A 52411-nucleotide genomic window follows, 5' to 3' on the forward strand; every position below is an offset into this window, starting at 1 on the left:
TCTAATAGGTTCAAAGGGTTGCCTGGAATACCAGTCAATTTGGTCTTAGGACCAGTTAGTGGAGGGAAAGAGCTACCCAAACCTTTTGTGTAAGGGTGGTAAGGACTTTCCAGAATTTGTTTAGAAGGGGCGACTTCAATCAGTTCACCTGAGTACATGATGCCGATGCGGTCAGAGAACTCGACCATCAATGACAAGTCATGGGTGATGAACAGAATCGAGAAGCCAAACTCTTCTTTAAGTGCATAGATTTTTTGCAGAATCTCACGCTGAACTACCACGTCTAGTGCTGTTGTAGGTTCATCCATGATGATCATTTTCGGGTTCAAAGCCAAAGCGATAGCAATAACCAGACGCTGACGCATACCGCCAGAGAATTGGTGTGGGTAATCGCTTAAGCGGCTAGGGTGGATATCAACGATTTCCAATAGACCTTCTGCACGAACTTTGGCTTGAGCGCGAGTCATGTTGGTGTGACGCATGATTACGTCACAGAACTGCTCTTCCATCGTTAGTACTGGGTTCAAAGCGTTCATCGCACTTTGGAATACCATCGACATTTCACTCCAGCGGAACGCTTGCATGCGATCATCGCTGTACTGAAGGATATCTTCACCGTTGAAGATAACCTCACCACCTGTGATAAACGCTGGTGGCTTATGAAGGCGCATTAGTGAGAAGGCAACAGTGGATTTGCCACAGCCAGATTCACCAGCCAGACCGAATACTTCACCTGGTGCAATGTCGAAGCTCACGTTGTTACAGGCGCGGACATCGCCCGCGTCTGTGATGTAGTCTACGCATAGGTTACGGATGGAAATTAGTGGTGCAGTCATGATTATTTATCTCCGCTCCATAGTGCATTTTGTGGTGCCAGTTCAGGCTCACGCTCTTTCTTGTCTTTTGCTGCTAGTTTTTTCCAGCGTTTCATGCCTTTGTGAGAACGAAGTTGAGGGTTCGCAATTTCGTCAACGGCAAAGTTCAACAGAGCAAGACCAGTAACCAGTAGTGTTAGGGCAATACAAGGTGCTAGTACTTCCCACCATGCGCCAATCAGCATGGCTGATGAGGTTTGCACGTTGTAAAGCATGATGCCCCAACTGATCGTGTTGGCATCACCCAAACCTAGGAACGAAATGACCGCTTCAGTGTTGATCGCCAGCATTACTGAGCCAATGAAGCTCGCACCGACAATTGGGATAAGGTTTGGTAAAATCTCAACGAAGATGATGCGGAATGAAGACTCTCCCAATACTTCGGCAGCTTTAACGAACTCTTTCTCGCGTAGTGCCATAGTTTGAGAGCGGACAACACGTGCACCCCATGCCCAAGAAGTACCAGCGATAATCAAGGCAATGGTGAGTGGGCCTGCTTCACCGATAAAGGCCGCCAACACGAATAGCAATGGATACTGCGGGATTACTAACATGATGTTCATCGCGGCACTCAATACGTCATCCACTTTGCCGCCGAAGTAACCTGCCGATATACCAATGACTGTTGCTAAGAAGCACACGATGATGCCAGCGCCAAAGCCTACACCCAGTGATACTCGTGCACCGTAAGCCACTTGCGACCAGATATCGCGACCCATTCGGCTAGTACCTAATACGTGGTCGGCCTTTTTAGACATAATCAGCGTACGACGATCGTCTGCTAGGTTTTTAGCGACCCAACCATCAGGATTGTTTTGTGCCTGTTTTACAACAAAGCTTGGGTATTCGTGCGGGTTACCGGTTCGCTTGTCTGGCGCATGCTTTGTAAGTAAAGGAGCGGCAATCGCAACGAACACGAACAGCGTAACAATGCCAAGACCAATGCGAGCGAATGCGTTACCTAAAATAAGTTTGAATAGTTCTTTCATGATTATTTGCCTCCCGTACGTAGGCGAGGGTCTAGAATCATGTACAGCATGTCAGCCATTAAGTTGAAGCACAGCATGAACATCGTCATGATAATTAACTGACCTTGAAGTACTTGGTAGTCACGAGCGTGAATTGCGTTCAATAGAACAGTACCTAGGCCTGGGTAGTTGAAAATCATCTCGATGATTAATTGACCTCCAATGGCCATACCTAAAGACATAGACAGTGCGGTAACACTTGGAAGTAGTGCGTTACGTGCGGCGTAATTAAAGACGACGCGGTTTTCACTCAGCCCTTTACCTTTAGCCATCGTGATATAGTCTTCGGCGAGAAGGTTGATCATGTTGTTACGCATGTTAACTAGGAAGCCACCAATTTGAACGATGGTTGCACAGAATAGAGGTAATACAGCGTGGTAACCCACGTTCTTGATGAACTCCCAGCTTGTCCAATCAGGAATAGTACCTGGCGTGTAAGCATAGCCAGATGGGAACCATTTCAGGCCAATCGCAAAGGTAAACAGCGCTAACATTGCGATAACCATTTGTGGAATAGCTTGAATGATCAATGTACCAGGCGTTACGAATGCATCGTACTTACTACCGCGCTTCCAGGCGGCAAAAATACCAAGGACAGAAGCGATGGAGAAAGAAAGTACAACCGCAGTACCAGCTAGAAATAGTGACCAGCCAAATGCACTACCTAGTAAAGAATTAACTGAAAGTGGGTAGAACTGGATTGAGGTGCCCAATTCCCAACTTAGAATGTTTTTAATGTACGAGAAGTACTGAATGTAAATTGGCCCATCAACGAAACCGAGCAGTTCTTTCATTGCTGCGATTCGTTCTGGAGTCACCTGTACTGAAGCATTAGCAAACATCATGGTAACTGGGTCACCAGGCATTGCTCGCGGAATAATAAAGTTTAACGTCGCTGCAACTAAGAGCGCGACAAGATAGAACGACAAACGTCTTAAAAAATAACCCATAACTCACACCTTACTCACCCAGATTTTTTCCCTGTTTCTGGTTTCAGGTCGCTCCTAGCGAAATTTAGAGCGAAAAATCCCCTGACGACGAGCGCCACATATTGGTTTCGTTAACAAGGGATTTTTATAGGCGGCACACGGGATGTATGCCGCTTGAAATGAACTTCTACTTATTTAACTGGTTTTAGGTCCAGTACGTGAAGTAGACGCTCTGGGATACCTGCCCAAATGTTTGGACGGCCCTTAGGGTTTTCTTCGTTCCACCAACCAGTGAAGCGAGTTGTGTTGTATTGGTACATGTACGCGCCAGATAGCACAGGAATAGTTACTTGGTCCTGAGCAATGATCTTCTGAATGCCATGAGCGATCTCTAGCTGTTCTTGCTTATCTGCTGTCTTGTAGAAGCTGTTAAGAAGACCGTCTAGCTTATCGTTCTTGTAGAAGTGCATTGCAAAGCGAGGCATGCCGTCACCAGCTTGTAGCTTCGAGTTGTAGCCACTATCCCAGTACAAGTGTGGATCTGCACCGTGGAAGTAGTTGGTGTAAGCAACGTCGTAAGTACCTTCTAGCATAGCTTGGTTGTATACCGAGAAGTCCGGTGTACGAGCACGAGCTTTAATGCCCACTTCTGCTAGTTGCTCAACGGCTAGTTGTACCGTGTTGTTGAAGTCAGTCCAACCGTTTGGTGATTGAATTAGAAGCTCGAAAGACTTGCCAGATGGTGTATCCACAAAGCCATCTTTGTTTACATCTTTGAAGCCAGCTTTAGCTAGAAGCTTTTTCGCACCTTCCGCGTTGTATGTGTTGTAGCCTTTGTACTTGTTGTGCGTCTCTTCATCAGACCAAGCTTCGAATGCGTAGCCAAGGCCAGATGCGAAGTCGTTCACTGTACCGCCGCCGTAGAAAGCGATATCAATAATAGTTTGACGGTCTAGCGCCATAGAGAACGCACGACGGAAGTCAACGTTAGTTAGCGCTTCGTTTTTCGCAGCGTCTGGGTTTTTGAAGTTCACTACAAATGCTTGAGTACCCGCTGGTGGGTACCAGTAGTGGTGATTCGGACTTGCTGCAGCGTACGTACGGTCGATGTCTGGTACGAATGAAGACGTCCAGTCCATTTCGCCGTTAACGATTTTGCCCAAGAATTGGTCGTTGTTCGCGATTTGCGGCACACGCAGACAGTCTACATCTAGGTTGTCTGCATCCCAATAATTCGGGTTCTCACACTGGATATATAGCTGCGGTGTGAAAGTGTCGATTTCGGTAAATGGACCACTGCCTACTGGATTTTCGTTTGTGAATGTTGCTGGATCTTTTACTTTGCTCCATACGTGCTTAGGTACGACGGGTACTTTCGCAATTTCGTAAGGAACGTTTGAGTTTGCTTCGCTTAGACGGAATTTAACTTGGTAGTCGTTAACTTTTTCTACGCCAGTCACCCAAGAGTTGATACCAGATTGGTCTAGCTCTGGCTTCTCTTTAACTAGGTTGAAAGAGTAAACAACATCATCAGCGGTAAACGCTTTGCCATCAGACCATTTTACGCCCTTACGGATATCGAAGGTTACGCTCATCAGGTCATCAGCCATGGTAAAGTTTTCTGCTAGACGAAATACAGGCGTATTACCGTGCATTTCGTTAAAAACAACGAGCGGCTCGTAAATAAAGTCGGTTGTTGTGTGCAGGTTAGTTGCACCCAAGAAAGGGTTAAAGTTACGAACGAAAGTTGTAAACTCTTTAGGGTGGATAGTCAGTTCACTGCGTTCAGCCGCAGTAGCTACCGATGCAAAACCTGTAGTAGCCGTTGCAATAATTGCTGTTGCTAGTGCTGTTTTTTTAATATTGGCAAGCATAGCTGTTCCTTACTATTTGCTTTCATTTCACTAAATGGAATTGAATGTCATCAATTGATAAACACTCTCTAAGACCTACCTCTTGTACATACCTTACTCATTACAACATTGAGTTTCGCCAAGAGTGGCCTGTAGGCCTTAGGCAGGAGTAAGAAAACACCTTATCCATAAAATAATCAAACTTGATTCCCGTTAAAAACGTTAAAATCTCTGAGCTCTCCGTTATAAACGTTATTTTGGCTAATTTTAACCAGCATTGGGCCAAAAAATAAACGTTGATATGCGTCGCAGTTTATATCCTTGTTAATAATGAATGTTGGTGATTACTAACCTGTTGGTCCTTTTTAAATATACGTTTCTTGCTTGGTTTCTAGGTTCGGAGATCTCGCTCACATGCAGAAATGGTGTTAATTAATCAGCTAAAAATTAATCTGCCGTTCTGTTGTGATTAAGTTCGCAATCTCTATCAATAGTTCGTCAAAATCCGCTTGTTATCTGAAAAATGGCCTTTTTTATCGACAGTTTTCTTCCGTTTGTTGCCCTTTTTTTATTGTATGAATGAAGTTTTTCGGTTGCTCGAACTTACCTAGTTAAGACAAGTTAAATGGATAAGGTCGTACGTTTTGAAGACCAACAATAGATAGCGTTGTCTAACCAAATGTTCGTTATTGGAAATATGTTAACGGGGTAGGAAGAGGCGGTCTCTTTTATCTCTAGGAAGGGAATACTCGAATAACAAAAAAGCCCAGCATGCACGCTGGGCTAGTTTTTTGATAAATATTAGCTGGTCAATAGTCGCTGTAGTTTATCTCGTTGTGCTTCTATGTATGCTCTCTCGGGGCTCTGTTCTTTGCAGTGTTCGAGAATGAACTCTATCGAGCTTAGCACCGTTCTCCAACGCGGTGTTTTGGGTAATGTTTCTATACGCATGTATTTATCTAAAGTGCGTGTTTGCAAAGTACTACGGTCTAGATAAACGCGCCACAAGCCACTTTGCTCTGCAAATGCGAACTTACTTTCACCCGTTACAGATTCCCAATACTCTAAAGCATGTGTCATTGCGTCGACTAGAACTTCTCGCATAAGTTCTTGCTTGTCTTTTTTATTACCGAGCGCTTTGTCTGCAAGGCGCGTAAATTCTCCGCCAAGCTCTTTTAGCTTTTGTAATTGGTCTTTGTCACCATCAAATGCATAACTTGAAAGCACTTCTACGGCGGTTTCTAGATTATGTATGCGAGCGGCACTGGCTCCACCGCCGACATTAAAGATGTACATGATATCTAACCCTGAACCTTCAGGGAGCTTAAGAATGTCTGCTTCGATGTTCTGACGAATATCTTCAATATAGATATCAATCTTGCCACAGTAATGAGGTTGTTTGACGGTTAGATATTTAGGGGCAATCAGCTCATCAGCAGATGAGCGCTTTAGCTGTTCTAAGCTACGCTTGAATAGCTTACAAGCAGCTTCGTTAGCAAAGCGAATACGCTTGTCTTCACGTAGACAGATGATTGCTTCAGGAGCCGATTCTAGCTGTTCCAACAAACGACCTTGAGTCTCAAGTAAGCTTGCTTCAACGACTGCTCGCTGTCTAAGTTCAGACTCTAGCACTTTGTTTTCCATATGGCGCATTTCTGCTTTGCTTGCCGTTAAATGCGCTTGGATACGTGCCGCCAACTCTTGTTTATTAAATGGTTTCGATAAATAGTCGTTGGCTCCTGCTTCAAAACCTCTTACACGATCTTCTGTTTGACTGAGTGCGGTGAGCATAATGATTGGCAATTCGGCATGATCATAGGCTTCACGTAGTTCACTACAAACTTGGTAGCCGCTCATGCCTGGCATCATGATATCCAATAACAGAAGTTCCGGCTTCTCTTGCTCGACGAGCGCTAACGTTTCTGGCCCATCGGAGACGGTACGCACACGATAGCCCTCTAAACGTAAAAAGCTTTCAAGCACGCGTAAGTTTACTGGTTCATCGTCAGCAACATACAGTAACGGGCCGTCTGGGTTCTCTGGAAGTGATAAGTCTTCACTGTTCTCTACATTAACTTCAGGAATTTGGAAGTGCCCGTGCGCAGCTAGAGTCTGGGTTGCTTGGATTTCTTCTTCACTGGCGAGCGGTAAAGTGAAACTGAAGGTAGTTCCGACCATTGGTTGGCTACTGACGTATAACGAGCCTCCCATTAATTCGATCAATTGACGGCTAATGGAGAGCCCAAGTCCTGCACCTTGACGATAACGGCTCGCGTCTTGCCCTGCTTGGATGAGTGGTTCAAAAATATGTTCAAGTTGTTCTGCGGGAATTCCTTGTCCAGTATCCACAACTTGTACGCGTACATGATCATCTACCACATTAGCGGAAATAACAATTTTACCTTCTGAGGTGTATTTAATCGCATTGCCAATCAGGTTATATAGCACTTGTTCAAGGCGTTGCGGGTCAGCTGATACTGCTTTTAAATCCGCTGGGACTTGGTTGATGATGCGGATGGTTTTACTTCCGAGTAAATGGCTAGAAAGCTCTAAAACCAATCGTGTTGCACTGCCCAAACTCACTGCTGATTTCTGGATATCCATGCTTCCATAACGCATTTTATGATAATCCAACAAGTCATCGACTAGATTAGCGAGACGCTGACCACTTTTAATGATGATATCAAGCTGATATTTCTGGCTAGCGGGGATCGCGCCATTGGCGCCGGACGCTAAGGTTTCAGCAATCCCGACCATGCCGTGTAACGGTGTACGAAGTTCATGAGAAGTCGTGGCTAAGAACTCATCTTTTAATTTATCGGCCAATTGCAGTTCTTCATTCTGTTTCTGAATGATCTGTATGTTGCTTTCTAGTTCTTCATTTTGCTTCTTAATGGTTTGAATCTTCTCTCGAATAGAGCGTTGCATTCGTTCAAAGCTTAACGCAAGCCGACCAATTTCATCTTTACGAACCGTATTAAAAGACGTGTCATCAAGATCCCCTGCAGAGACCTTTTCGGCAACCCAAGTCAATTTCAGCAACGGAGAAGTGATAAAGTTTGATAAATAGTGAGAAGCTATCACCACAAGGATAATGGCGATCAACATAGCGATAACGAATAGTTTTTCGAGTTGATGGATACGAGCGAAAGCTTCGTTTTCTGGTAACTGTACGACGAGCGCCCAAATCACACCACGAGTTTCAATCGGTGCATAAGCCGCGATGATTTCTTCACCTAAGCCGTTCGTGTAAGTGCCGACACCAAACGCACCAGAGAGTGCTTTATCGATCACTTCTAAACTGTTCTTAATGTCGTCTTGTTTCGTGTTAATTGTGCGAGGTTGGTGATCATTTCCAACCAGCAAGGTGTTAATTGATGACTCTCGGTTGGCGTCTGCGGCTAACTTAGTGATGCCATTATTTGGCAAGCGGAACATGGCATAGCTGTGTAGATAACCTTGCTGAACAATTGGTGCACCTAGCCAAGCGACTGATTTCCCCCCTTCCAGCTCGAAGTCAGACACAATCACAGGAGTGTAGTCTTCGTTTACTTTTCGACGTTCAGTCACATCATCGGCGAGACGCTTGAAAGTTTTGCCAAGTGCCGAGTCTTTGTAGGGGCCTGATAACAAGTTCGTTCCGTAGTTATCGTCTTTGTTGATCGAGTAGGTGACGTTACCATTGATGTCTACCAGCAAAATGTCATTAAAATCAGAGCGCTTGAGGAGCTCTAAGTAGGCCCAATGATAGCGTTTATGTAAAAGCCGGTAACGTTCACTTCCTACATAGTTGGATGACTCGGGTAACGTTGAGGTTTTGATTTGGTCTCCGCTGCCCTCGATGTAGCGCTGTTGGGCGTTTTTACGAGACTCTTCAATATCATTGCCTAAACGACTAAAAGCATTGACGAGACCGTAGAATCGGCCACCACTGGCGTAAGCCAACTCTGAGCGCACAAAGCCCATGACTTCGGTTTCTCGTGCCTCAAAGTAGTCGATGATTTGCTGCTGTTTTGTATCTCGAACAGACAGTAAGTGCGAGGTGCTTTGTTCTTGCAGATCTTTACTGTGGGACTGCAAGAAAAAGATCGCAGTAATGGTAAGAGGTGTGATACTGAGCACCAGAAATGCGGTCATCAGTGTACTCTGAAGGCGCTTAAATTTCTGTTTTTTGTAGAATTTAAACATGGATAAGATTACAACTCATAATGGGCAGTTCTAAAACATACTTCGCTGCCGAGGTTCTCGTTAAAAACGGATAAGATGTTCAACTAGATAGAATTAACAAAATTAACGAGTTTTTTTTCTTTGACAAGAAAGTTAGTTGTAAAGCGTGCAGGGTGACGCAGTTTTTCTTATGAGTGTTGAATTTATGAGAAAAAATCGCGCAGGTTTGTGCCTGCGCGGGGGGAAGTTATGATTTTTTCGCGTAGTAGATAGAAAATTTATTGGTCTTATTTAGCGTCTCGCAATTATTAAACGCCCGCTCGATAATTGGTGGGTATTTTAAGAAGCTATTCGCGACAATCACCATTTCGCCGTCTTTGGTTAGATATTGTGGTGCCTGACCCAACAAGGTTTCCGCTGCGTTATAATTTGTGTCTAGACCACTGTGGAATGGCGGGTTGCTGACGATAAAGCGGTAGTCTTTTGCGGTATCCGAGTATATATCTGATGCAAATACGCGTCCGGATAAACCATTCGCTTCTAATGTGGCTTGGCTAGAAGTGATCGCATAAGCATTAATGTCACACATCTCAATCGCGATCTCTGGATTCGCTTTCGCCATAAACGCACCGAGCACACCTGCACCACAACCAAAGTCGAGCACTTTGCCCGACAGCTTAGGTAAGGTTTCAAGCAGCAATCGGCTACCTAAGTCGAACTCGCCATGGCTGAATACGCCAGGTAGGCTCTTAACCGCTAGCGACTTCTCACCGAGTGTAACAGTGTAAGACTTAAACCAATCTGCTTGGTTGAAAGGTTTTGGTTCATTGAGGCAATTACCCCAGTAAAATGAGCAGCGACGAGCAGAGTCGTACTTGTTCACAGGGCCGTATTCTTGGAACATCTTCTCGATGCTCTTGATGCCGGAGCGGTTTTCACCAACGATGACGATTTCGGTGTTAATGCCCAGTTTCGCCATCAACATCGCCAGCAAGTATTCTGCTTCGGCTTTTGCTTTTGGCCAGTATAAAAGGACCATGTCTGCTTTTGTTTCAACATCAAACACAGAGCCAAAATGACTTTTCACTTTGTCAGAGGTTTGAATTTGGCGGTAGTAGCTATAGTTGGAAGTAAACACTTCAACAGACTCACAATGAGCCACTAACTCAAGAGGAAATAGGTCTTCAACTTCACCAGCGACTAAAACGTGTTTTCCATTGAAGTATTCAAGTTGGCGCTGAGCTATTTGGCTAGGAGCGATATAAGCAGACATAAATTTGGTTCATCAGAAATAATTTGGGGCAGATTTTCGCACAATCTGCCCCAAGCTTGAAGTGATTAAGCGGTGACTAGCTGTTGTCTTGTTGGTTAAGGAAGTCTTTGAATTCTTCCTCGTAGATATTAAACAGTACCATGGTCACGGCAAAAATAAGTGGGCCGTAGATAAGACCAATCAAACCAAACAGATGCAGACCACCCAGTAATGAGAAGAAAATCATAAGGGTATTCATGCCGGCGCTGCCTTGCATTAGCAACGGACGCAATAGGTTATCTATAGAGCCAACGACGACTACACTCCACACCGTCAAGAAGATAGCCCAAGTCATATCGCCTGTTAAGAACAAGTACGCTGCTGCAGGAATCCAGATTAGCGCGGTTCCTACCACTGGAATGAATGATGCAAAGCCCATCATCGTTCCCCAAAATAGCCCAGGGAAGCCAGCTAGCCACATACCGATGCCGCCAGCCAAACCTTGAGCAATCGCTGTCATGAATGAGCCCATCACGGCTGATTTAGAAACTTGCTCTATCTCTGTCAATATGCGGTCTTCTTGGCTACGTGAGAGTGGCAGGATATGACGAATCGCAGAGATAATTTTGTCGTGGTCACGAAGCAGAAAAAACAGCACAAACAGCATCAGGAAGAAGTTCATTAGGAAGTTGGTTGCGTCTCCTAAAATCTTTGCGCTGATAGCAACTAAGTTAGAGCCAAACGATGTAGCAAATTGACCAATTTTCTCAGCAATGGCTTTGGGCTCGATTTTATCAAAAGGTAAGTACTCATTAACAATCGCTAAGCCTTTGATAACGAAAGGATGTTGGAATATATCTTGGATGCCACCATTGGTAACCCAATTATATGTATTTTGTGAGAAAACAGAGCCTTGCTGAACAATGGCTGCAAACACAAATAAAAGCGGGATAACAATAATAAACGTCAAGACGACACATGACAGCAGTGCCGCCATATTGGGGTGCTTGGGAATTTTCTGCTCAAACCATTCGTGTATCGGAAACATGAGCAAAGAAATGATAAAAGCCATCACAATTGAATTGATATATGGCTCAACCAATAAGTAGCAAGCAAAAGCAGCGGCGAGTAAAGCAACCATTAGTACTCGGTGACTCGACGTTATTTTTACATTATTTGGCATGGTATTAGTCCAACTGACAGGTGACGTTTACGGTTTATGCCTTCAATGATGGCGTGTAACCTTTATTACTTTGCACTCTTAACTCTTTCAAGCTTATGACAATGCCGAATTAGAGCAGGGCGATGTACCTTGCTATAATGACTACAAATCAGTCGGTTATCAATCAAGAGATGAGCTATGGGTTGTTGCAACGGTGATAAAAAGTGTCAAACCGAGAAAAAAGCTAAGCGAATACCGTGGTTTGGCATTGTCGTTGGGGTATTAGCGATATTGGTTATTTTGAATTGGCAATAAAAAAGGACCGTTACGGTCCTTTTCTAAATGCGTTATCGCCGTTTTTAGCGATTACTTCGCTTCTTCTGCAAGAACAGCAAAACAGCGGTCAGCAGCTTCTAGTGTGGCATCAATCTCTTTTGAACCATGAGCGAGTGAAGTAAAGCTCGCTTCAAACGCAGATGGCGCAAGGTAGACACCGTGTTTTAGCATTAAGTGGAAGAAACGCTTGAAGCGTTCTACATCGCACTTCGTTACGTCTTCGTAGCAAGTTACTTTTTCTTGGTCAGTGAAGAAGAAGCCGAACATACCGCCCACTTGGTTAACAACTAGCGGAATACCGTGTTTTTCTGCTAGAGACTTAAAACCTTCAGCAAGTTGTTTCGTTTTAGAAGCTAGGCGCTTTTCGTTGCCTTCTTCTTTTAGAAGGTTCAAACATGCGTAGCCTGCTGCCATTGCGACAGGGTTACCGGAAAGGGTACCAGCTTGGTAAACAGGGCCTGTAGGTGCAACGTATTGCATCACTTCTTTACGGCCACCGAAAGCACCTACTGGCATACCGCCACCAATCACTTTACCCAGTGTCGTTAGGTCGGGTTTGATGTTGTAGTGTGCTTGCGCGCCGCCTAGAGCAACACGGAAGCCTGTCATTACTTCATCAAAAATTAGTAGCGCGCCTTCTTGATCACAGATTTCACGTAGCCCTTCGTGGAAGCCTTCCACTGGTGGAATACAGTTCATGTTGCCTGCTACTGGCTCAACGATGATACAAGCAATTTCGCCTTTGTTAGCAGCAAATAGCTCGCGTACAGAATCTAGGTCGTTGAATGTTGCTGTTAGCGTGTGCTTAGCAAAATCTGCAGGAACGCCAGGAGAGCTTGGTTGACCTAGTGTTAGTGCACCAGAACCTGCTTTTACTAGCAAGCTGTCAGCGTGGCCGTGGTAACAACCTTCAAATTTCATGATCTTGTCGCGACCGGTGAAGCCACGTGCAAGGCGAATCGCGCTCATAGTAGCTTCAGTACCAGAACTTACCATGCGGATTTGCTCCATTGATGGAACAAGCTCAGAAACTAATTCTGCCATCGCGATTTCAAGTTCTGTTGGCGCACCGAAGCTGAGACCGCGTTGCGCTGCATCAATTACTGCTTCGCGGATAACCGCGTGGTTGTGGCCAAGAATCATTGGACCCCAAGAGCCAACGTAATCAATATACGCTTTACCATCGGCATCAAAAATCAGTGGACCGTCTGCTCGTTCGATAAATAGCGGAGAACCGCCAACGCCGTTGAATGCACGAACTGGTGAATTGACACCGCCAGGGATGGTTTGCTGAGCTTTTTGATACAGCTCTGATGATTTGGTCATGGGGTTATCCTCTTTTGATTGCTCGGACCAAGTGGAGCGCATTGTACCTAGCTATAATCAAGTTAGAAACGTTTTGCTTAATTTATGTGTTGTTTCGCAGTGTAATCTTATATATCCGCATCTGTTATAAAGAATCGGCGGCGAATACTTGAACGAGTTTGTCAGGTATTGGATAATCGTCTCAATTAGCACAAATTGACGTCTTGCTTCAGGCTTGACGCATTACACGAGTGAGAGAGGTCTTCGTGAGCGAAGTAAACGTACCATTATCTTTTTCTGACGCAGCAGCATCTCGCGTTAAAGCATTGATTGCTGAAGAAGAAAACCCAGCATTGAAACTGCGCGTATACATTACTGGCGGCGGCTGCAGCGGCTTCCAATACGGCTTTACTTTTGATGAAAATGTAAACGAAGGCGATACGACAATCGTAAACAGTGGTGTAACACTGGTTGTAGACCCTATGAGTCTGCAATATCTCGTTGGCGGTATTGTTGACTACACTGAAGGGTTGGAAGGAGCGCGCTTCTTCGTAAATAACCCAAATGCAACGACAACATGTGGTTGTGGTGCATCGTTCAGTGTGTAGTTAACACCTAACAGGCAGCTAATGGCTGCCTGTGCTTTATGTAGAAGGATGTCACGTAAAGCACACGCTCGCAGATATGCAGAGAAATAATAAAAAGGACTTTATATGTCTGGACTTTCTTTTGGACGCCGAGTTGTCGAGCGCCCTTGGCTAGTATCTCTTATCCTCGTCTTACTTCTTGTTGCATGGCTAACCATCGGCCAACTCAAAGCACAAGATGATCATCCTAACTCTTCAACATCCACGAACACGACACCACTTGCAAAGGTGATGTTTGATACTTTTCTTGCCGAACCTACCAGTAAAACCATTGAATTGTATGGACGAACAGCGCCCAATCGTCAAGCGCGTCTTGGCGCCGAAGTTGCCGGTAAAATAGTCAGTCTTAACATGAAGAAAGGCCAAGCGGTCAAACAGGGACAAGTGATCGCAAACATCGATAAGCGCGACCTTGGCATTCAACTTAAACGAGCCCAGGCGATGCTGTTGGTTAAAGAAAAAGAGTTTAATGCAGCTAAATCGCTAAAAAGTCGAGGACTGCAAGGTGAGGTTGCATTTGCGACAGCGCAAGCAGCGTTGGTAGATGCACGTGCGAATTTGAGTAACGTGCAAACGGCTTTAAGAAATACTGAGGTTAAAGCGCCATTTGATGGCATCGTAGATCACCACTTTGTTGAGTTAGGTGATTTTGTCGGGATTGGCGATCCTATTGCGACGGTCATTGATTTGGATACTTTAGTGATTGAAGCCGATGTCAGTGAACGGCATATACAATACCTTAAGGAAGGCCTAGAAGCCGACGTAAGAACCATTAACCAACAGCATCATCAAGGTCGTGTACGCTACATTGGACGTGTTTCTTCTGCTTCTACTAATACATTTCCAATTGAAATCGAAATTGATAATCAAGACGCAAGAATTCCTGCCGGTATGAGCGCAGAAGTACAGCTGCCTTTGAGTGAAGTGTTGGCAGTAAAGATTACGGCTGCCATGTTAGCACTAGATGAAGAAGGTAACTTAGGTGTCAAGACACTGCGTAATGAGCATGTTGATTTTGTTCCAATTCAACTCGTTAAGGCCGAGGATGATGGTGTGTGGCTCTCTGGGTTAGGAGAGCGTGCAGACATTATCGTGCTGGGACAAGGTTTTGTGCGAGATGGTGATCAAGTACTGGCCAATAAAGTTGATGACGTAGTTGTTGAAGCGGCTAGTGAGCAGTAAGGAGCACTTATGTACACTCTGATTGATGCTGCGTTATCCCGCGCTCGCACCATGCTGACATTACTGGTGATGATCTTAATTGCCGGTGTCATTACTTACGTCACTATCCCCAAGGAATCGAGCCCAGATATTACCATTCCTATTATCTACGTTTCTGTTGGGCATCAAGGCATTTCTCCCGTCGATGCCGAACGTTTATTAGTTCGGCCAATAGAGCAAGAGTTGCGCTCTATTGAAGGCGTAAAAGAGATGACCTCTGTGGCATCAGAAGGTCATGCTTCGGTGACGCTGGAATTTAGTGTCGGAGTGGATCTTGATAAAGCGATGGCAGATGTGCGTGATGCGGTTGATCTTGCGAAGCCAAAGTTACCAGAGGACAGTGATGAGCCAACGGTAAACGAAGTCACGTTTGCATCTGAAGAGCCTGTGTTGACCGTTGTGCTCTATGGCACCGTACCAGAGCGAACCATTGTTCAGATTGCCAGAACGTTACGTGATCGTTTGGAAAGTTTCCGTCAGATTCTTGAGGTTGAAATCGCAGGAGATCGCGAAGACATCGTGGAGATAGTTGTCGATCCGCTATTGATGGAAAGCTACGGTCTCGATCAAGCGGATATCTATAATTTAATCGCCTTGAATAACCGAGTTGTGGCAGCGGGGTTTGTCGATACTGGGTATGGACGCTTTTCGGTAAAAGTCCCATCGGTTTTTGATTCACTGAAAGATGTGCTTGAACTACCGATCAAGGTGAATGGCAAAGAGGTGATCACTTTTGGCGATGTGGCGACAGTACGACGTGCATTTCGCGATCCTGAAAGTTTTGCTCGTTTAGATGGCGAATCTGCCATCGTTTTGGACGTAAAAAAACGGGCAGGGGAAAACATCATTGAAACGGTTGAGCTGGTAAAAGAAGTACTGGCTCAGGGACAGAAGCGCGCCGAGTGGCCCGACAATTTGCAAGTTAAATACACTTGGGATCAATCCGACGATGTCAAATTGATGCTCAGTGATCTACAAAACAATATCTTATCCGCAATTATCCTCGTAGTTATCGTCATTATTGCCATATTGGGGGTTAGGACCGCGCTTCTCGTGGGGATTTCTATTCCAGGATCGTTCTTGACTGGGTTGTTGGTGTTATCGGTATTTGGGCTGACGGTCAATATCGTCGTACTGTTTGCTTTAATTATGGCAGTAGGCATGTTGGTGGATGGTGCCATTGTGGTGACAGAGTTTGCAGATCGGCGCATGCAAGAAGGAACGCCACGTAAAGAAGCTTATCGAGATGCAGCAAAGCGAATGGCCTGGCCTATTACCGCATCCACAGCAACCACATTGGCTGCGTTTGCTCCGTTACTTTTCTGGCCAGACATTACTGGTGAGTTCATGAAGTACTTACCACTTACTTTAATTGCTACCTTGGCCGCTTCACTGATGATGGCTTTACTGTTCGTTCCTGTCATCGGTGGGATCATTGGCAAGCCTCAAGTAGTCAATCAGAAAGCTCAGCGAGAAATGGTTGAGCTGCATAACGGCAACTTTGAAAAAGCGACAGGCATTACCAAACTTTATTACCAGACTCTGTCGGTAGCGATTCGTCATCCATGGAAAGTCTTACTCAGCGCGATACTGCTAGCGGCAGGTGTCGGCTTCACTTACAACAAAGCTGGCTTGGGTGCAGAGTTTTTCCCTGAAGTGGACCCTGCCTTTTTTACCGTTAAAGTTCGTTCTTATGGTGACTTGTCTATTCACGAAAAAGATGTTGTTATGCGCGAAATCGAGAAGGTGATGCTCGGTCATGACGAGTTTGAAAGTGTCTACACGCGCACAGGATCGAGCGATAATGGGGACGAGATTGGCCAGATTCAAATAACGCCTGTGGATTGGCAATATCGACGCAAAGTGAAAACCATTATTGAGGAACTAAAAGAGACGACAGACCGCTTTTATGGTGTTGAACTTGAGTATAAATTCCCGGACGCAGGACCGCCTGTCGAGCATGATCTCGTGATTGAAGTGTCATCACGAAATTTGAGTGTTAGTGCGTTAGATGAAGCAGCCAAAAAAGTACGACATTGGGCTGATGGTAATCCTGCACTGACCAACTTGAGTGATACCACTAATAAGGAAGGGATTGATTGGCAAATTGATATCCAGCGAGATGACGCCTCTCGCTTTGCAGCGGATGCTACTTTAGTCGGGAATACCGTCCAGTTTGTTACGAACGGCTTGAAAATAGGCGATTATTTGCCCGATGATGCGGATGAAGAAGTCGATATTTTGGTGCGCTATCCGCAAGATAAGCGCGACATAGGTCGATTTGATCAACTGAGAGTGAAAACGGCAGCTGGTCTGGTACCGATTACGAATTTTGCTCAAATCAAACCAGATCATAAGCAAGACACTATTCGTCGGGTCGACGGTCATCGAGTTATCAATATTAAAGCGGATATGGTGGAAGGTTACAATTTGGCGCTTGAGTTACCTAAGATTGCCGCTGGAATGGAACAGCTCGACTTACCGGAAGGCATTGAATATAAGATTCGGGGTCAAAATGAAGAGCAGGAAAACTCATCAGCATTCTTGCAAAATGCTTTTATTGTCGCGCTTGGTGTGATGGCTTTGATTTTAATTACGCAGTTTAATAGCTTTTATCAAGCTTTCTTAATCCTTAGTGCAGTGCTGTTTTCTACCGTTGGTGTCTTCGCCGGGTTACTTATTTTCCAAAAGCCATTTGGCATCATTATGTCGGGAATTGGAGTGATTGCGTTGGCTGGTATCGTGGTAAACAACAATATTGTTTTAATCGATACTTATAATCAGATGCGTAAACGTGGCTTAGAAAAATCTGAGGCTATTTTGCGTACGGGTGTGCAGCGTTTAAGACCCGTTTTACTTACGACGGTGACCACCATATTAGGCTTATTGCCAATGGTGTTAGAAATGAACATCGACTTAGTTAATCAGAAAGTGGAGTTTGGCGCACCAAGCACTCAATGGTGGTCTCAGCTTGCGACCGCTGTCGCGGGTGGTTTGGCGTTTGCGACTTTGCTAACGTTAGTTCTGACACCGTGTTTGCTTATGCTCGGGAGAGAGCATCACTCCGAACAGTAAGCTTTATCGTGATGATATCGACAAAACAAAAAGGGCAGCTTCGCTGCCCTTTTCAATACCTGGCTTACTTCATTGCTAGCAGTTTGCTGTAGCGTTCAAGCTTGTCCATGCTAATTTTCGCGTTTGCCATGAAAGTTTGTCTCGCTTTGCCTGTCAGGGATTTAGATTGTGGCAAATTCACCGTGCGCGGGTTTTTATGGACACCATTCACAAGGAACTCATAGTGCAGGTGAGGGCCAGTTACACGGCCAGTTCCGCCAAGCGTACCAATGGTTTGGCCTTGCTTAACGCGTTGACCAGCTCGTACAGTACGTTTGGTTAAGTGCAGGTACTTGGTAATGTAAGTATTGCTATGTTTAATGAAAACGTAGTTACCATTAAATTTGTTGTAAGACGATTTTTGAACAACGCCATCACCAGCCGCCCAAATCGGGGTGCCCACTGGTGCTGCATAGTCCGTGCCTCTATGAGGACGAACGCGTCCCGTCACTGGATGTAAGCGGCGTGGGTTGAAATTAGACGAAACTCGACGGAAGTCCAACGGCGCGCGTAAGAATGCTTTTTTCATTGCACGCCCATTTTCGTCGTAATACTTGCCACTTTTCTGATCCAATATTGCGGTAAAGGTATCGCCTTGGTTTTTAAAGATCGCAGCAATGATTTTTCCACGGCCGATTACTTCACCTTCTACCACTTCCTCTTGGTAAAGTACTCGGAAGCTGTCGTTTTTACGAATATCTAAAGCAAAGTCGATGTCCCAACCAAATATGCCAGCCAGTTCCATGATTTGGTTACCATTTAATCCAGAAGATATTCCTGCATTCCAAAAGTTTGATTTGATGGTGGCTTCAGCGTAGTTGTACTGGAAGTCGACTTCTTTTTTATCAACTTCAGAAACGTACTTGCCGTCTTTTAATGTGATACGAAAAGTCTCGAACGCGCTTAGTGTTCTTCTTAGCTGCACCAAGTTGTTATTTTCGTCAAAACCAAATTGCAATCGGTCACCAGGTCGAAGCCGAGTTAACTGTTTTTCCACTTCTTTGTCTGATGACACCAGTTCATGTAATAGACGAGCAGAAAGCCCTACGCGACTAAATAAGATGGCAGCACTCTCGCCATTTTTTACCTTGTATGTCTCCCAGCGTAGCACGGCGGGAACCGCAGGCGATGAACTATTTAGTGCACTGAGTTCGAGGGAAACTGGCACAGGATAATGTTGACCAACTTTTAATCGGCTCTGCTGCGGGTCTAGGTCTTGCGGATCAGGTAAAAAGAAGAGCGCGAAGATAATCAGCGCACTAAAAAAACCGATCAATACTTTGTGCAAGAGTGGAAGTCGGACAAAAATCGAATGCATGAGGTACTTGATTGCTAAATTAAACGGAAAAAGTGACAACTACCTAGTCTAACGTGTTTCAAAATGCATCGCTATTCAAGTAATATGTTCAGCTATTATATTTTTGCCAAATCTGTGGGAGTGAACAAGAATGGCGAGCATTGAAGCTGCACTAGCCGAGATTAAGCGCGGTGTTGAAGAGCTGATTCCAGAAGAGGAGCTAATCGCAAAACTAAAAGAAGACCGTCCTCTACGTATTAAATTGGGCGCTGATCCAACAGCACCTGACATTCACCTAGGCCATACGGTTATTTTCAATAAGCTTCGCTTGTTCCAAGAACTAGGTCATGAAGTGACGTTCCTAATCGGTGACTTCACTGCAATGGTTGGTGACCCAACAGGTAAAAACACAACTCGTCCACCGCTAAGTCGCGAAGACGTATTGCGTAACGCTGAAACGTACAAAGAGCAAGTGTTCAAAATTCTCGATCCTGCAAAGACTAAAATTCAGTTTAACTCTGAGTGGCTGTCTGAATTGGGCGCAGAAGGTATGATTCGCCTTGCGGCAAACCAAACCGTTGCTCGTATGCTAGAGCGTGACGACTTTAAAAAGCGTTACGCGGGTGGTCAGCCAATTGCTATTCATGAGTTCATGTACCCACTTCTACAAGGTTGGGACTCAGTAGCAATGGAAACGGATGTTGAATTAGGTGGTACAGACCAGAAGTTCAACCTTCTAATGGGTCGTGAACTGCAAAAGTCTCACGGTCAAAAACCTCAGGTTGTACTGATGATGCCGCTTCTAGTGGGCCTTGATGGCGAGAAGAAGATGTCTAAGTCAGCAAACAACTACATCGGTATCAGCGAAGCGCCAAGCGAAATGTTTGGTAAAATCATGTCTATTTCTGATGACTTAATGTGGAGCTACTACGAGCTGCTCTCTTTCCGTCCTCTGGAAGAGATTGCTCAATTCAAAGCTGATGTAGAAGCGGGCAAAAACCCTCGTGACATCAAAGTATTGCTAGCAAAAGAAATTATTGCTCGTTTCCACAGTGAAGCCGATGCCGATGCAGCAGAGCAAGAATTCGTAAACCGTTTTGCGAAGAACCAAATTCCTGATGAAATGCCAGAGTTTGACTTTGACGCAGGTCGCCCAGTGAGTAATCTGTTGAAAGAAGCAGGCTTATGTCCATCATCGTCAGATGCGATGCGCATGGTTAAGCAGGGCGCTGTGAAGATTGATGGTGAAAAAATTGCGGACAGCAAATTTGCTCCAGAAGCGGGTACTTACGTGTTCCAAGTAGGCAAACGTAAATTTGCTCGTATTACTATTCAGTAATTCATAATGACTGCAAATGAAAGCGTCCGAAGGGCGCTTTTTTTGTATGAAAATTTAGCAAAAACGGCAAAGTAAAACTTCCATACCTGATGAACTTTGCTACTATACTTGCGCTGCCAATAATGGCAGCGCTATCGGAGATTTACATGAACAATACCGACCATCCTCCCAGTCGTTGGGTGAGTAAGATTAAGGGAGCGAAATAACCCGCTTCGGTATTGGCGATCTCCGCCTTACCTAAGTGGTGAGGCATCTTTTCTAACTTTCTTCTCGTTATTTCCTTCATACATTCTGAATAGACAGTGCATTCGCATTGGTTTTCTCTGTGCATCTTAATTGTTGTCTGACTTTTAGCGTGCGAGAGTGGCTTTTTCATGCTTTGTCGATGGTCGTTACCAATGCCAATCGGGAGATTCGCCATGACGGTAATGAACAACACTTTTATTGAAACAACACCAAACTTTTCTGAAGTAGAAATTGGTGCAGCTCGCAATGCATTCTTGCAGTACGAGCAAGAGCAACAAGTCCATTTGCTTACGGTTATGCCGATTGATGAGGCTGTAGGTATTTTACAGCATTGCTCTGTCGGCTATGTGAATAGTCTTATTGCTCAACTTGAGCAAGCAGGTCATGACAAACGCGCACGTCATTATGCTCACCAACTGGGTCTGCATATGTCTGAAGTTGATACACCCGATGGTTATTTATCGACTAGTGTTTTGGGGCACGTGAAGCAGCGTATTGGGTGGATCATTGCACTGGCTCTTTTAGGGATAGTGTCAGGCTTGATCATTGCTCAGTATGAGGACACCCTTAGTCAGCTTGTTTTACTTGCAGTGTACATGCCAGTGATTGCAGCTGCTGGTGGTAACACAGGAACACAAGCAGCAACTTTGGTGATTCGTGCTCTTGCTACTGGAGAGTTAAAAAAACGCCAATGGTTAGAAGTTTTGTGGAAAGAGAGCCGAGTCGCTCTATTTATTGCGCTAGCGATCGCTATCGTGATGATTGGACGCATTATGTTATTTAGTGCAGGACAATCAACAGGAGGCTTTGAACTGACCGATATCGCACTGGCAATAGCAGTTGCGCTGTTCATTCAAGTCACCATTTCTACAACATTGGGCGGGCTGTTGCCAATTATTGCACGAGCTTGCAAGTTGGACCCAGCCGTATTGGTGAGTCCAGTTCTTGCGTCTATCGTCGATATTTCAGGAATGTGGATTTACTTTAACGTGGTGAACTATTTCTTAGGTATTGCCTGACTAAAGTTCACAATGTCATTGTAAAAAAGCTGCTCAAAATGTGTAATCGGGGCGATGACAGGTGTGTTGTCGTCCCGTTTTTCTGGGAAGTAGTCTGAAACAAACTGAACAAAAATGGTGTTAGGTTGACCATTTTTATCCAAGCCATATCCAGCCATATTGTAAGTCCCGTAGATAGAGCCACTTTTCGCGATCAGCTGTCCTTTAATTGGAAGTTTTCGCATACTTTGTCGGTACTTTAATGTGCCGGATTCACCTGATTTCGGCATGATGGCAATCAATTTGAGTTCGTTTTCATGCTTCCAAATATAGCGCAGCATTTCAGCCATCTTGGTCGCGGAGATCCGGTTATTTCGCGAAAGTCCTGAGCCGTCTTCTAGGCGCGCATTACGAATATCAATACCAGTGTTGGCGAAAATGATCTGCTTGATCGCTTCTGTACCGTTAGTAAAACTGCCTGGCTGAACGAAAAATTTAGCACCAAGTGTTTTGGTTAATGTGTCGGCAATCAAGTTGTCAGAGTTTTTGAGCATATCTTCAAGAATGTCTGGTAAGGCCTTTGATTGATGCATTGCGATGAGCTTTCGCTGCTTTTCTGGCGCCGTACCGACCCTAATCTTTCCTGATACTCCAATGTTGAGCTCCTTGAGCAAAGTCGCCAACCTTTGACTGGTGTAACGCTCAGGGTCTTGAACCGCAAATTTCAGTGGCAATGGTTTGTCTCTTTCAACCAAGCACCCTGTTAGCTTGTAGTTGTTATCGGGATTTGCAACTAAACCTAAGTCACAATGACGACTTTTCTTAATGGTTTTAGAAACTGTTTCTACGGTACTTGTGACACGAATAGGTTGATGCTCTGGTACGTAGACCCGCGTTCCACCATCTTTTTGTGTATAGATAGAGGCTTGTACACAGTTGTTATTGAGTGTGATGGTCGATGCCGGAGCGCTGTAGCAAACTCCCAAGATATCCCACGGCCAGCCCACCGCACGGTTATAACCAGTGAATGCGCTGTTATCGAGCCATAGGTCACCGTTAATCCGTTTTAAGCCATTTTTCTTAGCTAGAGTGAGAAGTGATTTTAAGTCGTTGGTTTGGAGTGTTGGGTCGCCGACAAAGTAAATCACTGCATCTGAGTTCGACGTTTCCAGCTTGGTTCGAAACCGGAAATTATCACCCAGTTCTAGCTTTGCGGCTAATGCGGTGACGATTTTTAATGTACTCGCTGGTGGGAACAGTTGTTCGGTAGGATGAACACCGTCAAGCTCAGCATTTTCACTGAGTTTTTCCGCAACTAAACTGATGCGGGCGCCTTCAGGCAACACCTCTTGATGAGGGTACGCTTGTGAAAAAGCAGAAAGTAATGAAGAGAATATGAGCAAGGGCCAACGTAAACGCATAATGATACTTTCTAAGGTGAGTTATGTGATTGAGTATACGCAAGTCCTTTCAATATGCTAGGTAACTAAAGAAATGCTTCAAATGTCTTCATGAATGAGACACGAGAGAAAGGCGCGCTGCTTAAAATGAAGTATAAAAAATGCCCGCTTAAAGCGGGCATTCGATATTCTAGTCAAAGACCGGAATTAGAAGTCGTAACGTAGACCTAGAGCTAGCTCGTCTTCAGCATCGATCTTAGTTGCAACTGTTTTGCTAGTGTCAGTTGAACCAAACTTGTCACCTGCATCAATCAGGTTGAAGTTGTAAGAAATGTAACCACGGAAGTTAGGCTTGAAGTAGTAAGAAGCATCAACAGCGAAGTTGTTTGCAGAAGTTTCGTTGTTAGTTTCTGCATTGTTGTATGATGTTGTAAATACTGTTTGGCCTAGAGTGTAAGCACCCGCTAGCTCGTAACCAGTGTAATCAACTGTGTTACTGTTGTTTGAATCTTCCATTTTCTCGCCGTCAGTGAATACACCAGCGAAGTAAAGATCAGACATTGTGTAAGATGCAGCTAGCATGTACTCGTTAGCTTTGTCTTGATCTGCGTAACCAGCACCTAGCTCAAGACCAGTGTCAGCTAGAGCGTAGATTGCAGATAGAGAGTAACCGTCTTGTTTGTTGTCGTAGTACTCACCAGTGTTTTTGTTTTCCATACGATCAGCGAAGCGGTAGCTTGCTTTTACGCTTAGGTTTTCAAACTGGCCTTTGTAAGCCATCATGTTGTCTGTACGGTCTGATACAGCTAGTTTGTCTGCTGCAGAGTTACCGTGGTAAGCCATGATATCTGTGAAGTCAGTGATAACGCCTAGTGCACCTTCAGTTTTACCGTATGCGAACTCACCGTAAGCACCGCCAAGACCAGCGTAAGCAAGACGAGTTTCTAGATCGCTCTTGTCGTCGCCGTCTACAGTACCGTTTTGAGCAGTCTCAAATTCACCTTCCCAGAAACCAACACCGTATAGGTTGTCATTGATTTCTTGTTTACCAAGGAAGTTTAGACGGATGCGAGATTTGTCTTGAGCGTCGCCATCTTTCATAGATAGACGTGCTTCAGCACGGCCGCCCATTTCTAGAGAAGTACCGTCTTGGTTGTAAAGTTCAGCTGCGTTTACGCCAGTTGCCATAGCTGCTGCAGATACAGAAAGAGCAATTAGAGTCTTTTTCATCTTATTTGTCCTAGTTAGCTGTCCATAATCATTGTTGTATGGGGGAGAGGTGATCTCTCACAAGTTGTTGGTCCAAAATTGGCTAATTGAGCGATATAGTTCGCACTTGTAAGCCGTTGATCTAACAACTCGCTGGACATGTTTTACTGCTAAAGTTTCCGTATGAGTTAGTAAAATGATATAAATCCCACTGATGAACACTGTTCAATTGTGCGTTGTTTTTATTTAAATTACTGTTTTTGATTGAAATTATTGGCAATGACATTGGCCTGACATTGATTAGTTTTTATCTTTTTTGAGGTTTTTGGTGTAATGAACAGTGTTGTTTTTCAATAAATTGAGAAGGTGATTCGCCCTAGAACCGCTCTAAAAGTGAGTTATATCATTATGCCGAAAAGGCATAGTCTTGCTGTCTTTCGAATTAAGATGATTTCGTCCGGGAGTTTGTTTACACTAAACGAAATACATCTTTAAGCGCACTACCCAGTCCTATGACAGGGTGGGCTTTTTTTGTCCAAAGACCCATTTGGGCTTGAGGTTATAAAATGGAAAAAGTTCCAATGACACTACGTGGCGAGCAAAAGCTACGTGCAGAACTCGATCGTCTACTTAAACTACGTCCTCAGATCTCAGAGGCAATTGCTGAAGCTCGTGAGCTAGGTGATTTAAAAGAGAATGCTGAATATCACGCCGCTCGTGAAGAGCAGGGCATTTGTGAAGCACAAATCCGTGACATTGAATACAAACTGTCAGTTGCTCAAGTTATTGATGTAACGAAGATGGAGAACACGGGTAAAGTTATTTTTGGTTCAACCGTAACCTTGATTGATATCGACACCGAAGAAGAAAAAACGTACCAAATCGTTGGTGATGACGAAGCCGATATCAAAGCAGGTCGCATTTCAGTGAGCTCACCTATTGCTCGTGGCCTGATTGGTAAGATGGAAGGCGATGAAGTTGCTATTCAAACTCCGGGTGGCGCGAAAGACTTCGAAATTGACCGAGTAGAATATATCTAAGTCGTTTGGAGTAGCATTACTACTCTGATAAAACGCAAAAAGGTCGCCTCAGGCGACCTTTTTTCTTCAGCAACGTAAGTAGAGTTACTTACGAGGGATTTCGATTTTACGCTCTTCAGACTGGCGGTATAGCACAAGCACTTTACCAATAGTCTGAACTTTTTCAGCGCCCGTCTCACGTACGATAGCGTCGATGATTAGCTGTTTTGTTTCACGATCTTCCGAAGCAACTTTTACTTTGATAAGTTCGTGATGGTTAAGAGCGATTTCAATTTCTGCTAGCACGGCTTCTGTAAGTCCATTTGCGCCCATTAGCACAACAGGTTTTAAACTGTGAGCTAGGCCTTTAAGGTGCTGCTTTTGTTTGGTGCTTAGGTTCATTACGCGGCCAATTTTCTTTAAAATAAGGGTTGAAAAAAGCTATTTTAACGCCATCTATTGCTGAAGACTATAATTTATTGAGTAATAGGTAGCGCCTATTAAAACAATAGCTCCAATTTGTGCCTTGTTGGGATTAAAATGAGTAAACAAAAACATTCGGCTAGTTCTGGTCGTTGGTTGAAAGAACACTTTGATGATAAATACGCGAATGAAGCCCGAAAAAAAGGCTACCGCTCACGTGCTTATTTCAAGATCGATGAGATTCAAACGAAAGATAAATTGTTAAAGCCTGGAATGACAGTCGTCGACTTGGGGGCCGCGCCGGGCGGATGGTCTCAATATGCTGCTAAGATAGTAGGGGACAGTGGTCAGATCATTGCGTGTGACTTGCTTCCTATGGACCCGATTGCTGGCGTTAGCTTTTTACAAGGCGACTTTCGTGATGATGCGGTATTGGAAGCTTTGCTAGAAAGGATCCAACCTTCCATGGTAGACGTAGTAATGTCTGATATGGCGCCTAACATCGCGGGAAACAATTCTGTTGATCAACCTCGCGCTATGTATTTAGTTGAATTAGCTTTAGATATGTGTCGACAAGTTCTAGCGCCTAATGGTAGCTTTGTCGTAAAGGTTTTCCAAGGGGAAGGCTTCGATCAGTATGTGAAAGAAGTCCGAGACATGTTTAAAGCCGTAAAAATTAGAAAACCAGACTCATCGCGAGCTCGCTCTCGAGAGGTCTTCGTCGTAGCCACTGGTTACAAAGGTTAACCATTTTGCTCTCTTGAGAGCGTGTTAACACTATAGCTACAGTTAATGAACTGTAGTACCCTACCTTTAATTACAATTAGTTATCGAGAGGCTTACACCTTGAGTGACATGGCAAAAAATTTAATTCTGTGGCTTGTTATCGCCGTCGTATTGATGTCGGTATTCCAGAGCTTTGGCCCTGGAGAAAGCAATGGCAGAACCGTGGATTACACCACGTTTGTACAGGAAGTTGGCCAAGGCCAGATTCAAGAAGCAACTTTTAAAGACGGTGAAATTAGCTTTGTTCGTCGTGGCGGCGGTGCCAAAATGGTCACTTACATGCCAGTGTATGACCAAAAGCTTCTAGATGACCTAATTAACCAAAACGTGAAAGTACAAGGCACGCCTCCAGAAGAGCAAAGCTTGCTTGGTACTATCTTCATCTCTTGGTTCCCAATGATCTTACTAATTGGTGTATGGATTTTCTTCATGCGTCAAATGCAAGGCGGCGGTGGTAAAGGCGCCATGTCTTTTGGTAAGAGTAAAGCTCGAATGATGAGCGAAGAACAAATCAAGACAACTTTTGCTGACGTTGCTGGTTGTGACGAAGCAAAAGAAGACGTGAAAGAACTGGTGGACTACCTACGCGATCCAAGCCGCTTCCAAAAACTGGGCGGTAAGATTCCAACGGGTGTTCTAATGGTTGGTCCTCCTGGTACGGGTAAAACGCTTCTAGCGAAAGCCATTGCCGGTGAGGCGAAAGTACCATTCTTTACTATCTCTGGTTCTGATTTCGTAGAAATGTTCGTTGGTGTTGGTGCATCTCGTGTACGTGACATGTTTGAACAAGCAAAGAAAGCCGCACCTTGTATCATCTTTATCGATGAGATCGATGCGGTAGGTCGTCAACGTGGCGCAGGTGTTGGTGGTGGTCATGATGAACGTGAACAAACACTAAACCAAATGCTCGTTGAGATGGATGGTTTCGAAGGTAACGAAGGTATTATCGTTATCGCTGCGACTAACCGTCCGGACGTGCTAGACCCTGCGCTACTGCGTCCTGGTCGTTTTGACCGCCAAGTGGTAGTTGGTCTTCCAGATGTACGTGGCCGTGAACAGATCCTAAAAGTTCACATGCGTAAGGTCCCTCTAGCGGGTGATGTAGAGCCTTCTCTCATCGCGCGTGGTACTCCAGGCTTCTCTGGTGCTGACCTAGCAAACTTAGTTAACGAAGCAGCCCTGTTTGCTGCGCGCGGTAACAAGCGCAACGTTTCTATGGTTGAGTTTGAACTGGCGAAAGACAAAATCATGATGGGTGCCGAGCGCCGTTCAATGGTGATGTCTGAGGAAGTGAAAGAGTCAACCGCATACCACGAAGCGGGTCACGCGATTGTTGGTCGCTTGGTTCCTGAACACGATCCAGTGTACAAAGTGTCTATCATTCCACGTGGTCGTGCGTTGGGTGTAACAATGTACCTTCCAGAGCAGGACCGCGTGAGTATGTCTCGCCAACACCTAGAATCAATGATTTCTAGCTTGTATGGTGGTCGTTTAGCAGAAGAACTTATCTACGGTGCTGACAAAGTATCAACCGGTGCTTCTAATGATATCGAGCGCGCAACAGATATTGCTCGTAAGATGGTTACTCAATGGGGTTTCTCTGAAAAGCTTGGCCCTCTGCTGTATGCAGAAGATGAAGGCGAAGTGTTCTTAGGACGTAGTGTAACTCAGACTAAACATGTGTCTGACGATACAGCGAAGTTGATTGATGACGAAGTTCGTCAGATCATTGACCGCAACTACGATCGTGCGAAGAAGATTCTTCAAGAGAACATGGATATCATGCATGCGATGAAAGATGCGCTGATGAAGTATGAAACCATTGATGCTCGCCAGATTGATGACTTAATGGAGCGCAAAGCTGAAATTCGTGAGCCTGCGGGCTGGAGTGATAACTCAGCAAGCAAACCAGAAGACAGCGACAAGCCTCAAGCAAAGCAAGAAGTTAAAGAAGAAGCAATGGATACTGCGAAAGATGCAGAACAGCCTAGCTCTTCTGGAACAACTTCTAACGAAGCGCCTGAAAAGAAAGACTCTGAATAAAGAGTATCGATAATATTAAACCCCGAGTTATCTCGGGGTTTTTGTGTTTATGATGATGATTACAGCAAATAACAAATCTTTGGACCTTTCGCGTCCACATGTCATGGCCATTCTAAATGTGACACCGGATTCCTTTTCGGATGGCGGTAAATACAACTCAATTGAACTTGCTCTTGCTCAAGTTGATAAAATGATAAAGGCTGGTGTAAGTATTGTTGATGTTGGTGGTGAATCGACAAGACCTGGTGCACCGGATGTGTCTTTGGAAGAAGAGCTTAGGCGTGTTGTCCCAGTAATCAAAGCCATTCGTGAAAAGTATGATGTGTGGATTTCCGTTGACACCAGTAAAGCAGAAGTGATGCGTCAAGCAATTGATGCTGGGGCTGATTTGATCAATGACATCCGCTCGCTGCAAGAGCCAGGTGCTCTGGAAGTCGCAGCAGAAGCAAACCTTCCAATTTGTCTGATGCATATGAAAGGTCAGCCTAGGACCATGCAAGTTGACCCTCATTACGATGATTTAATGGGGGACGTGTCGGCTTTTCTAGAAGAACGTATCGCGGCGTGTGAAGCAGCAGGGATTGATAAATCTCAACTGATTCTCGATCCTGGGTTTGGCTTTGGCAAAACAATCGAACACAATTATCATATGCTTGCTCATCTTGAAAAGTTTCATGAATTCGGCCTGCCTATTTTGGCTGGCATGTCTCGTAAATCCATGATCTTCAAACTGTTAGACAAGCCAGCGGCAGAGTGTACGAACGCAAGTGTCGTTTGTGCTACGATTGCCGCGATGAAAGGCGCGCAGATCATTCGCGTGCATGACTTTGAAGAGACAATCGAAGCGATGAAAGTTGTTGAGATGACGAAAAACAATATTTAAAAATAATAAAGGAAAGTTTATGTCGAATGAAAGACGTTACTTTGGTACTGACGGTGTGCGCGGTAAAGTAGGACAATACCCAATCACTCCAGACTTCGTACTTAAGCTTGGCTGGGCTGCTGGTCGTGTACTAGCGAAACAAGGCACAAAGAAAGTTATCATAGGTAAAGATACACGTATTTCAGGTTATATGCTTGAATCTGCACTAGAGGCAGGCCTTGCAGCTGCGGGACTTAAAGCAACATTTACTGGTCCCATGCCAACTCCAGCTGTGGCCTATTTAACTCAGACTTTCCGTGCCGAGGCTGGTATTGTGATTTCTGCATCACATAACCCATATTACGACAACGGCATTAAGTTCTTTTCTTCTGAGGGTACTAAGCTACCTGACGATATCGAATTGGCGATCGAAGCTGAGTTAGATAAAGAAATTGAATGTGTGGAGTCTGCTGAGCTTGGTAAAGCAACCCGCCTAAATGATGCAGCTGGTCGTTACATCGAATTCTGTAAGAGTACTTTCCCATCTGAGTTGAGCCTTGCGAACTTTAAGATCGTAGTAGACTGTGCGCACGGTGCAACGTACCACATCGCTCCAAATGTTTTCAAAGAACTTGGGGCAGAAGTTATCGCTATGGGCGTAGAGCCTAACGGCATCAACATTAATGAAAACGTGGGCGCAACAGACGTACGAGCTCTTCAACAGCGTGTTGTTGAAGAGCAAGCGCATCTTGGTCTCGCGTTTGATGGTGATGGTGACCGTATCATTATGGTCGATCACTTGGGTAACAAAGTTGATGGTGACCAAATTGCTTATATCATCGCTCGTGATGCACTTCGTCGTGGTGAGCTAAAGGGTGGTGTTGTTGGTACACTAATGACTAACTTGGGTATGGAAAATGGTTTAAAGCAGCTAGGCATTCCGTTTGTACGTGCAGCTGTTGGTGACCGTTATGTCATGGAGCAACTGCTAGAAAAAGGTTGGAAAATTGGTGCTGAAAACTCAGGCCATGTGATCTTATTAGATAAAGTCACAACCGGCGATGCGATTGTTGCTGCACTTCAAGTACTTGCTTCTGTAATTGGCAGCGATATGTCTTTGTATGAACTATCGCAAGGAATGACATTATATCCTCAGGTTTTAGAAAATGTCCGTTTTTCAGGAGAAAGTAACCCTCTTGAAGCTACAGCTGTATTAAACGCTGTTGCTGAAGTCGAGGCAACGCTTGGTGATAAAGGGCGTGTACTGCTGCGCAAGTCTGGCACTGAGCCTTTGATCCGCGTTATGGTGGAAGGCGAAGATGGTGAACTAGTTCAACACTCAGCATTGAAAATCGCTGAGGCTGTTAAAGCAAGTTGTTAATCATTGCGTTAAAGCATGTCTTGAATGAAAAGGGCATCTTTTGCCCTTTTTTTGAGCGCTTAACGCATTGGCATTGATTTTTTACTAATTTTCCCTTGTCAGCGTTACTGGCTTTCGCTAGTATTGCTCCGCCTCCCGTTAGGAGGTCGCTAGCCTTGTTCATAATGATTTATTCTTTTGAACGGCGCTGGCTCAACAATTTGGAACATAGGTGGAAAAAATGTTTTCAGTTCTACTTGTGATTTACCTGTTGGCAGCGCTTGGTGTGATTGGCCTTGTGTTGATTCAACAAGGTAAAGGCGCAGATATGGGAGCCTCGTTCGGTGCTGGTGCTTCAAACACAGTGTTTGGTGCTGGCGGCTCAGGTAATTTCTTAACCCGAACAACTGCTATTTTAGCAACCGTATTCTTTATCGTTAGCTTGTTACTTGGTCGTATGTCTACGCACCAGACTGAATCACAATGGGTAGACCCAACGTTAGGTCAACCAGTTGTTGAACAAGTTAAGGATGCAGCGAGTGAAGTTCCTGCCCCTGCGGGTGATGAAATTCCTCAATAAGCTGTAAGGTTTTGATGCCGAGATGGTGAAATTGGTAGACACGCTAGCATGAGGTGCTAGTGCCTTAGGTGTGAGGGTTCGAGTCCCTCTCTCGGCACCATGTATTTACAAACTTGTAAATCACTTGTTTGCGAGTATAATGCTCAGCAAGTCGAACGCGGGGTGGAGCAGCTTGGTAGCTCGTCGGGCTCATAACCCGAAGGTCGTCGGTTCAAATCCGGCCCCCGCAACCAATCTCTTTCTTTAAAAGGAAATCGTAGATTGGCAAGTTTGCGTAGTGCTAACCACACTACGAGTTAAGAAAAGCAATTGTTGGCTATTCTTAACGTATCAGGGTCCAGCAGCATAAAACCCCGACTATCGGGGTTTTTTGTTATCTGAGCTTTTTGAAATAGCTCAGATACTGCTTGGTTTTTTGATTGGGCTCTGAGCCCTTTTTTTGTTTCTGGAGTGGTTAAATGACTGGTTTAGAAAGACAACTTACTGAAATGCTTGACGCGCCAGTAGCGGCATCAGGTTATGAGTTAGTTGGATTAGAATTCATTCGTGCAGGCGCGCACTCAACGTTACGTATCTACATTGACCATGAAAATGGTATTAACGTAGACGACTGTGCAGAAGTTAGCCACCAAGTTAGTGCAGTTTTAGACGTTGAAGATCCAATTTCTGTTGCTTACAGCCTAGAAGTGTCTTCTCCAGGTTTAGAAAGACCACTTTTTAAAGCAGCACATTACGAGCAATTTATTGGTCACGAGGTCAGCATCGTATTGAAAATGGCTGTAGCAAACCGTCGTAAGTGGAAAGGTATTATCCACGGTGTTGATGGCGAAACAGTGACAATTACTGTAGACGGTCAGCAAGAAGAGTTTGCTCTAAGTAACATTTCCAAAGCTAACCTGATCCCTAAATTTTAGTTCCCTAAAAAAGTTTAAGCTTAGAGGCTAAATATAATGAGTAAAGAAATTTTAGCGGTAGCAGAAGCGGTATCGAACGAAAAAGCGGTACCTCGTGAGCGTATCTTTGAGGCTCTTGAGATTGCTCTAGCAACTTCTACAAAGAAAAAATACGAAATCGAAATCGACGTACGTGTTGCCATTGACCGTAAAACCGGTGAATTTGTAACTTACCGCCGTTGGTTAGTTGTTGATGACGTTGAGAACCCTACAAAAGAGATCTCACTAGAAGCAGCGCAATACGAAGATGACTCAATCGAGCTTGGCGACTACGTAGAAGACGAAATCGAATCAGTAACGTTTGACCGTATTACGACTCAAACTGCTAAGCAAGTTATCGTACAAAAAGTTCGTGAAGCTGAGCGCGCACAAATCGTTGAACAGTTCATCGACAATGAAGGTGATCTAATCACTGGTGTCGTGAAAAAAGTAAACCGTGACACAATCGTGCTTGATCTTGGTAATAACGCTGAAGCGGTAATCCTGCGTGATGACCAACTTCCTCGTGAAAACTTCCGTCCAGGCGACCGCGTACGTGGCCTTCTTTACAAAGTCGCGCCTGAAGCACGTGGTTTCCAATTGTTCATCACTCGTTCTAAGCCAGAAATGTTGGCAGAACTGTTCCGTGTTGAAGTGCCTGAAATCGCAGAAGATATTATCGAGCTGAAAGGCGCAGCACGTGATCCTGGTTCTCGCGCTAAGATCGCTGTCAAAACAAATGACAAACGTATCGACCCTGTAGGTGCGTGTGTTGGTATGCGTGGTGCACGTGTACAAGCTGTTTCTGGCGAACTTGGTGGGGAGCGTATCGATATCGTTCTTTGGGATGATAACCCAGCTCAATTCGTTATCAACGCAATGGCGCCAGCTGATGTTGCTTCTATCATCGTTGATGAGGATGCACACTCAATGGACATCGCAGTTGAAGCTGACAACCTAGCGCAAGCTATTGGTCGTAACGGTCAAAACGTGCGTCTAGCATCTCAACTAACCGGTTGGGAACTGAATGTTATGACAGTTGCTGATCTTCAGAAGAAACACGCTGAAGAATCACAAGCATCTATTGAAAACTTCATGAAGTACCTAGATATTGAAGAAGACTTCGCTCAACTTCTTGTTGAAGAAGGTTTCTCAACGCTAGAAGAAATCGCATACGTGCCAGTTAACGAGCTACTAGAAATCGATGGTTTGAATGAAGAACTAATCGAAGAGCTTCGTGGACGTGCAAAAGATGCACTAACGACGATCGCACTAGCACAAGAAGAGTCTTTTGAAGGTCTAGAACCAGCTGAGGACCTACTTGCACTTGAAGGTCTTGAGCGTGAGATGGCATTTAAATTGGCAGCGAAAGGTGTAGCGACACTGGAAGATCTTGCTGACCAAGGTATTGACGATTTAGAAGGTATCGAAGGCCTGACCGAAGAACGTGCAGGTGAGCTAATTATGGCCGCACGTAACATCTGTTGGTTCGGCGAAGAAGCATAATTTTCGGCAAGGAGGAAGCGGCATGACACAATTAACAGTTAAAGCACTGAGTGATGAGATTGGTACGCCAGTCGACCGCTTGATTGAACAACTTGCTGACGCTGGCATTAAAAAGGCGAGCTCTGACAATGTTACTGATGAAGAGAAGCAGAAGCTTCTCTCTCATTTAAAGAAAGAACACGGTGATAAATCAGGTGATTCAGAGCCGACTCGCCTTACGCTTCAGCGTAAAACTCGTAGTACACTTAGTGTGAACGCGGGTGGTGGTAAGAGTAAGAATGTTCAGGTTGAGGTGCGCAAAAAACGTACATACGTGAAGCGCAGCACAATTGAAGATGAAGCGAAACGTGAAGCTGAAGAAGCAGCACAACGTGAAGCAGAAGAAGCAGCAAAACGTGCAGCAGAAGAAGCTGCAAAACGTGAAGCTGAAGAAGCTGCGAAACGTGAAGCTGAAGAAGCTGCAAAACGTGAAGCGGAAGAAAAAGCGAAACGTGAAGCTGAAGAAAAAGCGAAGCGAGACGTAGATACGAATGCACAACGTAATGCTGAAGAAAAAGCAAAGCGTGATGCTGAAGAGAAAATTAAGCAAGAAGCAGCGCGAAAAGAGGCCGACGAGCTTAAACGTCGTCAGGAAGAAGAAGCTAAGCGTAAGGCTGAAGAGGAAAGTCAGCGCAAGCTTGAAGAAGCTCGCGAATTGGCTGAAAAGAATAAAGAGCGTTGGTCTGCTGCAGAAGAGAAAAAGGGTGATATGGAAGATACAGATTACCATGTAACGACTTCACAATACGCACGTGAAGCCGAAGATGAAGCAGATCGCAAAGTAGAAGGCGGTCGTCGTAAGAAGAAAAAAGCAGCTTCGGGTAAAGACGACCAAGCTCGCGGTGGCCGTAACAACCAACGTGGCGGTAGAGGTCGTAAGGGCAAACTTGCTAAGCCGACTTCAATGCAGCACGGGTTTGATAAGTCAGCAACGGTTGCTAAGCAAGACGTTGTAATTGGCGAAACGATCGTTCTATCAGAACTTGCTAACAAGATGTCGGTTAAAGCGACAGAAGTTATCAAAGTAATGATGAAGATGGGCGCTATGGCGACTATCAACCAAGTGATCGACCAAGAAACAGCACAACTTGTTGCTGAAGAAATGGGCCATAAAGTAGTTCTTCGTAAAGAGAACGAACTGGAAGAAGCGGTACTATCTGACCGTGACACTAACGCGGAAGCAGTTCCACGTGCTCCAGTTGTTACTATCATGGGTCACGTTGACCACGGTAAAACGTCAACACTTGACTACATCCGTCGCACACACGTTGCTTCTGGCGAAGCGGGTGGTATTACTCAGCACATTGGTGCGTACCACGTTGAAACAGACAACGGCATGATCACGTTCCTTGATACTCCTGGACACGCAGCGTTTACTGCAATGCGTGCTCGTGGTGCTCAAGCAACAGATATCGTTGTTCTTGTTGTTGCAGCAGACGATGGCGTAATGCCACAAACAGTAGAAGCGATTCAGCACGCGAAAGCGGCAGGCGTTCCTCTAATTGTTGCTGTGAACAAGATCGATAAAGAAGACGCGAACCCAGATAACGTTAAGAACGAGCTTGCTCAATACGACGTTATTCCTGAAGAGTGGGGCGGTGAGAACATGTTCGTTCACATCTCTGCTAAACAGGGTACAAACATCGATGGTCTTCTAGAAGCAATCCTTCTTCAGTCTGAAGTTCTTGAACTTACAGCTGTAGCTGAAGGCATGGCATCTGGTGTTGTTGTTGAATCTCGCCTAGATAAAGGTCGTGGTCCAGTTGCAACAGTACTTGTTCAATCAGGTACACTAAACAAAGGCGACATCGTTCTTTGTGGTCAAGAATACGGCCGTGTTCGTGCAATGCGTGATGAGCTAGGTAAAGAAATTACTTCGGCTGGCCCATCTATCCCTGTAGAGATCCTAGGTCTTTCAGGTGTACCATCTTCAGGTGATGAAGCAACAGTAGTTCGTGACGAGCGTAAAGCGCGTGAAGTAGCTAACTACCGTGCTGGTAAGTTCCGTGAAGTGAAACTTGCTCGTCAGCAGAAATCTAAACTAGAGAACATGTTCTCTAACATGACTGCTGGTGAAGTTGCTGAACTTAACGTTGTACTTAAAGCAGACGTTCAAGGTTCTGTAGAAGCAATCGCAGACTCACTAGTTAAGCTATCTACTGACGAAGTTAAAGTGAACATCGTTGGTTCTGGTGTAGGTGGTATTACGGAAACTGACGTAGTACTAGCGGAAGCTTCAAACGCAATCATCCTTGGCTTTAACGTTCGTGCAGATGCTTCTGCTCGCCGTGCTGTTGAAGCCGCAGCTGTTGACTTACGTTACTACTCAATCATTTACCAATTGATTGATGAAGTGAAACAAGCAATGGGCGGTATGCTTGCTCCAGAATTCAAGCAAGAGATCATTGGTCTTGCTGAAGTTCGTGACGTGTTTAAGTCACCGAAACTGGGCGCTATCGCTGGTTGTATGGTTACAGAAGGTGTGATCAAGCGTAACAACCCAATCCGTGTACTACGTGATAACGTTGTTATTTACGAAGGTGAACTAGAGTCACTACGTCGTTTCAAAGATGACGTTCAAGAAGTTAAGAATGGCTACGAATGTGGTATCGGCGTTAAGAACTACAATGATGTTCGCGTTGGTGACCAAATCGAAGTCTTCGAAATCGTTGAAATTAAACGTACTCTAGACTAATTGACTAAAATTACTAATATTGTCTTTGAAAGATAAGTAGTAATTGGTTGTTGAATACACCATGGGGGGCTGGCTTTGACCAACCCCCCATTCTTTCTATATAAGAGTAAAGATATGTCAAAAGAATTTAGCCGCACGCAGCGCGTTGCACAGCAGCTGCAAAAAGAACTAGCGATGATCCTTCAACGTGAAGTTCGTGACTCTCGCCTTGGCATGGTGACGATCTCAGACGTAGAAGTCTCTCGTGACCTAGCTTACGCAAAAGTATTTGTGACCTTCCTGTGTGTGGGTGAGCAAACACCTGAATCATGTCTAGCAGCGCTACGTGAGCACGAAGTGCACATTCGCATGATGTTAGGTAAGCGTATTCGTCTACGTTTAACGCCAGAAATCCGCTTCCACTATGACAATACGCTTGTTGAAGGTATGCGTATGTCTAACCTAGTGTCTGAAGTCGTTAGTTCAGACAAACAAAAGCAAAAAGATTCTGGTCGTGAGGACGAAGAATAATGGCTCGTCGTCGTAAAGGTCGTCCAATTAATGGCGTTATACTGTTGGACAAACCAACAGGTATCTCTTCCAATGATGCACTGCAAAAAGTAAAGCGAATCTACTTTGCTGAGAAAGCAGGCCACACTGGAGCCTTGGACCCATTAGCGACAGGCATGCTGCCAATTTGCTTGGGTGAAGCGACAAAATTTTCTCAGTTTCTTCTTGATTCTGATAAACGCTACCGTGTGATCGCAAAGCTGGGTGAACGTACCAATACGTCTGACTCGGATGGTGAAGTTGTAGAGACGCGTCCAGTCGATGTTACGTTAGACAAGCTAGAAGCGTGCATCGATCAGTTCCGTGGTGAATCTGATCAAGTGCCTTCCATGTTCTCTGCGTTGAAGTATCAAGGTAAACCCTTGTATGAATACGCTCGTAAAGGCATCGAAGTTCCGCGTGAATCTCGTAAGATCACGGTATATGAGATTGTTCTTCACCGTTTTGAAGGCGATGAAGTAGAGATGGAAGTGCACTGCTCTAAAGGTACCTATATTCGTACTATCGTTGATGATCTGGGCGAAATGTTAGGTTGTGGTGCGCACGTAACTATGCTTCGTCGTACTGGTGTTGCTAAATACCCTTACGAGAATATGGTAACACTTGAGCAACTAAATGAGTTGCTAGAGCAAGCTCACCGCGAGGAACGAGCGCCTCGAGAGCTACTGGACCCACTGCTTTTGCCAATGGATACAGCGGTAGAAGACTTACCAGAAGTCAACTTGGTGCCTGAACTGGCGAATATGGTCCAACATGGGCAGCCCGTTCAAGTATTTGGTGCTCCAACTGAGGGCTCACTTCGCCTTACTATGGGTGAAGAACGCTTGTTTATTGGCGTTGGCGAAATGAACGAAGATGGCAAAATCGCTCCTAAGCGATTGGTCGTGTTCCGAGATGACGTTGCATCCAAGTAAATGATTGAAAATACCGACCTGAGTGTCGGTATTTTTATATTGCACGAGATAGGAATTTTCCCTATAATCCGCGCTTCGCGTAGCGGCTGAATCAGAGATTGGCTGCTACAACTTTAAACCTACTCTTATTAGGAGAGAATTATGTCTCTGAATGCAGAAACTAAAGCAGCAATCGTTGCAGAATACGCACAAGGCGAAGGCGACACTGGTTCACCAGAAGTTCAAGTAGCTCTACTTACAGCTTCTATCAACCACCTACAAGGTCACTTCAAAGCGCACAAAGGCGATCACCACAGCCGTCGTGGTCTTCTACGCATGGTTTCTCGTCGTCGTAAGCTTCTAGATTACCTAAAAGGTAAAAACCTAGCTCGCTACCAAGACCTAATCAAACGTCTAGGCCTACGTCGCTAATCAGCGACTGCATAGCAGTTTGTCTAAAAAGGGGCTTTATGCCCCTTTTTTGTTGCCTAAATTTAGCCAAATTAGACTTATGCCGTTATAATACTGGCGGCTAAACCTTGTAAGAGGTTTTCTCAAAAGCTCATAGCATTACAGTCAACCACGTCGACCAAAAGGTCGCGACTATTCAAAAGGAATTTCCGAGTTTCTTTTTACTAGTCGCGATTCGTAATGCCTTGAGTGTCAATTAACACATCTAAGATTTCTTTAAGCACTAAAGGAAGATTAGAAACAAGGAATAACAATGTTCGAAAAACCAGTTGTTAAAACGTTCCAGTACGGTAACCACACAGTTACTTTAGAAACTGGCGTTATTGCACGTCAAGCTACAGCAGCAGTTATGGTCACAATGGATGATACGTCTGTATTCGTATCTGTTGTAGGTAAAAAAGAAGCCGTTGCAGGTCAAGACTTCTTCCCACTAACGGTTAACTACCAAGAGCGTACTTACGCTGCGGGTAAAATCCCAGGCGGCTTCTTCAAACGTGAAGGTCGTCCTTCTGAAGGCGAAACGCTAACAGCTCGTCTAATCGACCGTCCAATCCGTCCGCTATTCCCAGACGCGTTTAAAAACGAAGTTCAGGTTATCGCGACAGTAATGTCTGTAAACCCAGATGTTCAGCCAGATATCGTTACAATGCTCGGTACTTCTGCTGCTCTTGCTATCTCTGGCATTCCATTCAACGGCCCTATCGGTGCGGCGCGTGTTGGTCATATCGATGGTCAGCTTGTACTTAACCCTAGCCAAACTGAACTAGAAACTTCTAAGCTTGACCTTGTTGTTGCAGGTACAGAGTCAGCAGTACTGATGGTTGAGTCAGAAGCGGACAACCTAACTGAAGAAGAAATGCTAGCGGCGGTTGTTTATGGTCATGACCAACAACAAGTTGCTATTCAAGCTATCAACGAATTCAAAGCAGAAGTTGCAACTCCTGCTTGGGATTGGGTTGCTCCTGAAGAGAACACAGCGCTTAAAAATAAGATTGCTGATCTAGCAGAAGCTAAACTTGTTGAAGCTTACCAAATTACTGAGAAAATGGCTCGTTACGACCGCATCCATGAGATCGCTGCGGAAGTAAATGAAGTTCTTCTTGCTGAAGATCCTGAAGCAGACACAAAAGAAATCCACACTATCTTCCATGATCTAGAGAAGACAGTAGTACGTAGCCGTATTATTGCAGGTAACCCTCGTATCGATGGTCGTGAAAAAGACATGGTTCGTGCACTAGATGTACGTACTGGTGTTCTTCCTCGTACTCACGGTAGCGCGCTATTCACTCGTGGTGAAACTCAGGCGATCGTTACGGCAACGCTAGGTACTCAGCGTGATGCTCAAATCATCGATGAGCTAACTGGTGAGCGTAAAGATCACTTCCTACTGCACTACAACTTCCCTCCATACTGTGTAGGTGAAACTGGTTTTGTAGGTTCTCCTAAGCGTCGTGAAATCGGCCACGGTAAACTGGCGAAGCGTGGTATTGCTGCAGTAATGCCTTCTGTTGATGAGTTCCCATACACAGTACGTGTTGTATCGGAAATCACTGAATCTAACGGTTCATCTTCAATGGCTTCAGTATGTGGTACTTCTCTTGCGCTTATGGACGCAGGTGTACCAATCAAAGCATCTGTTGCTGGTATCGCAATGGGTCTTGTTAAAGAAGGTGACGATTTCGTTGTACTTTCTGACATCCTTGGCGATGAAGACCATCTAGGTGACATGGACTTTAAAGTAGCAGGTACTAACACTGGTATCACTGCACTTCAAATGGACATCAAGATCGAAGGCATCACTAAAGAAATCATGCAAATTGCGCTTAACCAAGCTCAAGGCGCACGTAAGCACATCCTATCTGTAATGGATGAAGCAATCTCTGGTGCTCGTGAAGACATCTCTGAATTTGCTCCGCGTATTCACACGATGAAGATCAGCGCTGAGAAGATCAAAGACGTTATCGGTAAAGGTGGTGCAGTTATCCGTGCTCTAACTGAAGAGACTGGTACAACTATCGAAATCGAAGACGACGGTACTATCAAGATTGCGGCAACTGAAGGCACTGCTGCGAAAGAAGCTATCCGCCGTATCGAAGAGATCACTGCTGAAGTTGAAGTGGGCCGTATCTACACAGGTAAAGTTGCACGTCTAGCAGACTTCGGTGCATTCGTAACGGTTCTTCCAGGCAAAGATGGTCTTGTACACATTTCTCAAATCGCAGAAAAACGCGTAGAGAAAGTGTCTGACTACCTAGCTGAAGGTCAAGAAGTTCAAGTTAAAGTTCTTGAAATCGACCGCCAAGGCCGTGTACGTCTAAGCATGAAAGAAGCGGTAGAAAAGCCAGCTGAAGAAGCTGCTGCTGAAGCACCGGCTGCTAAAGACGAGTAAGACAAAATGAGACTTTCAGCCTTTTATTAGATTAAGGGCCTGAAAGCATGTTATAAAAGGGGAGCATTTTCGCTCCCCTTTTTTGGTTTGTTTCGATGTATTAACCTCAAACGAGGTTATCGCCCATATTGCATTAAGAGAAACAAATCTTGAGCGGTCCAAACAGGAGTATCAATTAGTGAAATGGTTTCAAACCGCAATTTTATGTGTTGCTATCGCGCTGACCGGTTGTGCAAATACTTCTCAACAATCAGCACAAAAGTGGTTATATCCACCGATGGCGGTGCCACTTCAGCCTAGTGTTCAACAAGAAGTACAAATCGCGCGTCTCTCGCAGTTGCTACAACGTCCTGACCTTAGTGATGAAGTGCGCGCTAAAATGCATTATGAGCGCGGTAGCTACTACGACAGCGTTGGTTTGCGTGATCTTGCCCGTTTGGACTTTAACCAGTCTTTGCAGTTGAATCCTGCTCAGCCGGACATCTTCAATCTTTTGGGAGTATACTTTACCCAAGTAGGAGAGTTTGATGCGGCATATGAAGCGTTTGACTCGACCATAGAGTTGGCTCCTGATAATACCTATGCTGAGCGCAACCGTGCGATTGCACTGTATTATGGTGGCCGAATCGATCTCGCTTTAGAAGATATGACCAAGCATTATCAAGAAATGCCAACGGATCCTTTTCGTTCATTATGGCTGTACATCATCGAAGCTGAGCAAAATCCAGAGCAAGCAAAAGCCAATCTTCAACAGCGTTATTTACGAGATCGTAGTGAAGAGTGGGGATGGGTTCTTGTTGCCATCATGCTACGAGACGTCTCGGACGAAGACGCGCTTAAAGCAATTATGGATGGAACGAGAGAGAATTATCGTCTAGCTGAACGATTGACGGAAACGTATTTCTACCTTGGAAAGCGTAATCAGCTTGAAGGTGATATCGCAAGTGCCATCTCACTTTATAAGCTCGCGATTTCGTTCAACGTTTACGATTATGTTGAGCATCGCTATTCTTTCTTGGAGCTGGCGCAAATTTACGATCAATTACAGCAAGATAGATTGGCCAAGTTAAAGGCTGCCAAGAAGCTGGAAATTGAATGATTTAGAGCCGCTCGATGAGAGCGGCTTTTTTTATGATTGAACTTGATGAGTGACTCATTTAAAATAGTTAGTCTTGCTAACTAAGTGGTGGTGGCTTTTATGGCATTAGAAGAAAGCTTGATTGATTTAGAGCGTTTTTGCGCCAAAGCTTGGCGTGTCTATGCCAAAGAAGATCCATTATCACATCTAAGCTTTAATGAGTTCGATTATTTACGTGTGATTCAGGTTTACCCTGAGGGTGTGCGAATAACCGATCTTGCAGAAGAGCTGCAAGTGACTAAGCCTTCCGCATCGACAATGGTTGTGCGTTTGGAAAAAAAGGGTTTGGTGAAACGCATCGCATGTAATGAGGATGCTCGTGCTAAGCGTGTGTTGCTTACGGAAGAAGTCGCAGAAAAAATGTCTTTGGAGCAGGTAGTGTACAAAGATATCTCTGAACAAATGATGCAACAATTAAATCAGCAAGAAGCTGAGCAGTTACAAGCTTTACTGAATAAAGCATTGAGCAATAAGTCATTTTAAACTAAACCAAAGGCCTCCGCTGTACGCATTAGCCTTTGGTGTTTCATTTTTCTTTTATTTAATTTAACCATTTAGTTAGCCTTGCTAATTAAATGGTTAGCTTTGCTAACTACTGGTGGCAGTCATGCAAAACTCAATTTATAGACAGTTTTGGAAATATACGATTCCAACCGTCGCAGCAATGCTCGTAAACGGTTTGTATCAAATAGTTGATGGCATTTTTATTGGCCGTTATGTTGGCGCTGACGGATTAGCTGGGATCAATGTTGCGTGGCCTATTATCGGTTCGATCCTCGGTATAGGAATGATGATTGGGGTGGGGACTGGTGCACTGACCTCGATCAAGCAAGGAGAGAATGATCATGAAGGCGCTAAGCGAATCCTAACGACCGGATTGACGTTGTTAGCGGCATTGATGCCAATCGTTGCTACAATATTGTTCTTGTTTTCGGATGAATTTATTCGCTGGCAAGGAGCGGAAGGGCGAGTGTTTGAACTTGCGCTGCAATATTTGCATATTCTGATTGTCGCGTGCGTATTCACGTTGGGTTCTATCGCGGTTCCGTTTCTGTTACGCAATGACGACAGCCCGAACTTAGCAACGATTTTGATGGTCATCGGTGCCGTTATTAACATCGTATTAGACTACGTATTTATTGCTTGGTTGGAGTGGGAGTTAACCGGAGCCGCTATTGCCACTGCACTTGCACAATTAGTGGTCACTGTGCTAGGTATTGGTTACTTCTTTACTTCAAAAGCAACATTACGCCTTCGTATCAGCGACTTCAAAGTTCAGGTTGATGCTGCACCAAAGATTATCATGATAGGTACATCAAGTTTCTTTATGTACGCCTACGGCTCTGTGATGGTTGCACTGCACAACGCGTTATTTGCTCAATACGGAAGTGCAATGTTGATCGGAGCGTACGCCATTTTGGGGTACATCGTGACGGTTTACTATCTGATAGCCGAAGGAATTGCGAATGGTATGCAGCCTTTAGTGAGCTTCAACCACGGTGCACGTAATCAGGAGAACATCAGAAAGTTATTAAAGGTCGCGATGGGGACATCTGTGCTTGGTGGGGTGGCGTTCGTTGTTTTGATGAACCTTTTCCCGTACGAACTGGTTGCGGTGTTTAATAATGCTGACCAACAGTTGATTGATAGCACCGTGATCGGGATTCGTTTACACATGTTTGCGTTGTTCTTAGATGGTTTTTTAGTTGTGGCGGCCGCGTACTATCAATCAGTAAACAAAGGCAGCAAAGCCATGTTTGTAACACTAGGTAACATGCTGGTCCAGTTGCCATTCTTATTCATTATGCCGAAACTTTTCGGCGTGACAGGCATTTGGTTAGCTTTCCCATTGTCTAACATTGCATTGAGTTTGGTCGTGATCAGTATGTTGTGGCGAGATGTGAAAAAGCTGCTTAATGAGAGTTCTGTCGAACCAAGGGTGCAAGCCTGCTAACAAAAGCTAACAGATAAAAGCGAGGCTAGGCCTCGCTTTTATCTTTAAGGATTAAATGGTTTTTACTTCTAAGCCCGCTAGTTGATGCCAATAGCCATTGCATTGGCGGCTTTCGAGCTTTTCAGGATTATCGCCGTATTCGTTTGAGCGAAAACGCTCTAACTCTGAAAAAGTGTCGATACCAAGAGGGCTTAACCGGACCACATCAACCAGCCCTTTCATAGTAGGTAAGTCATTGATGAGGTTGTAGCAATACCCTGACTGTGTTTGAATGCCGTTAAGGTTAAAGACTTCTTGCCCTTCTTGGCTGCTGACCTGGATACCCGTAGGGTATTTGATACAGCAGGTTTCGCAATCGTCTTTCGCTCGGTTTTCAGCTCGGGCTGTGAAACAGCGAGCGGAATACGCTAAAGGCAAATAACCGTGGCTAAATACCTCAACTTCAAACTTGTTACGAATACCAAGCTCGTCACACTGAACTAAAGTATCGTTTAACCATTCGCGAGAGAGCTCGACAGGCATGCACCAACGCATCATACCTTGCTTCAAAAATAAGTTGAGCGTGTGTGCGTTATAAGTATTGATTGCAGGGCCAACGACGAAAGGCACTTTATGCTCTGATGCCAATTGAACAGCAGATACGTCATTTGCTTCAATCGCGAAGTCACCGTTGTCGATGTACTTCTTCATTATGTTTACTTCACTCGGAGCTTCTAGTAGTGCCATTGTTGATAGCACCACTTGCTTGCCAGATGCAGACAGCTCTTTTGCGATTTCAAGCCAATGCGAAGGCTTCATTTCTCGACGTTTTGAACATACGGTTTCCCCAAGATAGATGATGTCCGCGGAGCTTGATTTCGCTTGTTCATAAAACGCTTCGATGTCTTGTTTTGGCCAGAAGTACAACAGCGGGCCAAGCGCGTATTTCATTGAATTATCCATCTTAACCTCTATTGCCATTTGCGGTGATAAGCACCAAGTGTGGTCTGCGTACCTTCAGACACGTTTGCCAATGCGGCATCCCAAGCCGCTTCGACTTGGTAAGCTTCTGGGTTTGCTTGGTAACGGTCAATCGCGGCTCGCCATGTTCGAGTGACTTGTTCTACGTAAGCAGGGCTACGTTGGCGACCTTCAATTTTTACAGAAGCCACATTTGCAGCAAATAGTTCTGGCAGCATAGAGAGGGTGTTCAAACTGGTTGGTTCTTCCAGTGCGTGGTAGCGTTTTTTCTCGCCTTCGATTTCAGCTTCGAAACGACCTTTACACAAGGTAGGGTAGCCCGCATTTTCACCAGCGCTGTAGCGATCGATCAAAATGTCGTTAAGGCGGGATTCCAGACCATTTTCTGTTTCTTGCCAGCGAACGTACTTAGCTGGAGAGCATGCTCCCACAGTGTTTGGAGACTCACCTGTCATGTATGACGATAGGTAGCAGCGACCTTCAGACATGATACAAAGGCTACCAAAAGCAAAGACTTCTAACTCGACATCGCTAGTGATGTTGCGCGAAAGCTGTTTGACCTGATGAATCGATAAAACGCGAGGTAGCACTACCCGTTTTACGTTGAAGTTTTGTTTGTAAAAATCAATGGCTGCGACATTGGTCGCTGATGCTTGCACTGAAAGGTGTAGTTCCAGATGGGGATATTTGCGAGCCGCGTACTCCAGCACTGCAATGTCTGCAACAATCAGCGCGTCTACACCCAGTGCCGCTGCATTGTCTACTGCGTTCGTCCAGCGCTCGAAGCCATTGGGATGAGCGAAGGTATTCAACGCGACATGAATTTTTTTATTGCGGTCATGAACGTATTGCACCGCTTTTTCTAATTTCTTGCCGTTAAAGTTGAGGCCAGCAAAGTGACGGGCGTTGGTATCATCTTTGAAACCAATGTAGACGGCATCGGCACCGCAATCAATCGCAGTTTTTAACGCAGGCAGGTTACCCGCGGGACACAAGAGTTCCATATGCTCACAATCATTGAGAATAAAAAGGTGTCCGCATTTTATGAAGAATTATGAATAGCGAAATTGACCTAAGTTAGGTTTAGCTCAATAAAGTCGATATTTACCCCTTGCGAGTAAGGGGATCGGGTCGGGGTTAGTTCTTGTGACGACGATTCTGTACAAACAGCTCTTCAATTTCATGTTTTGGCTGCGGGCGATAAAAATGGAATCCTTGAATCGCATTACATTGAAGGTTAGAGAGCAAAGTAGCTTGCTGATGGGTTTCCACCCCCTCGGCAACGACAGTTAAGTCGAGCGACTTACCTAGGTTAATGATGTTTTCAATCACAGTGACTTGTTTCGGTAGTGTGTCGATATCATTAATAAAAGCGCGGTCGATTTTTAGCTCGTCAATAGGGAAACGCGCTAAGTAAGAAAGAGAAGAGTAGCCGGTACCAAAGTCATCGATAGAGAGAGCGAAGCCAAGCTTTTTAATCGCATTCAACATTTGCAGTGTATGTTCGCTATCACTCATCACTGCACTTTCGGTTAGCTCGAAGGTAATACAGCTTGGATCAAGCTCGGTAGTGCGAAGCAGCTTTTCCATAAAGTCGATCAGCTGTGGGTTGCCAAATTGCTCGGGAGAGAGGTTGATGGCGACACGGCCTGGCAGTATGCCTTGTTGCTTCCAACGTTTTACCGTATTGAAAACATCACGCATCACGACACGTCCAAGGTGTTCGATTAACCCAGCGCGCTCGGCGACAGGAATGAATGAGCCAGGACTAATGTACCCTTCGACTGGATGCTTCCAACGAACGAGCGCTTCTGCGCCGTTGATACTGAAGTCTCGCGCGTTAACCTTAGGTTGATACCACACTTCCAAACCGTTCTGCTGCAATGCTTTTTGCAGTTCGATTTCGAGCCACAAACGCATACGCGCTTCTTTGTTCATTTGATCGTTAAATTTGATCAGACGATTTCTACCACGATCTTTGGCTTCATACATCGCAGTATCGGCATTTTGTAGTAGGATTCGCGCATCTTGTCCGTCTTCAGGGTATCGAACGCTACCAATTGAACAGGCAAGGCGTTTACTGAAGTGGTGCAAGTCGAAAGGTTGGTTGATCAACGAGATAATGCGATCGGACAAAATTTCAGCCATGCGGGTATTTTCTGGCTCCGGCAGAATGACGCCAAACTCATCGCCACCCAAATGACCAATAATCGCTTGGTTTGGTAGTAACCGTTTAAGACGGGCCGATACCTCTTGAATCACTTTATCGCCAATATGGTGACCAAGTGAGTCATTAATGTTTTTGAAGTTATCGATATCCAAATAGAACACCAGAAGCGGTGTTTGCTTTTTGATCAGCTGTTCCAAACGTTTGGTGAAGCCAAAGCGGTTGTAGAGTTTGGTGAGCGAGTCAATGTGTATGTCTTCATTCGATGCAGAAGACAGGTTTTTGGGCGCATCATCAGCATCTTGGATTAGGATAATTTGAGATTCGCTACCTAATATCGCCGTGGAATCCGCGTGTAGCTGAACTTTCCGTTCAAAGCCGCATCTTGCGCTGGTTAAGCAGACAAAAGGTTTGTCAGAAATTAATGTACTCAATCGATGACTAAATACCTTTTTACTGTTTTCATCGATGAATAAACGACTTAGCTCTTCGCCCAACAATTCATGAGGAGAGTTAAGTCCGAGAAGGCGCGCTGATGCGGGGTTCGCAGAGATGACAATATCATCTTCGATAAGCAGTAAGCCGTCTGGTAGCAGTTGTGTTAACTTCGCAAACTTACTTTCGGACTCTTCTAAGGAGCGAACGAGTATCTGCTTTTCTGAAGTATCGACAGCGTGAAAAACAACAAAGCGAATGTCGTTACCTTCAAAAACTGGCGAAAGACTAAAGTGAAGACTGGTTTCAAGGTCGGTTTCATCGAGCGTGATTTCGGCTTCGACATGTGCCCCTTTGAACGCGCGCTGATAGTATGGTGCAAGCTTCTTATAAAACTGTTCACCCAGCACTTGGCAATCGTTTAAGCCGACGATTTCCTCATGACTTAAACCTGCGATATCGCAGTAACGGTCACTTACCATTCGATAATTGTGTTTTTTATCAAGAATGGCAAAGAAGAAAGGGCTATTTGAGGTTAGCGTGGCAAACCAATGTTTTAATTGCTGGGAAGGCATTAGGGTATTACCGATCTCCAATGAGCCAGATTATTCGTCCGTGTATAAAAAGCGACACCCTGATAAGCCTGCGGCGATCTACCACCAAGCCAAAGTGTTACTTGCCATTAAAGGGCTCGCGGTTTTAGCTGTGCAGTCGACAATCACATGGATACGCTCAGATAACTATAACTTTGAAAATACGGTTGTAAAAGTGTTTATCCACCTGTTCGCATCAATAATACACGTAAGTTCAAAAAAAGAAGCGTTAGTGAGCAATAAACCACCAATCTAAAATAAGCACTTTATTGATACATAACAGTAATCTCATCGCCACGATTGCTTAATATAAGCAACCTAATGACAAAGTAACGGATAATGAACGTGTTAAACAAGATTCGCAGTCAACTAGTAAAGAACGCAGCTAATATTTTGCGTTCTCCAGTCCAGTTATTACCACAGCCAATTCAGCAAAAAGCGTTGCTGGAAGGGCTAAAAATGGTGTTTAAAGAAGCCTTGGAAGATGGTGACTTTGAGTTCCTTGAAGACAAGTGGTTAAAAGTTGCGATTAAAGACTTGAACTTAGCATGGTACATCAGCTATCAAGACGAAAAATTGGTGGTAGCTGAAAAACCAGTTCAGGAAGATGTGAGTTTTAGTGGTAATCTAAACGACCTAGTACTGATTGCTGGTCGTAAAGAAGACCCTGACACACTGTTCTTCCAACGTCGCCTTTCAATTGAAGGTGATACTGAGCTTGGCTTAGAAGTGAAAAACTTAATGGACAGTGTCGACTTAGAGCAGTTACCGAAAGCAATGCAAGTCGCTTTGAATCAATTGGCTGATTTTGTTCAGAAAGGAGTTCAAGCGCCTGCACAACCAACCGGAGTAGCGAATGCTTATTCGAACTGAAGCCCCAGCGGACATTCTTACCATTGACCGCTTATTGAAACACGCCTTCCCGACGGAAGCTGAAGCTGAGCTTGTGATGCGTTTGCGCGAAAACAGCAAATTCACGCTTTCCTTAGTCGCGTGTACAGATGAGGGAGAGGTGATAGGCCATGCTTTATTTAGCCCTGTGACCTTAAATGGTGAAGATTTGTCATGGCAAGGGCTAGCGCCATTAGCTGTTCATGAAGATTACCGTCGCCAAGGCATCGCTGCAGAGTTGATCAAAGAAGGTTTTGATTCACTGCGTGATTTTGGCTACCCAGTGTGTGTGGTGTTGGGCGATCCTGATTATTACGCGCGCCAGGGTTTTCAATCATGCGACGAGATGGGCTTTGAATGTGCTTGGGATGTCCCTAAAGGTGCATTTCGAGTCGCAGAGTTGGTCGAAGGTCAATGTGCTGGACGCTCCGGACGCATAGACTATGCGCCAGAGTTCTCTGAACTGTAAATGAAAGAAGCCCACGACTAAGTGGGCTTCTTTCTTATTCACTGAAAACTGAGATAGGGAGGTTAGGATGACTGGTTACTTTTCTTTTTGCCCCAGACCTCTATTTTCGCTTTTTTACTTACCCCTAGCAGGCTGAGTTTTGTGCTTCCCCAGCTACTGTAAGTCATTTCAATCTGTTTTAGCTTGGCTTCTTTTGTACCTGGAAGGCTCCAGGCACGAGTCGACAATCCGCTTGTTAGTACGCCCATAGAGGAAAGCTTTTTCTCACTACCATCTGTCATGACGACTTTTAAACCATTAATGTCTACCGTTCCTTGCACACATTTTAGTTTTATTTTACTGAAGCTTCGGTTTCGGAATAGGCTATTTGGTGTCACGGTATCTTTTTCTGTATGAAAGTTAACGGTTTTCGTTGCAATCAGCTCCCACTCATCGCTGTTATTAGCAAAAACACTCATGCTGGTGGCGGCTACCAGTGTGCAAAGTAGTAGTGTATTTAAGAATTTCATAATGTACCTTATATGTCATACCCAATGTGTGGCCGTTGGCAAAACGCTATGTTAAGGAATATCCAAATCATCTCATTGTGTTCAGGTGTTCCTTGAAGTCCTTTAGGTATAATCGCGATAATTTGATAGGATTGCCCTCGTTCAAATAGGTGACGGAAAATGTCAATTAACGAGAAACAGTATTTACGTGAAATGGGGATCAGCACATGGGAGCTGGTACACCCTGAAAGACTGGAAGGCTATCAATCGCCATTATTGGATTTGCAAAGTTCATGTAAACTCCTATTGGTATCGCCAATATGTCCAGAAAACGAGACGGCATTGATGTTTGAGCGCGTATTAAAAAGCATTAAGCTCACGCTTGATGATGCGCTGCACCTAGAGCCTGAGCGCTTATCCATGCTGGGTGAACATCAGCTAGAGTGGGTGTGGTTTGCAGGCTGTGAGGCTGATAAAAGCATCAAGGCAAAGCACCTGGTCTCGCCACTATTACAAGATATTGATGGTAATAACGAACAGCGCCGCGCATTGTGGCAACAAATCTGTTCGTACTCTTAACGGAGCTAATGCGTGACAATTGAAATTACGCCGATGCGTGCAGAGCACCTCGACCAAGTTTGGCAAATCGAGCAGCAAGCACATTCTCACCCTTGGGCCGAATCTTTGGTTCGTGACTTATCCAGTCGCGGTGCTTGCCATCATGTGATGCTGGAAGGCTCTCAAGTGGTTGGTTACTTCTATGGACAGAATATTGTTGGAGAAGTGACACTATTAAATATTGCAGTAGCGCCTTCTCAACAGGGCAGAGGGCTAGGGCAAAAGTTGCTGGACGCGTTTATTGAACACTGTGAACAAGCCAAAGCAGAGAGTGCTTGGTTAGAAGTGCGTGAAAGTAATCACCCAGCTATCCATATTTATGAGCAAGCAGGTTTTAATGAAGTGGACCGTCGTTACAACTATTACCCAGCTAAATCGGGAAATGGTAAGGAAGACGCCATTATCATGAGTTACTTATTTTTGAGTTAGTTTTAGGCCGTTACTAATTACCTCATCAACACTTATGCTTTAAATGCGTATCCGGATTCGAGGCTTTTGAATATGTAATAATAATTTTTTGAATTTTTACATCTCTTTGTGTGGAGCTGGCTTTCCCTTGTTAGTTGCAGGTAAAGGCTGGTGAGCCGAGTAAATTCAGTTCATATCTTTCCAGTTTGCTAGCACAGCGATAATAAGCGAGAATACCGCACAATATCGAATAGTAGATATGCTTGCCTATTTTGTGAGCATGAAAGTAATTTAGAAGATTAACTAATGTCAAATCCCCTTTTTTTAGGCGAAGTGTCTAAGCGCAGAACGTTCGCTATTATTTCTCACCCGGATGCGGGTAAAACCACCATTACTGAAAAAGTCCTTTTATTCGGAAACGCGATCCAAAAAGCAGGTACGGTTAAAGGGCGTGGTAACGCACAGCACGCAAAATCAGACTGGATGGAAATGGAAAAAGAACGTGGTATCTCGGTAACCACTTCTGTAATGCAGTTCCCTTACAATGACTGTCTGGTAAACCTACTTGATACGCCTGGACACGAAGACTTCTCGGAAGATACATACCGTACGTTAACGGCAGTAGACTCGTGTTTGATGGTTATCGATGCGGCGAAAGGTGTCGAGGATCGTACACGTAAGCTGATGGAAGTAACGCGTCTGCGTGACACGCCAATCGTAACCTTCATGAACAAACTTGACCGTGACGTTCGTGATCCAATGGAAGTATTGGACGAGGTAGAAAACGAGTTGGGCATGATGTGTGCGCCAATTACATGGCCAATCGGCTGTGGTAAAGAATTTAAAGGTGTGTACCACATTCACCGTGATGAAACGATTTTATACGAATCAGGTCACGGTCATGAGATTCAAGAAGTTCGAATCATCAAAGGTCTCGATAACCCAGAGCTTGATGAAAAAGTTGGTGCAGGCCTTGCGGAAAGTGTTCGAGAAGAGCTTGAGCTTGTTATGGGTGCTTGCCCTGAGTTTGATTTGGAAATGTTCCTAACAGGTGATCTTACGCCAGTTTACTTCGGTACTGCATTAGGTAACTTTGGTGTGGATCATATGCTAGACGGTCTAACTGAATGGGCTCCAGCGCCGAAAACTCGTCAAGCGGTTGAACGTGAAGTTGAAGCGACTGAAGAGAAGTTCTCTGGTTTCGTATTTAAGATCCAAGCGAATATGGACCCAAAACACCGCGACCGTATCGCATTCATGCGTATTGTATCGGGTACTTACACGCAAGGTATGAAGATGAACCACGTTCGTCTTGGCAAGCAAGTGAGTATCTCTGATGCAGTAACCTTTATGGCTGGTGACCGT

42 protein-coding genes and 2 tRNA genes are annotated in these 52411 nt (G+C 44.8%); 28 read left to right on the top strand and 16 right to left on the bottom strand.

Going from position 1 to position 52411, the window contains the following annotated elements:
• The 8 genes from R7Q38_RS14705 to hemL form a co-directional block, all read right to left on the bottom strand.
• The coding region (locus tag R7Q38_RS14705; protein WP_318114268.1) for an ABC transporter ATP-binding protein at positions 1-836 on the bottom strand (836 nt) is incomplete at its 3' end.
• 2 nt (positions 837-838) lie between these two features.
• Positions 839-1864: an ABC transporter permease gene (locus R7Q38_RS14710; RefSeq protein WP_025768199.1), complete on the bottom strand. Its 1026-nt coding sequence runs from the start codon at positions 1862-1864 to the stop codon at positions 839-841.
• Positions 1865-1866: 2 nt separating this feature from the next.
• Positions 1867-2853 (bottom strand): ABC transporter permease, encoded by a 987-nt coding sequence (locus R7Q38_RS14715; RefSeq protein ID WP_005380038.1) that lies wholly within the window; start codon positions 2851-2853, stop codon positions 1867-1869.
• 170 nt (positions 2854-3023) lie between these two features.
• Positions 3024-4706 carry an ABC transporter substrate-binding protein gene (locus R7Q38_RS14720; protein WP_005380037.1) on the bottom strand — a complete coding sequence of 561 codons (1683 nt, stop codon included), beginning with the start codon at positions 4704-4706 and terminating at the stop codon, positions 3024-3026.
• Between the two features lie 780 nt (positions 4707-5486).
• The gene (locus R7Q38_RS14725; RefSeq protein WP_213973262.1) at positions 5487-8873 is read right to left on the bottom strand and encodes a response regulator; all 3387 of its coding nucleotides are present in this window, start codon (positions 8871-8873) and stop codon (positions 5487-5489) included.
• A 226-nt stretch (positions 8874-9099) separates the two neighbouring features.
• Positions 9100-10125, bottom strand: coding sequence for a 16S rRNA (guanine(1207)-N(2))-methyltransferase RsmC (gene rsmC, locus R7Q38_RS14730; protein WP_005386543.1), 1026 nt, complete (start codon positions 10123-10125; stop codon positions 9100-9102).
• A gap of 76 nt (positions 10126-10201) precedes the next feature.
• Positions 10202-11287 (bottom strand): AI-2E family transporter, encoded by a 1086-nt coding sequence (locus R7Q38_RS14735; RefSeq protein WP_005386541.1) that lies wholly within the window; start codon positions 11285-11287, stop codon positions 10202-10204.
• A 345-nt stretch (positions 11288-11632) separates the two neighbouring features.
• Entirely contained in the window at positions 11633-12928 is a 1296-nt protein-coding gene (gene hemL / locus R7Q38_RS14740; RefSeq protein ID WP_005380032.1) for a glutamate-1-semialdehyde 2,1-aminomutase, read from the bottom strand.
• A 245-nt stretch (positions 12929-13173) separates the two neighbouring features.
• Here hemL and erpA point away from each other — a divergent pair, with 245 nt between their 5' ends.
• The 3 genes from erpA (at position 13174) to vmeK (ending at position 17850) form a co-directional block, all read left to right on the top strand.
• On the top strand, positions 13174-13515 hold the full coding sequence (gene erpA / locus R7Q38_RS14745) for an iron-sulfur cluster insertion protein ErpA (RefSeq protein ID WP_005380031.1): 342 nt from the start codon (positions 13174-13176) through the stop codon (positions 13513-13515).
• Between the two features lie 105 nt (positions 13516-13620).
• Positions 13621-14736 (top strand): efflux RND transporter periplasmic adaptor subunit, encoded by a 1116-nt coding sequence (locus tag R7Q38_RS14750; RefSeq protein ID WP_318114269.1) that lies wholly within the window; start codon positions 13621-13623, stop codon positions 14734-14736.
• Positions 14737-14745: 9 nt separating this feature from the next.
• The gene (gene vmeK, locus R7Q38_RS14755) at positions 14746-17850 is read left to right on the top strand and encodes a multidrug efflux RND transporter permease subunit VmeK (protein WP_042521357.1); all 3105 of its coding nucleotides are present in this window, start codon (positions 14746-14748) and stop codon (positions 17848-17850) included.
• A gap of 64 nt (positions 17851-17914) precedes the next feature.
• Here the strand turns inward: vmeK and R7Q38_RS14760 are convergent, their stop codons facing one another.
• On the bottom strand, positions 17915-19207 hold the full coding sequence (locus R7Q38_RS14760) for a peptidoglycan DD-metalloendopeptidase family protein (protein ID WP_054579093.1): 1293 nt from the start codon (positions 19205-19207) through the stop codon (positions 17915-17917).
• Positions 19208-19337: 130 nt separating this feature from the next.
• Here R7Q38_RS14760 and tyrS point away from each other — a divergent pair, with 130 nt between their 5' ends.
• Both tyrS and R7Q38_RS14770 read left to right on the top strand, forming a co-directional pair.
• A complete protein-coding gene (gene tyrS, locus R7Q38_RS14765; protein WP_017820416.1) occupies positions 19338-20525 on the top strand; it encodes a tyrosine--tRNA ligase in 1188 nt (395 codons plus the stop codon).
• A gap of 419 nt (positions 20526-20944) precedes the next feature.
• Positions 20945-21790, top strand: coding sequence for a magnesium transporter (locus R7Q38_RS14770; RefSeq protein ID WP_005380062.1), 846 nt, complete (start codon positions 20945-20947; stop codon positions 21788-21790).
• Here R7Q38_RS14770 and dacB read toward each other — a convergent pair.
• Both dacB and R7Q38_RS14780 read right to left on the bottom strand, forming a co-directional pair.
• Entirely contained in the window at positions 21769-23190 is a 1422-nt protein-coding gene (gene dacB, locus R7Q38_RS14775; RefSeq protein WP_017820417.1) for a serine-type D-Ala-D-Ala carboxypeptidase, read from the bottom strand. The two genes, R7Q38_RS14770 and dacB, sit on opposite strands and share 22 nt — an antisense overlap.
• 186 nt (positions 23191-23376) lie before the next feature.
• The gene (locus R7Q38_RS14780) at positions 23377-24399 is read right to left on the bottom strand and encodes a porin (protein WP_005380064.1); all 1023 of its coding nucleotides are present in this window, start codon (positions 24397-24399) and stop codon (positions 23377-23379) included.
• 545 nt (positions 24400-24944) lie between these two features.
• Between R7Q38_RS14780 and greA the strand changes: the two genes are divergently transcribed.
• The gene (greA, locus tag R7Q38_RS14785) at positions 24945-25418 is read left to right on the top strand and encodes a transcription elongation factor GreA (protein WP_005380065.1); all 474 of its coding nucleotides are present in this window, start codon (positions 24945-24947) and stop codon (positions 25416-25418) included.
• A gap of 84 nt (positions 25419-25502) precedes the next feature.
• Here the strand turns inward: greA and yhbY are convergent, their stop codons facing one another.
• The gene (gene yhbY / locus R7Q38_RS14790) at positions 25503-25799 is read right to left on the bottom strand and encodes a ribosome assembly RNA-binding protein YhbY (protein WP_005380066.1); all 297 of its coding nucleotides are present in this window, start codon (positions 25797-25799) and stop codon (positions 25503-25505) included.
• 138 nt (positions 25800-25937) lie between these two features.
• Here yhbY and rlmE point away from each other — a divergent pair, with 138 nt between their 5' ends.
• The 17 genes from rlmE (at position 25938) to R7Q38_RS14875 (ending at position 44017) form a co-directional block, all read left to right on the top strand.
• Positions 25938-26567 carry a 23S rRNA (uridine(2552)-2'-O)-methyltransferase RlmE gene (gene rlmE / locus R7Q38_RS14795; RefSeq protein WP_005388985.1) on the top strand — a complete coding sequence of 210 codons (630 nt, stop codon included), beginning with the start codon at positions 25938-25940 and terminating at the stop codon, positions 26565-26567.
• Positions 26568-26675: 108 nt separating this feature from the next.
• Complete coding sequence (gene ftsH / locus R7Q38_RS14800; protein WP_239938362.1) at positions 26676-28649, top strand: ATP-dependent zinc metalloprotease FtsH; 1974 nt, start codon at positions 26676-26678, stop codon at positions 28647-28649.
• Positions 28650-28701: 52 nt separating this feature from the next.
• Positions 28702-29532 (top strand): dihydropteroate synthase, encoded by an 831-nt coding sequence (gene folP, locus R7Q38_RS14805; protein WP_017820419.1) that lies wholly within the window; start codon positions 28702-28704, stop codon positions 29530-29532.
• A gap of 19 nt (positions 29533-29551) precedes the next feature.
• Positions 29552-30892, top strand: a complete 1341-nt coding sequence (glmM, locus tag R7Q38_RS14810) for a phosphoglucosamine mutase (protein ID WP_213987383.1) — start codon at positions 29552-29554, stop codon at positions 30890-30892.
• A 220-nt stretch (positions 30893-31112) separates the two neighbouring features.
• Complete coding sequence (gene secG / locus R7Q38_RS14815; RefSeq protein WP_005380080.1) at positions 31113-31451, top strand: preprotein translocase subunit SecG; 339 nt, start codon at positions 31113-31115, stop codon at positions 31449-31451.
• Between the two features lie 16 nt (positions 31452-31467).
• Positions 31468-31551, top strand: a tRNA-Leu gene (locus tag R7Q38_RS14820).
• A 56-nt stretch (positions 31552-31607) separates the two neighbouring features.
• Positions 31608-31684, top strand: a tRNA-Met gene (locus tag R7Q38_RS14825).
• 225 nt (positions 31685-31909) lie between these two features.
• A complete protein-coding gene (gene rimP, locus R7Q38_RS14830; RefSeq protein WP_005386424.1) occupies positions 31910-32365 on the top strand; it encodes a ribosome maturation factor RimP in 456 nt (151 codons plus the stop codon).
• A 36-nt stretch (positions 32366-32401) separates the two neighbouring features.
• Positions 32402-33889, top strand: coding sequence for a transcription termination factor NusA (gene nusA, locus R7Q38_RS14835; protein ID WP_005380084.1), 1488 nt, complete (start codon positions 32402-32404; stop codon positions 33887-33889).
• A gap of 22 nt (positions 33890-33911) precedes the next feature.
• Positions 33912-36623, top strand: coding sequence for a translation initiation factor IF-2 (gene infB, locus R7Q38_RS14840; RefSeq protein WP_005380086.1), 2712 nt, complete (start codon positions 33912-33914; stop codon positions 36621-36623).
• Between the two features lie 114 nt (positions 36624-36737).
• Positions 36738-37133, top strand: a complete 396-nt coding sequence (gene rbfA, locus R7Q38_RS14845) for a 30S ribosome-binding factor RbfA (RefSeq protein WP_005380087.1) — start codon at positions 36738-36740, stop codon at positions 37131-37133.
• Positions 37133-38086 carry a tRNA pseudouridine(55) synthase TruB gene (gene truB / locus R7Q38_RS14850; RefSeq protein ID WP_005380088.1) on the top strand — a complete coding sequence of 318 codons (954 nt, stop codon included), beginning with the start codon at positions 37133-37135 and terminating at the stop codon, positions 38084-38086. The genes rbfA and truB overlap by 1 nt, the downstream gene beginning before the upstream one ends.
• A gap of 141 nt (positions 38087-38227) precedes the next feature.
• Entirely contained in the window at positions 38228-38497 is a 270-nt protein-coding gene (gene rpsO / locus R7Q38_RS14855; RefSeq protein ID WP_005380094.1) for a 30S ribosomal protein S15, read from the top strand.
• Between the two features lie 292 nt (positions 38498-38789).
• Positions 38790-40925 carry a polyribonucleotide nucleotidyltransferase gene (gene pnp / locus R7Q38_RS14860; protein WP_318114270.1) on the top strand — a complete coding sequence of 712 codons (2136 nt, stop codon included), beginning with the start codon at positions 38790-38792 and terminating at the stop codon, positions 40923-40925.
• Between the two features lie 178 nt (positions 40926-41103).
• Complete coding sequence (nlpI, locus tag R7Q38_RS14865) at positions 41104-42024, top strand: lipoprotein NlpI (protein ID WP_005380101.1); 921 nt, start codon at positions 41104-41106, stop codon at positions 42022-42024.
• A 99-nt stretch (positions 42025-42123) separates the two neighbouring features.
• The gene (locus R7Q38_RS14870; RefSeq protein WP_005394653.1) at positions 42124-42546 is read left to right on the top strand and encodes a MarR family winged helix-turn-helix transcriptional regulator; all 423 of its coding nucleotides are present in this window, start codon (positions 42124-42126) and stop codon (positions 42544-42546) included.
• Between the two features lie 124 nt (positions 42547-42670).
• Complete coding sequence (locus tag R7Q38_RS14875; RefSeq protein ID WP_206970639.1) at positions 42671-44017, top strand: MATE family efflux transporter; 1347 nt, start codon at positions 42671-42673, stop codon at positions 44015-44017.
• A gap of 51 nt (positions 44018-44068) precedes the next feature.
• On the opposite strand, the gene R7Q38_RS14880 is transcribed toward R7Q38_RS14875, so the two are convergent.
• From R7Q38_RS14880 to R7Q38_RS14890, 3 genes are all read right to left on the bottom strand, one after another.
• Positions 44069-44947: a U32 family peptidase gene (locus R7Q38_RS14880; RefSeq protein ID WP_021034024.1), complete on the bottom strand. Its 879-nt coding sequence runs from the start codon at positions 44945-44947 to the stop codon at positions 44069-44071.
• 20 nt (positions 44948-44967) lie between these two features.
• Positions 44968-45981 (bottom strand): peptidase U32 family protein, encoded by a 1014-nt coding sequence (locus tag R7Q38_RS14885; RefSeq protein ID WP_064376538.1) that lies wholly within the window; start codon positions 45979-45981, stop codon positions 44968-44970.
• Between the two features lie 133 nt (positions 45982-46114).
• Positions 46115-48154, bottom strand: coding sequence for a bifunctional diguanylate cyclase/phosphodiesterase (locus R7Q38_RS14890; protein ID WP_005380112.1), 2040 nt, complete (start codon positions 48152-48154; stop codon positions 46115-46117).
• A 363-nt stretch (positions 48155-48517) separates the two neighbouring features.
• Between R7Q38_RS14890 and R7Q38_RS14895 the strand changes: the two genes are divergently transcribed.
• Both R7Q38_RS14895 and R7Q38_RS14900 read left to right on the top strand, forming a co-directional pair.
• Positions 48518-49045, top strand: a complete 528-nt coding sequence (locus R7Q38_RS14895) for an SCP2 domain-containing protein (protein ID WP_005394645.1) — start codon at positions 48518-48520, stop codon at positions 49043-49045.
• Complete coding sequence (locus R7Q38_RS14900) at positions 49029-49532, top strand: GNAT family N-acetyltransferase (RefSeq protein ID WP_005380119.1); 504 nt, start codon at positions 49029-49031, stop codon at positions 49530-49532. Before R7Q38_RS14895 ends, R7Q38_RS14900 begins: the two co-directional genes overlap by 17 nt.
• A gap of 62 nt (positions 49533-49594) precedes the next feature.
• On the opposite strand, the gene R7Q38_RS14905 is transcribed toward R7Q38_RS14900, so the two are convergent.
• Positions 49595-50041, bottom strand: coding sequence for a hypothetical protein (locus R7Q38_RS14905; RefSeq protein WP_239938363.1), 447 nt, complete (start codon positions 50039-50041; stop codon positions 49595-49597).
• A 159-nt stretch (positions 50042-50200) separates the two neighbouring features.
• Here R7Q38_RS14905 and R7Q38_RS14910 point away from each other — a divergent pair, with 159 nt between their 5' ends.
• From R7Q38_RS14910 to prfC, 3 genes are all read left to right on the top strand, one after another.
• Entirely contained in the window at positions 50201-50599 is a 399-nt protein-coding gene (locus tag R7Q38_RS14910; protein WP_239938364.1) for a DNA polymerase III subunit psi, read from the top strand.
• Between the two features lie 12 nt (positions 50600-50611).
• Positions 50612-51067: a ribosomal protein S18-alanine N-acetyltransferase gene (rimI, locus tag R7Q38_RS14915; RefSeq protein ID WP_005386430.1), complete on the top strand. Its 456-nt coding sequence runs from the start codon at positions 50612-50614 to the stop codon at positions 51065-51067.
• A gap of 285 nt (positions 51068-51352) precedes the next feature.
• Positions 51353-52411, top strand: a 1059-nt coding sequence (prfC, locus tag R7Q38_RS14920) for a peptide chain release factor 3 (protein WP_318114271.1), incomplete at its 3' end; no start/stop codon positions are given.

Source organism: Vibrio sp. Vb0598, assembly GCF_033338935.1.
GTDB lineage: Bacteria > Pseudomonadota > Gammaproteobacteria > Enterobacterales > Vibrionaceae > Vibrio > Vibrio alginolyticus.

Coding starts and splice junctions, on each gene's coding strand:
- truB (WP_005380088.1), top strand. CDS start 37,133: ATGGCTCGTCGTCGTAAAGGTCGTCCAATTAATGGCGTTATACTGTTG.
- hemL (WP_005380032.1), bottom strand. CDS start 12,928: ATGACCAAATCATCAGAGCTGTATCAAAAAGCTCAGCAAACCATCCCT.
- vmeK (WP_042521357.1), top strand. CDS start 14,746: ATGTACACTCTGATTGATGCTGCGTTATCCCGCGCTCGCACCATGCTG.
- R7Q38_RS14885 (WP_064376538.1), bottom strand. CDS start 45,981: ATGGAACTCTTGTGTCCCGCGGGTAACCTGCCTGCGTTAAAAACTGCG.
- R7Q38_RS14725 (WP_213973262.1), bottom strand. CDS start 8,873: ATGTTTAAATTCTACAAAAAACAGAAATTTAAGCGCCTTCAGAGTACA.
- glmM (WP_213987383.1), top strand. CDS start 29,552: ATGTCGAATGAAAGACGTTACTTTGGTACTGACGGTGTGCGCGGTAAA.
- R7Q38_RS14780 (WP_005380064.1), bottom strand. CDS start 24,399: ATGAAAAAGACTCTAATTGCTCTTTCTGTATCTGCAGCAGCTATGGCA.
- tyrS (WP_017820416.1), top strand. CDS start 19,338: ATGGCGAGCATTGAAGCTGCACTAGCCGAGATTAAGCGCGGTGTTGAA.
- ftsH (WP_239938362.1), top strand. CDS start 26,676: ATGGCAAAAAATTTAATTCTGTGGCTTGTTATCGCCGTCGTATTGATG.
- yhbY (WP_005380066.1), bottom strand. CDS start 25,799: ATGAACCTAAGCACCAAACAAAAGCAGCACCTTAAAGGCCTAGCTCAC.
- R7Q38_RS14890 (WP_005380112.1), bottom strand. CDS start 48,154: ATGCCTTCCCAGCAATTAAAACATTGGTTTGCCACGCTAACCTCAAAT.
- rpsO (WP_005380094.1), top strand. CDS start 38,228: ATGTCTCTGAATGCAGAAACTAAAGCAGCAATCGTTGCAGAATACGCA.
- rsmC (WP_005386543.1), bottom strand. CDS start 10,125: ATGTCTGCTTATATCGCTCCTAGCCAAATAGCTCAGCGCCAACTTGAA.
- R7Q38_RS14720 (WP_005380037.1), bottom strand. CDS start 4,706: ATGCTTGCCAATATTAAAAAAACAGCACTAGCAACAGCAATTATTGCA.
- secG (WP_005380080.1), top strand. CDS start 31,113: ATGTTTTCAGTTCTACTTGTGATTTACCTGTTGGCAGCGCTTGGTGTG.
- R7Q38_RS14880 (WP_021034024.1), bottom strand. CDS start 44,947: ATGAAATACGCGCTTGGCCCGCTGTTGTACTTCTGGCCAAAACAAGAC.
- rlmE (WP_005388985.1), top strand. CDS start 25,938: ATGAGTAAACAAAAACATTCGGCTAGTTCTGGTCGTTGGTTGAAAGAA.
- R7Q38_RS14710 (WP_025768199.1), bottom strand. CDS start 1,864: ATGAAAGAACTATTCAAACTTATTTTAGGTAACGCATTCGCTCGCATT.
- R7Q38_RS14875 (WP_206970639.1), top strand. CDS start 42,671: ATGCAAAACTCAATTTATAGACAGTTTTGGAAATATACGATTCCAACC.
- infB (WP_005380086.1), top strand. CDS start 33,912: ATGACACAATTAACAGTTAAAGCACTGAGTGATGAGATTGGTACGCCA.
- R7Q38_RS14770 (WP_005380062.1), top strand. CDS start 20,945: ATGACGGTAATGAACAACACTTTTATTGAAACAACACCAAACTTTTCT.
- R7Q38_RS14715 (WP_005380038.1), bottom strand. CDS start 2,853: ATGGGTTATTTTTTAAGACGTTTGTCGTTCTATCTTGTCGCGCTCTTA.
- R7Q38_RS14735 (WP_005386541.1), bottom strand. CDS start 11,287: ATGCCAAATAATGTAAAAATAACGTCGAGTCACCGAGTACTAATGGTT.
- rimP (WP_005386424.1), top strand. CDS start 31,910: ATGACTGGTTTAGAAAGACAACTTACTGAAATGCTTGACGCGCCAGTA.
- R7Q38_RS14750 (WP_318114269.1), top strand. CDS start 13,621: ATGTCTGGACTTTCTTTTGGACGCCGAGTTGTCGAGCGCCCTTGGCTA.
- nusA (WP_005380084.1), top strand. CDS start 32,402: ATGAGTAAAGAAATTTTAGCGGTAGCAGAAGCGGTATCGAACGAAAAA.
- R7Q38_RS14905 (WP_239938363.1), bottom strand. CDS start 50,041: ATGAAATTCTTAAATACACTACTACTTTGCACACTGGTAGCCGCCACC.
- folP (WP_017820419.1), top strand. CDS start 28,702: ATGATGATTACAGCAAATAACAAATCTTTGGACCTTTCGCGTCCACAT.
- pnp (WP_318114270.1), top strand. CDS start 38,790: ATGTTCGAAAAACCAGTTGTTAAAACGTTCCAGTACGGTAACCACACA.
- R7Q38_RS14760 (WP_054579093.1), bottom strand. CDS start 19,207: ATGCATTCGATTTTTGTCCGACTTCCACTCTTGCACAAAGTATTGATC.
- greA (WP_005380065.1), top strand. CDS start 24,945: ATGGAAAAAGTTCCAATGACACTACGTGGCGAGCAAAAGCTACGTGCA.
- R7Q38_RS14910 (WP_239938364.1), top strand. CDS start 50,201: ATGTCAATTAACGAGAAACAGTATTTACGTGAAATGGGGATCAGCACA.
- R7Q38_RS14900 (WP_005380119.1), top strand. CDS start 49,029: ATGCTTATTCGAACTGAAGCCCCAGCGGACATTCTTACCATTGACCGC.
- rbfA (WP_005380087.1), top strand. CDS start 36,738: ATGTCAAAAGAATTTAGCCGCACGCAGCGCGTTGCACAGCAGCTGCAA.
- R7Q38_RS14870 (WP_005394653.1), top strand. CDS start 42,124: ATGGCATTAGAAGAAAGCTTGATTGATTTAGAGCGTTTTTGCGCCAAA.
- dacB (WP_017820417.1), bottom strand. CDS start 23,190: ATGCGTTTACGTTGGCCCTTGCTCATATTCTCTTCATTACTTTCTGCT.